This is a genomic window from Burkholderia sp. BCC1977 (genome assembly GCF_905339595.1).
Classification (GTDB): domain Bacteria; phylum Pseudomonadota; class Gammaproteobacteria; order Burkholderiales; family Burkholderiaceae; genus Burkholderia.
In genome coordinates this window covers 1-56,947 of record NZ_CAJPGQ010000026.1, presented here as the reverse complement: position 1 = coordinate 56,947, position 56,947 = coordinate 1, and the positions used below count along the sequence as shown (strand labels likewise).

At 66.7% G+C, this 56,947-nt stretch carries 53 protein-coding genes and 1 pseudogene (1 of these 54 cut by a window edge); 30 read left to right on the top strand and 24 right to left on the bottom strand.

Annotated elements, in window-relative coordinates; all coding sequences use genetic code 11:
* The 6 genes from U5771_RS21525 to U5771_RS21500 form a co-directional block, all read right to left on the bottom strand.
* Positions 1-609 carry the beginning of a bifunctional YncE family protein/alkaline phosphatase family protein gene (locus U5771_RS21525; protein ID WP_322025846.1) on the bottom strand. 2,277 nt of this gene lie to the left of the window's left edge, so the window shows 609 of its 2,886 coding nt (coding positions 1-609); its start codon is at positions 607-609; the stop codon falls past the left edge of the window.
* 268 nt (positions 610-877) lie between these two features.
* Positions 878-2,812 (bottom strand): SMP-30/gluconolactonase/LRE family protein, encoded by a 1,935-nt coding sequence (locus U5771_RS21520; protein WP_322025845.1) that lies wholly within the window; start codon positions 2,810-2,812, stop codon positions 878-880.
* A gap of 448 nt (positions 2,813-3,260) precedes the next feature.
* Entirely contained in the window at positions 3,261-4,568 is a 1,308-nt protein-coding gene (locus U5771_RS21515) for a dicarboxylate/amino acid:cation symporter (RefSeq protein WP_322025844.1), read from the bottom strand.
* A 255-nt stretch (positions 4,569-4,823) separates the two neighbouring features.
* Positions 4,824-6,029 (bottom strand): MFS transporter, encoded by a 1,206-nt coding sequence (locus U5771_RS21510; RefSeq protein ID WP_322025843.1) that lies wholly within the window; start codon positions 6,027-6,029, stop codon positions 4,824-4,826.
* Between the two features lie 159 nt (positions 6,030-6,188).
* Positions 6,189-6,860 carry an NrsF family protein gene (locus U5771_RS21505; RefSeq protein ID WP_322025842.1) on the bottom strand — a complete coding sequence of 224 codons (672 nt, stop codon included), beginning with the start codon at positions 6,858-6,860 and terminating at the stop codon, positions 6,189-6,191.
* Entirely contained in the window at positions 6,857-7,507 is a 651-nt protein-coding gene (locus tag U5771_RS21500; RefSeq protein ID WP_322025841.1) for a sigma-70 family RNA polymerase sigma factor, read from the bottom strand. The genes U5771_RS21505 and U5771_RS21500 overlap by 4 nt, the downstream gene beginning before the upstream one ends.
* Before the next feature lie 129 nt (positions 7,508-7,636).
* Between U5771_RS21500 and U5771_RS21495 the strand changes: the two genes are divergently transcribed.
* The 4 genes from U5771_RS21495 to U5771_RS21480 are packed head-to-tail and all read left to right on the top strand — an operon-like array spanning position 7,637 to position 10,107.
* The gene (locus U5771_RS21495; RefSeq protein WP_322025840.1) at positions 7,637-7,957 is read left to right on the top strand and encodes a DUF2282 domain-containing protein; all 321 of its coding nucleotides are present in this window, start codon (positions 7,637-7,639) and stop codon (positions 7,955-7,957) included.
* Positions 7,958-7,977: 20 nt separating this feature from the next.
* Positions 7,978-8,862, top strand: a complete 885-nt coding sequence (locus U5771_RS21490; protein ID WP_415859424.1) for a DUF692 domain-containing protein — start codon at positions 7,978-7,980, stop codon at positions 8,860-8,862.
* Entirely contained in the window at positions 8,834-9,652 is an 819-nt protein-coding gene (locus U5771_RS21485; RefSeq protein ID WP_322025838.1) for a DNA-binding domain-containing protein, read from the top strand. The genes U5771_RS21490 and U5771_RS21485 overlap by 29 nt, the downstream gene beginning before the upstream one ends.
* Complete coding sequence (locus U5771_RS21480) at positions 9,640-10,107, top strand: DoxX family protein (protein WP_322025837.1); 468 nt, start codon at positions 9,640-9,642, stop codon at positions 10,105-10,107. Before U5771_RS21485 ends, U5771_RS21480 begins: the two co-directional genes overlap by 13 nt.
* A gap of 69 nt (positions 10,108-10,176) precedes the next feature.
* Here the strand turns inward: U5771_RS21480 and U5771_RS21475 are convergent, their stop codons facing one another.
* Genes U5771_RS21475 through U5771_RS21465 form a run of 3 tightly spaced genes read right to left on the bottom strand, consistent with a single transcriptional unit; the run spans position 10,177 to position 11,980 of the window.
* The gene (locus U5771_RS21475; RefSeq protein ID WP_322025836.1) at positions 10,177-10,362 is read right to left on the bottom strand and encodes a DUF1289 domain-containing protein; all 186 of its coding nucleotides are present in this window, start codon (positions 10,360-10,362) and stop codon (positions 10,177-10,179) included.
* Between the two features lie 2 nt (positions 10,363-10,364).
* On the bottom strand, positions 10,365-11,696 hold the full coding sequence (gene dmeF, locus U5771_RS21470; protein ID WP_322025835.1) for a CDF family Co(II)/Ni(II) efflux transporter DmeF: 1,332 nt from the start codon (positions 11,694-11,696) through the stop codon (positions 10,365-10,367).
* An 11-nt stretch (positions 11,697-11,707) separates the two neighbouring features.
* Positions 11,708-11,980 (bottom strand): metal/formaldehyde-sensitive transcriptional repressor, encoded by a 273-nt coding sequence (locus U5771_RS21465; RefSeq protein ID WP_124612821.1) that lies wholly within the window; start codon positions 11,978-11,980, stop codon positions 11,708-11,710.
* Between the two features lie 186 nt (positions 11,981-12,166).
* Between U5771_RS21465 and U5771_RS21460 the strand changes: the two genes are divergently transcribed.
* The 5 genes from U5771_RS21460 to U5771_RS21440 all read left to right on the top strand — a co-directional run bounded on the left by U5771_RS21460 (position 12,167) and on the right by U5771_RS21440 (position 17,027).
* Positions 12,167-13,144 carry a chromate resistance protein ChrB domain-containing protein gene (locus U5771_RS21460; protein WP_322025834.1) on the top strand — a complete coding sequence of 326 codons (978 nt, stop codon included), beginning with the start codon at positions 12,167-12,169 and terminating at the stop codon, positions 13,142-13,144.
* Positions 13,141-14,319, top strand: coding sequence for a chromate transporter (locus tag U5771_RS21455; protein WP_322025833.1), 1,179 nt, complete (start codon positions 13,141-13,143; stop codon positions 14,317-14,319). The genes U5771_RS21460 and U5771_RS21455 overlap by 4 nt, the downstream gene beginning before the upstream one ends.
* Positions 14,320-14,385: 66 nt before the next feature.
* Entirely contained in the window at positions 14,386-14,601 is a 216-nt protein-coding gene (locus U5771_RS21450) for a hypothetical protein (RefSeq protein ID WP_322025832.1), read from the top strand.
* Complete coding sequence (locus U5771_RS21445; protein ID WP_322025880.1) at positions 14,588-15,844, top strand: MFS transporter; 1,257 nt, start codon at positions 14,588-14,590, stop codon at positions 15,842-15,844. Before U5771_RS21450 ends, U5771_RS21445 begins: the two co-directional genes overlap by 14 nt.
* Before the next feature lie 97 nt (positions 15,845-15,941).
* Positions 15,942-17,027, top strand: a complete 1,086-nt coding sequence (locus tag U5771_RS21440) for a YncE family protein (protein ID WP_322025831.1) — start codon at positions 15,942-15,944, stop codon at positions 17,025-17,027.
* Positions 17,028-17,510: 483 nt separating this feature from the next.
* Here the strand turns inward: U5771_RS21440 and U5771_RS21435 are convergent, their stop codons facing one another.
* Positions 17,511-19,592, bottom strand: coding sequence for a hypothetical protein (locus U5771_RS21435; RefSeq protein WP_322025830.1), 2,082 nt, complete (start codon positions 19,590-19,592; stop codon positions 17,511-17,513).
* Between the two features lie 239 nt (positions 19,593-19,831).
* Between U5771_RS21435 and U5771_RS21430 the strand changes: the two genes are divergently transcribed.
* The 3 genes from U5771_RS21430 (at position 19,832) to U5771_RS21420 (ending at position 22,169) form a co-directional block, all read left to right on the top strand.
* On the top strand, positions 19,832-20,950 hold the full coding sequence (locus U5771_RS21430) for a helix-turn-helix transcriptional regulator (protein WP_322025829.1): 1,119 nt from the start codon (positions 19,832-19,834) through the stop codon (positions 20,948-20,950).
* A gap of 244 nt (positions 20,951-21,194) precedes the next feature.
* Positions 21,195-21,812: a LysE family translocator gene (locus U5771_RS21425; RefSeq protein WP_322025828.1), complete on the top strand. Its 618-nt coding sequence runs from the start codon at positions 21,195-21,197 to the stop codon at positions 21,810-21,812.
* A gap of 108 nt (positions 21,813-21,920) precedes the next feature.
* Positions 21,921-22,169 (top strand): hypothetical protein, encoded by a 249-nt coding sequence (locus U5771_RS21420; protein ID WP_322025827.1) that lies wholly within the window; start codon positions 21,921-21,923, stop codon positions 22,167-22,169.
* A gap of 123 nt (positions 22,170-22,292) precedes the next feature.
* On the opposite strand, the gene U5771_RS21415 is transcribed toward U5771_RS21420, so the two are convergent.
* The 7 genes from U5771_RS21415 to pobA form a co-directional block, all read right to left on the bottom strand.
* Entirely contained in the window at positions 22,293-23,651 is a 1,359-nt protein-coding gene (locus U5771_RS21415) for an MFS transporter (RefSeq protein WP_322025826.1), read from the bottom strand.
* A 149-nt stretch (positions 23,652-23,800) separates the two neighbouring features.
* Positions 23,801-24,187: a 4-carboxymuconolactone decarboxylase gene (gene pcaC, locus U5771_RS21410; protein ID WP_322025825.1), complete on the bottom strand. Its 387-nt coding sequence runs from the start codon at positions 24,185-24,187 to the stop codon at positions 23,801-23,803.
* A 10-nt stretch (positions 24,188-24,197) separates the two neighbouring features.
* Positions 24,198-24,983, bottom strand: coding sequence for a 3-oxoadipate enol-lactonase (gene pcaD / locus U5771_RS21405; protein ID WP_322025824.1), 786 nt, complete (start codon positions 24,981-24,983; stop codon positions 24,198-24,200).
* Entirely contained in the window at positions 24,983-26,356 is a 1,374-nt protein-coding gene (locus tag U5771_RS21400; protein WP_322025823.1) for a 3-carboxy-cis,cis-muconate cycloisomerase, read from the bottom strand. Before U5771_RS21400 ends, pcaD begins: the two co-directional genes overlap by 1 nt.
* A gap of 88 nt (positions 26,357-26,444) precedes the next feature.
* A complete protein-coding gene (locus tag U5771_RS21395; RefSeq protein WP_322025822.1) occupies positions 26,445-27,101 on the bottom strand; it encodes a CoA transferase subunit B in 657 nt (218 codons plus the stop codon).
* 67 nt (positions 27,102-27,168) lie between these two features.
* Positions 27,169-27,882: a 3-oxoacid CoA-transferase subunit A gene (locus U5771_RS21390; protein ID WP_014900666.1), complete on the bottom strand. Its 714-nt coding sequence runs from the start codon at positions 27,880-27,882 to the stop codon at positions 27,169-27,171.
* Positions 27,883-28,027: 145 nt separating this feature from the next.
* Complete coding sequence (gene pobA / locus U5771_RS21385; RefSeq protein ID WP_322025821.1) at positions 28,028-29,260, bottom strand: 4-hydroxybenzoate 3-monooxygenase; 1,233 nt, start codon at positions 29,258-29,260, stop codon at positions 28,028-28,030.
* A gap of 116 nt (positions 29,261-29,376) precedes the next feature.
* On the opposite strand from pobA, the gene U5771_RS21380 reads away from it, so the two are divergent.
* From U5771_RS21380 to U5771_RS21370, 3 genes are all read left to right on the top strand, one after another.
* Positions 29,377-30,303: a LysR family transcriptional regulator gene (locus tag U5771_RS21380; RefSeq protein WP_322025820.1), complete on the top strand. Its 927-nt coding sequence runs from the start codon at positions 29,377-29,379 to the stop codon at positions 30,301-30,303.
* Positions 30,304-30,436: 133 nt separating this feature from the next.
* Positions 30,437-31,072 (top strand): GTP cyclohydrolase I FolE, encoded by a 636-nt coding sequence (folE, locus tag U5771_RS21375; protein ID WP_322025819.1) that lies wholly within the window; start codon positions 30,437-30,439, stop codon positions 31,070-31,072.
* Complete coding sequence (locus U5771_RS21370; RefSeq protein ID WP_322025818.1) at positions 31,072-31,875, top strand: SDR family oxidoreductase; 804 nt, start codon at positions 31,072-31,074, stop codon at positions 31,873-31,875. Before folE ends, U5771_RS21370 begins: the two co-directional genes overlap by 1 nt.
* A 32-nt stretch (positions 31,876-31,907) precedes the next feature.
* On the opposite strand, the gene epsC is transcribed toward U5771_RS21370, so the two are convergent.
* Together epsC and U5771_RS21360 are read right to left on the bottom strand one after the other, a co-directional pair.
* Positions 31,908-32,828 carry a serine O-acetyltransferase EpsC gene (gene epsC / locus U5771_RS21365; RefSeq protein WP_322025817.1) on the bottom strand — a complete coding sequence of 307 codons (921 nt, stop codon included), beginning with the start codon at positions 32,826-32,828 and terminating at the stop codon, positions 31,908-31,910.
* A 137-nt stretch (positions 32,829-32,965) separates the two neighbouring features.
* On the bottom strand, positions 32,966-33,199 hold the full coding sequence (locus U5771_RS21360; RefSeq protein ID WP_011659947.1) for a hypothetical protein: 234 nt from the start codon (positions 33,197-33,199) through the stop codon (positions 32,966-32,968).
* A 279-nt stretch (positions 33,200-33,478) separates the two neighbouring features.
* Between U5771_RS21360 and U5771_RS21355 the strand changes: the two genes are divergently transcribed.
* The 3 genes from U5771_RS21355 to fnr all read left to right on the top strand — a co-directional run bounded on the left by U5771_RS21355 (position 33,479) and on the right by fnr (position 35,986).
* The gene (locus U5771_RS21355) at positions 33,479-33,889 is read left to right on the top strand and encodes a DUF3005 domain-containing protein (protein ID WP_322025816.1); all 411 of its coding nucleotides are present in this window, start codon (positions 33,479-33,481) and stop codon (positions 33,887-33,889) included.
* Between the two features lie 718 nt (positions 33,890-34,607).
* Positions 34,608-35,075: a universal stress protein gene (locus U5771_RS21350; protein WP_322025815.1), complete on the top strand. Its 468-nt coding sequence runs from the start codon at positions 34,608-34,610 to the stop codon at positions 35,073-35,075.
* 164 nt (positions 35,076-35,239) lie between these two features.
* Positions 35,240-35,986 (top strand): fumarate/nitrate reduction transcriptional regulator Fnr, encoded by a 747-nt coding sequence (fnr, locus tag U5771_RS21345; RefSeq protein ID WP_124663576.1) that lies wholly within the window; start codon positions 35,240-35,242, stop codon positions 35,984-35,986.
* Positions 35,987-36,053: 67 nt separating this feature from the next.
* On the opposite strand, the gene U5771_RS21340 is transcribed toward fnr, so the two are convergent.
* Positions 36,054-36,947 (bottom strand): LysR family transcriptional regulator ArgP, encoded by an 894-nt coding sequence (locus tag U5771_RS21340; protein ID WP_322025814.1) that lies wholly within the window; start codon positions 36,945-36,947, stop codon positions 36,054-36,056.
* 106 nt (positions 36,948-37,053) lie between these two features.
* Between U5771_RS21340 and U5771_RS21335 the strand changes: the two genes are divergently transcribed.
* The 4 genes from U5771_RS21335 to U5771_RS21320 all read left to right on the top strand — a co-directional run bounded on the left by U5771_RS21335 (position 37,054) and on the right by U5771_RS21320 (position 42,104).
* Positions 37,054-37,674: a LysE/ArgO family amino acid transporter gene (locus U5771_RS21335; RefSeq protein ID WP_322025813.1), complete on the top strand. Its 621-nt coding sequence runs from the start codon at positions 37,054-37,056 to the stop codon at positions 37,672-37,674.
* Positions 37,675-38,040: 366 nt separating this feature from the next.
* Positions 38,041-38,988, top strand: coding sequence for an aldo/keto reductase (locus tag U5771_RS21330; RefSeq protein ID WP_322025812.1), 948 nt, complete (start codon positions 38,041-38,043; stop codon positions 38,986-38,988).
* A gap of 419 nt (positions 38,989-39,407) precedes the next feature.
* Positions 39,408-40,376 (top strand): helix-turn-helix domain-containing protein, encoded by a 969-nt coding sequence (locus U5771_RS21325; protein ID WP_322025811.1) that lies wholly within the window; start codon positions 39,408-39,410, stop codon positions 40,374-40,376.
* Between the two features lie 162 nt (positions 40,377-40,538).
* Positions 40,539-42,104, top strand: coding sequence for a GMC family oxidoreductase (locus U5771_RS21320; RefSeq protein ID WP_322025810.1), 1,566 nt, complete (start codon positions 40,539-40,541; stop codon positions 42,102-42,104).
* 92 nt (positions 42,105-42,196) lie between these two features.
* Here U5771_RS21320 and U5771_RS21315 read toward each other — a convergent pair whose 3' ends face one another.
* The gene (locus U5771_RS21315) at positions 42,197-43,159 is read right to left on the bottom strand and encodes a helix-turn-helix domain-containing protein (RefSeq protein ID WP_322025809.1); all 963 of its coding nucleotides are present in this window, start codon (positions 43,157-43,159) and stop codon (positions 42,197-42,199) included.
* 219 nt (positions 43,160-43,378) lie between these two features.
* Between U5771_RS21315 and U5771_RS21310 the strand changes: the two genes are divergently transcribed.
* From U5771_RS21310 to U5771_RS21290, 5 genes are all read left to right on the top strand, one after another.
* Positions 43,379-43,912 (top strand): 2,4'-dihydroxyacetophenone dioxygenase family protein, encoded by a 534-nt coding sequence (locus U5771_RS21310; protein ID WP_322025808.1) that lies wholly within the window; start codon positions 43,379-43,381, stop codon positions 43,910-43,912.
* A gap of 18 nt (positions 43,913-43,930) precedes the next feature.
* Complete coding sequence (locus U5771_RS21305) at positions 43,931-45,241, top strand: MFS transporter (protein ID WP_322025807.1); 1,311 nt, start codon at positions 43,931-43,933, stop codon at positions 45,239-45,241.
* A gap of 1 nt (position 45,242) precedes the next feature.
* A complete protein-coding gene (locus U5771_RS21300) occupies positions 45,243-46,364 on the top strand; it encodes a 2,3-butanediol dehydrogenase (protein ID WP_322025806.1) in 1,122 nt (373 codons plus the stop codon).
* Complete coding sequence (locus U5771_RS21295) at positions 46,342-47,064, top strand: SDR family NAD(P)-dependent oxidoreductase (RefSeq protein ID WP_322025805.1); 723 nt, start codon at positions 46,342-46,344, stop codon at positions 47,062-47,064. The genes U5771_RS21300 and U5771_RS21295 overlap by 23 nt, the downstream gene beginning before the upstream one ends.
* A gap of 178 nt (positions 47,065-47,242) precedes the next feature.
* Positions 47,243-48,334 carry a porin gene (locus tag U5771_RS21290; protein ID WP_322025804.1) on the top strand — a complete coding sequence of 364 codons (1,092 nt, stop codon included), beginning with the start codon at positions 47,243-47,245 and terminating at the stop codon, positions 48,332-48,334.
* A gap of 69 nt (positions 48,335-48,403) precedes the next feature.
* Here U5771_RS21290 and U5771_RS21285 read toward each other — a convergent pair whose 3' ends face one another.
* Positions 48,404-49,891, bottom strand: a complete 1,488-nt coding sequence (locus tag U5771_RS21285; RefSeq protein WP_322025803.1) for an NAD-dependent phenylacetaldehyde dehydrogenase — start codon at positions 49,889-49,891, stop codon at positions 48,404-48,406.
* Positions 49,892-49,932: 41 nt separating this feature from the next.
* A complete protein-coding gene (locus U5771_RS21280) occupies positions 49,933-51,531 on the bottom strand; it encodes a GMC family oxidoreductase (RefSeq protein ID WP_322025802.1) in 1,599 nt (532 codons plus the stop codon).
* A 423-nt stretch (positions 51,532-51,954) separates the two neighbouring features.
* Between U5771_RS21280 and U5771_RS21275 the strand changes: the two genes are divergently transcribed.
* Positions 51,955-52,905, top strand: coding sequence for a helix-turn-helix domain-containing protein (locus U5771_RS21275; protein WP_322025801.1), 951 nt, complete (start codon positions 51,955-51,957; stop codon positions 52,903-52,905).
* 467 nt (positions 52,906-53,372) lie between these two features.
* Positions 53,373-55,457 (top strand): lipoxygenase family protein, encoded by a 2,085-nt coding sequence (locus tag U5771_RS21270; protein ID WP_322025800.1) that lies wholly within the window; start codon positions 53,373-53,375, stop codon positions 55,455-55,457.
* Between the two features lie 96 nt (positions 55,458-55,553).
* Here the strand turns inward: U5771_RS21270 and U5771_RS21265 are convergent.
* Positions 55,554-56,038: pseudogene (locus tag U5771_RS21265) on the bottom strand (L-asparagine permease); the annotation flags it as partial.
* A 295-nt stretch (positions 56,039-56,333) separates the two neighbouring features.
* Between U5771_RS21265 and U5771_RS21260 the strand changes: the two are divergent.
* Positions 56,334-56,783, top strand: coding sequence for an ester cyclase (locus tag U5771_RS21260; protein WP_322025799.1), 450 nt, complete (start codon positions 56,334-56,336; stop codon positions 56,781-56,783).
* The last annotated feature ends 164 nt before the right edge of the window (positions 56,784-56,947 follow it).

Below are 56,947 nucleotides of genomic sequence, written 5' to 3'. Positions count from 1 at the left end.
GACGAGCGTCTTGCCGTCGGCCGACAGCGCGAGCCCGGCCGCGTTCGGCTGCACGCGGATGCCGACGCCCTTGCCGGCGTGACCGAGCGCGATCGTGTTCGACAGCGCCCACGCGCCGCCCTGCTGCGCATAGACGTACACCGCATCGTCGCTGCCGCCCGTCGCATAGAGCTTGCCGCCGTCATGCGAGAACGCCAGACCGACGAACGCATTGGTCTGCTGGAGCACCTGCTTGAGCACCGGGCGGGTCTTGTTCGCGCCCGCGACGTCGTACAGGAAGATGAACTGCGTCGAGGCCGCGGTGTCGACCGAACCGTCCGGCTTGTACAGCGAGTTCTGGCCGGCGGTGATGATCGCCAGCGTCTTGCCGTCCGGGCTCAACTGCGAGCGCACGGCTTCTCCCGCGACGAAATGCGGATAGGCCGGCAGCCCGGGATTCAGGAACTGCTGGACTGCGCCGCGCACGGCGAGCGGCGTGACGAACTGGCCGCTCGGCACGCGGGCCGCGTCGGCGGTGTTGAAACCGTCCGCGTGCGCGTGCGACGCAAGCAGCACGGCCGACATGATGGCGCCGAGTCGGAGCGCGCGCTTGACCTGATCATTTTTCATAGGAATCCTCTGTACTGATGGGGCGATGACCGTGTGACGTGTCCGGCATGATCCTGGCCTTGTCTGCCCGTGTCGCGCCGCGGCGAGGGCCTGAGCCAATCGATCGAAGGGGTCGCGCCGGCTATCGCCGACGTGCCCGCATTACATCCCCGCCCAATGTCAAGCGGATGACCGGCGCCGTTGCGGGCCGGCCTCTTACACATCGTTACAGCAAAGGCATTTCGATGACAGCCATCGCGGTGTCATCGCCGCCGTCGAGGCGTCGCCCTCAGGGCGTCCACCGGTAAACGGTGATGCTGTTCCCCTTCACGTTGTTCTTCGTCACCACGTACTCGCCGTTCGAGCGGCGATACGCGCGCACGCTGTACATCGCATCGATCGCGCTGCTGGTGTCCACGGTCGCGGGGCTCGCGTTGACGAGCGTCGTGTCGAGATTGCCGGTGTCGAGGTTGAATGCGTCGATGTTCGGCCACAGCGGCCCGCTGCTGCTGAACCAGTAGCCGACGAACAGGTGGTTGCCGGCCGCGTCGATCGACTTCGCGCCGCTGTGCGGCAGCGTGATCACCGGGTTCGGCTGCGTCGTGTTGCCCGCGCGCCAGCCGTGATACACCTCGATGCGCGTGCCGATCGACGTCCAGTCGGTACTGCCGACCACACCCTGCGCGAGCACCATCGTGTCGCTGTCGGCGAGATAGACGATACGCGTCAGCGGCAGGATGCTCGCCGGCACCGGCGTCGGCACGCCCGGCCCCCACGACGGCTTGCCGCTCGCATCGAAGCCGGTCAGCGGATAGTGATAAATGGCGCCGGTCTTGTCGAGGCCGGCCCATACGCCGCCCTTGCTGTCGAGGCTGAAGCCGGCCGACACGCGCCGGGTGGTGTTGAATGCGGGCCCGGGGATCGATCCGTCCGGAATCGCGACATAACCGTTGGCCGCGTTGAAGTGGAAGAAATAGTAGACCGGCGGATTCTGCCCTGCCGCAACGAGGATCCGGTTCGCGCCGACCGACGTCAGCAGCCCGAAGTGCTCGTCGCGCTGGGTGTCGCTCATGTCGATGCGCGGGTCCGACGGATACGTGAACGGGTCGACGGTGTTCGCGACGAAGGTGCCGCCGGCGGTGCCGCCGTACACGTGCGTGCCGCTGTAGAACAGCGCGCCGTCGGTGACCGGATCCGGCGCGGCGATGCCTTCGAAGTTGAGCGACTGCAGCGTCCACCGCAGGCTGCCGGCGCTGCTGTACGCGTGAATGTCGGTCGCGCCGTTGCGGCCGAGATCCCAGCTGCCGCCCCACGGGTTGTTGAGCACGTACAGGTTGCCGGCCGTGTCCTTGCCGAGGCCGGCGATGCGGGTGAAGCGCTTCGCGCCGACCTGCCCCTTGATGCCCGTCGTCGTGTCGAGATAGCCGCCGCGCACGCCGAACGTGCCGGCCAGCGCGGGCCGGCCTGAAACCGTATAGCGCTTGATGTTCAGGTCGGGGCCTTCGTCGCCGACCAGCAGCTGCCCCGCCGCCGCATCGAAATAGAGCGCCGACGGCTGCGACCCGGCGGCCAGCCGGACCGTGTTCAGTAGCGCACCGGCCGGGCTGAATTCGACGACCGAGCCCGTGCTCTTCTGCGCGACCCAGACGTTGCCCGCCCCGTCGACCGCGAGCGCGCCGGGCGCTGACACGCCGATGTCACGCTGCCACACGCCGTCGGTCGTGAACACCCGCACGCGATTGCCGTAGAAATCGCTCGCATAGAGCAGCGAGCCGGCCGTGGCGAGCCCGGTGACGACGTCGATGCGCGGCTGGTTGGTCGCCGCGGTGATCTGAATGAGCTTGTCGCGGAACCGCGTGGTGCGGTTGTAGCGCCCGACCGCGCCGCTGCCGTATCCGTTGCCGGGCTGCAGCGCGACGAACAGCGACGTCGCGTTGCCCGCGATCGCGCTGCCCTGGAATTCGGAATGCGTGCCGATCGAGCCGGTGCTCTTGCCGTTCTGGTAGATCGCGACGCCGCCCTCGTCCTCGTCCCACATCGACGCCGTGTAGATCACGCCTTCGGGTGCGACCCACATCGAACGCGCGACATTGCCGACGTGCGCGGCGAGCGTGCCGTAGGTATTCGCGATCCAGTCGGTGGTATTACGCGCGTATCCGGCCGGCGCAATTGCGGCGATCGCGGCAGCGAGCAGCACGGCCTGAATCGGTTTTCTGGCGACCATGGCTGATGCTCTCCTGAATCTGAATGGTGGAATCATTCACATGACGGGCAGCCGGATGGTTTGAAATCGGCGACGCGTAAATACTTCCGCTAAATCATCCGGTGCAGTCGGTATTACATCGGGTGTGCATTCGATAATCGGCACCGCCGAGAATAGCGTTATATAAATCGAAAAAAATTGCGGAACGCTCGTGCAGACGGCGCGTGCGAATGCGCAAGAGTGAATGATCACTTACGCGTGTACCTTGATATCGGGGAAGTCCGGCTTTCGCCGACGGGAATATCACCGCGGGTTCGAATGCGGCGTATCGAGCATGGCGGAGGGTTTTTCGGCGAATCGGGAAAATCGCCGGCTGCGGCTAAAGGAATGACCGCTGGCGGGTATCGCGCCGGCCTGAATCCAGGTCGAATCCAGGCCGGCGCACATCATTGCATTTACAACCGGGAAATCACGCGGACGTCGCCGTCTCCCGTACTTCCACCTGCCTGGTCTCGCTGCCGCCGTCCGAATCCGCGTCGTCGCGCGGATCGCCGAGCTGGCCTTCCCACTTCGCGACCACCGCGGCCGCGATCGAGTTGCCGACGGCGTTGGTGGCCGAGCGTCCCATGTCGAGGAACATGTCGACGCCCATGATCAGCAGCAGCCCGGCTTCCGGCAGATGGAACTGGTTGAGCGTCGCCGCGATCACGACCAGCGACGCGCGCGGCACGCCCGCCATCCCCTTCGACGTCACCATCAGCATCAGCAGCATCGTGATCTGCGTGCCGAGCGGCAGGTCGATCCCGTACACCTGCGAGATGAACAGCACCGCGAACGTGCAGTACATCATCGAGCCGTCGAGGTTGAACGAATAGCCGATCGGCAGCACGAAGCTCGAGATCTTGCGATTCACGCCGAACCGGTCGAGCGCGTCGAGCAGCTTCGGATACGCGGCTTCGGAGCTCGCCGTCGCGAACGACAGCAGGAACGGCTCGCGAATCAGGCGGATCAGCGTGAACGCGCGCTTGCCGAGGAATGCGACGCCGGCGAGCGTCAGCACGCCCCACAGCAGCGCCAGCGCCAGATAGAAGCTCGCCATGAACTTCGCGAACGTGAGCAGGATGCCGAGCCCTTCGGTTGTGATCGTCGACGCCAGCGCGGCAAACACGGCGACCGGCGCGAACCACATCACCGCGCCCGTCACCTTCAGCATGACCTGCGCGAGATCGTCGATCACCCCGGTCAGGCGCTTGCCGGCGTCGCCGAGCGCGGACAGCGCGGTACCGAAGAAGATCGAGAACACGACGATCTGCAGGATCTCGTTGTTCGCCATCGCCTCGGCGATCGATTTCGGGACCAGGTGGACGACGAAATCCTTCAGCGTGAAGGCGCCCGTCTTCAGGTTCAGCGCCGCATCGGCGGCCGGCAGCGGCAGGCTCAGGTGGCTGCCCGGCTTCAGGAGCGTCGCGGTGATCAGGCCCAGCATCAGCGACGTGAACGACGCGATGAAGAACCAGCCGAACGCCTTCACGCCCACGCGGCCGACCGACCCGCTGTCGCCCATCTGCGCGATGCCGACCGTCAGCGTCGCGAACACCAGCGGCGCGATGATCATCTTGATCAGGCGCAGGAACACGTCGGACAGCAGCGACACGTAGCCGGCGACTTCCTTGGCCATTTTCGGGTCGGGAAACGCGCTATGACAGGCGTAGCCCACGGCAATGCCAAGCACCATCGCGATGACGATGTACTTGGTGATGTTGTGCTTCTTCTTCATTAGCAATCCAAATTACAGAACAGGTGTTTCCAACGGCAGGTCGATCGCCGGCATTGAAATGAAATGGCGACGGAATTCCGCGAGCGCGGCGCGCCGTTTCGGGTGCCGGAGCCCGTCCGTGGGCAGGGCCACGGCGGACAGGGGGGGCATTCTATCGCAAACGCCGGACAATCCTTCCAATCCGAAAGCGGCAGGCGGTGCGTCGCGCGGGGAGCGAGGCGGGGCGGGGCTTCGGCGAACCCGGCAGGCGACGCATCACGCCCGCGACGTACCGGGTCGCGGCATGAACCGGCACAGGCACAGCGGCACCACGACCAGCGACGCGCCGGCGAGAAACGTGGCCGGCGCGCCGAAACGCGTCCACAGCGCGCCGGCGATGCTGCTCGCGAGCAGCATGCAGATGCCGCTCACCAGGTTGAATACGCCGAACGCGGTCCCGCGCAGCGTGGCCGGCGAGGTTTCCGACACCATCGCGGCGAGGATGCCCTGCGTGAAGCCCATGTGCAGCCCCCACACGGCCACGCCGGCGAACATCGAGATCGTCGACGTGCCGATGCCGAGCAGCAGGTCGGCCGCGATCAGCAGCACCATGCCGGCCGCGAGCAGCACGCGGCGATCGAGCCGGTCCGACAGGATGCCGACCGGCCAGGCGGACAGCGAATAGGCGACGCTCATCGCGACCATCACGGCCGGGATCCACGCCGCGTCGAGCCCCGTCTGCTGGGCACGCAGCACCAGGAACGCCTCGCTGAAGCGCGCGAGCGCAAATGTCGCGCCGGCCGCGACCACGAACCAGTAGCTGCGGGGAAACTCGCGCAGGGCATTCCAGCGCAGCGGCGAGCGAAAGTGCCGGTCCGGTTTCGACTGCTCGGGCTCCCGTACGCCGAAAACGATCAATGCGATCGCGACGAAGGCCGGCACCACGGCAAACCACAGCACGGTCCGGATGCGGTCCTCGAACCAGAGCATCAGCACGATCGCGAGCATCGGCCCGAGAAACGCGCCCACGGTATCCATCGACTGACGCAGGCCGAAGCAGGCGCCGCGGATTTCGGGCGGTGCGACGTCGGCCACCAGCGCGTCGCGCGGCGCGCCGCGTATCCCCTTGCCGACGCGGTCGAGCAGACGGGCCGTCACGACCACGGCCGGCGTGGACGCCAGCGGAAACAACGGCTTGGTCAACGCCGCGAGCCCGTAGCCGACCAGCAGCAGCCCCTTGCGGCGGCCAAGCCAGTCGCTGATCGCGCCGGAGAACACCTTGACGATCATCGCCGTCGCCTCGGCCGCGCCCTCGAGGACGCCGAGCGCGACGACGCTCATGCCCATCGTCGACACCAGATAGATCGGCAACAGCGCGTGGATCAGCTCGGACGACAGGTCCATGAAGAGGCTCACGAGGCCCAGGGCCCACACGGTCCGCGGAATCGCAGGCTTGCCGGCAATCGGAGTTGGAGCGCTCATGATCGATCCACATCGAGGTTGCGGGCGATACGACGTGCCCCGGGGTTCGCAAGCAGGAACGATTCTGCCACGCGATCCTGCTACCGTATCCAATCAGGCCATGGCAGGTCGCCCCCGGGCGCGACGCAGCACCGGCCGGCGACCGGGACGACGACGGGTTCAGCCACGCGTGCGCATGTCCGGTCCGACCCAGCGGAACAACCGCGGCCCGAACGACACGGTCGCGATCAGCAGGATGACCGTCAGCCCGACATTCCACACGAGGATCATCACGGTCGCATCGAGCGGATGAAAGAGCGACAGCGCGACACCCGTGATCGCCGAGACGGCGAGGCTTCCCGTCATCGCCACCGGCATCGGCGCCAGATGCGCGACGTGGCGCAGCATGATCAGCAGCATCAGCGTCAGCGGCACGCCGACGAGGACCAGCGTTCCGAAGCACCGCGCCGTTTCGCCGGGCGACATGCCGTTCGGGCCGAGTTCGACCCAGTTCGTGAGACAACCGTATCCGACCGTCGACATCCACACGGCCAGCGCCGGTAGCGGCAACAACGCCCAGCGCAACGACCGCCCCGGCACGCTCGCGATGAACGCCCCCACCGCGGCGAGGATGCCGGTCAGCGCGGCGGCCGACACGCTCGTCACGAACACGCGCTCCTGAAGCCTGAACGGCAGGTCCGCCCGCGTGCCATGGACAAACGCTACCGACAGCAGCAGCAGCGCGGCAAGCATCAGCCATCCGACCGCGCGCCAGACCGGCTGGCGCAGCGGCCGAACCGGCGCGCCGCCGGCGACCAGCGATTCGATCAGTTCCGGTGTCGACTGCTTCATTGACGTTTCTCCCGACGATCGAGCAGCTTGCGCAGCGCTTTCAGCCCGCGATGCACGGCTACCTTCAAGGCCGCCACCGTCATGCCGGTGGCCACGGCTGCTTCCTTCAACGATTTTTCCTCCAGCTTGAGCATCCGGATCGCCTCGCGCTGCCCCTGCGGCAACCGGGCCAGCGCTTCATGCAGGATCCGGGCGTCGGCCGCCGCCTCCATAAGATTCGCTCCATCGCCCGGTATGGTTTCGTGGTCGAGGTCCAGCGGCAGCTCGCGCGACGCATGGCGTCCCTGGCGGCGCAATGCGTCGACCACGCGGCGACTCGCGATCGACACCAGCCACGGGCCGAATGGCCGCTCGGGTGCGTACGTGTGACGCACCTGGTGAACGGTCATGAGAATCTCCTGGACGACGTCCTCGACGGCGTCGGGATGGACGCCGTGGCGCGCGACGAATCGCCGGAGATACGGCGTGACGCTCTCGAGCAACCGGCGATAGGCGCCGCGGTCGCCGATCTGCGCGCACGCCATCAGCACCGACCAGTCCGGCGACCCGTCCTCCCGAATCGGCGGCGGCTTGCCGTCGGCGGCTTGCTCGGCAGCCGGGCGAACCAGGCGGATGCGCGCGTCATGAGGGTGTTGCTCGTCTGTCATGGTCCAGGTGTCCAGCGACAAAGTCCGGCGCAGAAAATTTTCCGGCACGCTGCGTAACCTTTGGTCGTGGCAGAGCGAATTTTCTGACAAGGTCGCGCATCGGCGACCCCCACGTCAGGAGAACACACCATGATCAAATCCGCTTCCGCCCTCTCGTCCCTGTCCGCCGCCATCGGACTCGCGCTCGCCGTGCAGGCGGCGCCGAGCCAGGCACAAGGCATGAAAGATATGAGCAATATGCCGCAGGTCGTCAAGGACAACATGACCCGGATGACGCAAAACCACCTCGAGAAATGTTACGGCATCAACGCGGTCGCGAAAAACGACTGTGCCGAGGGTGCGCATTCGTGCGCCGGTCAGTCGACGCAGGCCCGGGATCCGAAGTCCTTCGTACTGCTGCCGGCCGGCGACTGCGGCAAGATCGCGGGCGGAAAACTCAAGGCCAGCTGAAGGTTCAGCGCGCCATGAACATGCCCGCGCAATGTCGCGGCGCCGCGCATCGCCCGATACCGGCCCGGGCGGGCGTCGGGCTGCGCTTTCGCCACCATCAGGCGGTGCTGGACGAGCAGCCTGCCATTCCGTGGTTCGAGGTGCACACCGAGAATTACATGGGAGGCGGCGCGGCGGCCGCGTATCTGGACGCCATTCGTCAGGACTATCCGCTGTCGCTCCATGGCGTCGGCCTGTCGCTCGGCAGCGCGGACGGACTGGACGGCGCGCATCTGGCGCGCGTGCGCGAAGCGGTCCGGCGTTTCGAGCCTGCTCTGGTTTCCGAGCACGTGTCGTGGAGCACGGCCGGCGGCACCTATCTGGCCGACCTGTTGCCGTTGCCGATGACGGAAGAAGCGCTCGACGTCGTGTGCCGGCATGTCGATCAGGTTCAGGCGACGCTCGGACGGGCAATTCTGGTGGAGAACCCGTCCACCTGCCTGCGCTTCGTTCACTCGACCATTCCGGAATGGACGTTCCTGTCCGAGATCGTGCGACGGACCGGATGCGGCCTGCTGTGCGACGTCAACAACCTCTACGTCAGCGCATGCAATCACGGCTGGAACCCGCACGCCTATCTTGCCGCGCTGCCGCGTGCCGCGATCGGGGAGATTCATCTGGCCGGCCACAGTGTCAGGGACCTCGAAGGCGGCCGGACCCTGCGGATCGACGATCACGGATCGCGCGTCGCCCCGGAGGTATGGGCGCTGTACCGCGAAGCGCTGCACCGCTTCGGCGCCGTGCCGACCTTGATCGAATGGGACACCGGCGTCCCGCCGCTCGGCACGTTGATGGAGGAAGCGGCGATTGCCGAATCGGCACTGGAGGCGACACGCCATGAACACGCATGTGCCCACGCTCGCTGATTTGCAGCAAGCGATCCGCGCCCGTCTGCACGGCACGGCGAACGACGCCCCGACCTGGATCGTGTCCGACGGCTTCCTGCCCGACGCACGTCTTGCCATTTACCGTCACACGATGACTGCCGTACTCGTGAACGCGCTTCGCCTGGCGTTTCCGGCCGTGCAGTCCCTGCTCGGCGCGGAATGCTTCGAGGGTGCGGCCCGTCGCTTCATCGACGTCGCACCGCCGGACAGCGCCTGGCTGGACGAATACGGCGCCGCGCTGCCAGCCTTTCTCGCGGCGCTGCCCGAGACCCGGTCGATCCCGTATCTTGCCGACGTCGCGCAGCTCGAATGGCACGTCAACAGCGTGCTGCATGCACCGGATGCCCCGACACTGAATCTCGCGCGCGTGGCGACGCTGGACGAGGCCGCGCTTGGCAGGCTGCGCCTGCGCGCTCACCCGGCGGTACGCATCGCAAGCCTCGCGTTTCCGGCCGATGCGATCTGGCGTGCGGTCCTCGATCGGGACGACGCGGCAATGGATGCGATCCGGCTCGACGATGGCCCGGTGCACCTGCTCGTGCGGCGCACCGCCGAAGGCATCGAAACGGTCCGCCTGGACGACGGCGAATACCGCATCACGGCGGCGCTGTTCGCCGGCGCGACGGTTCACGATGCGTTGTCGGTCGCACCGGACACGGATGCGTTGACCCACTTCGCCACGCTGCTCGCGCGCGCGACCTTTTCCGACACGCTGCCCGCATCGGATGCCGCGGCAGGTTCCGAAGGATCACCACCATGCCGAACGTGACTCGAACGCCTTCCCCTGCTTCATCTGTCGCTGCGCGGCTGGCAGGCATCGTGCAGCGGCTCGAACGCGTGCCGTACTGGCTGCTCGCGATCCCGCTGCGTCTCGCGGTGGCGACGATCTTCTGGAATTCGGCGATGACCAAGCTTGCAAACTGGGACGTCGCGCTCGACCTGTTTCGCGACGAATACAGGTTGCCGCTGCTGCCGCCGGACGTGGCCGCCTACATGGCCGTGTCGATCGAACTGAGCATGCCGGTCCTGCTCGTGCTCGGCCTCGCGACCCGGCCCGCGGCGCTCGTGCTGCTCGGCATGACGACGGTGATCGAGATCTTCGTCTATCCGCTCGCGTGGCCGACCCACATACAGTGGGCGGCCATGCTGCTCGTGCTGCTTTGCCGAGGCGCCGGATGGCTGTCGCTCGACACCGTGATCGGACGGCGCTGGGTGCGGCCCTGACCTGACCGCGCATCGACTGTCGATCGCCGATCCTGCCGCACCGGTGCGGTCTCCGTCCGCTACGGACGGTCAGTCCGGCGTTTCCCGCGTCAGCTTCGCATGCCGCCGCGCGCGGTCGTTCACGATCTGGTGACGGCGGTGATCCGTCATCTTCTTCCAGCCGCGCGCTTCGTCGCGCGTTCGCAGGCACGCCACGCAGTAGCCGGTGCGGCCGTCGAACGAACACACGTCGACGCAAGGGGACTTGACCGCCATGCTTATTGTCCTCGCATCGCGGGCACGACTTCGACGGTCACGTGCGACAGGTTCCTGAACCGCCGCAGCACGCCGTGATAGAAGCGCGCATCCCGCTTCGGGTCGTCCGTCACCACCGACACGACCGCGCTCATGTGCCCCGGCCCGAGCCGCCACACATGCAGGTCGCCGACCCGGTCGCCGGTGCCTTCGATCGCACCGCGCACGTTGTCCGTGAGGCGACGATCCGAATTCATGTCGAGCAAGATCCCGCCGGTATCGCGCATCAGGCCGTACGACCAGTTCGCGATCACCAGCGCGCCGATGATGCCGGCCAGCGGATCCATCCAGACCCAGCCGAACGCACGCGCGAGCAGCAGCCCGACGATCGTCAGCATGGAAACCGCGGCATCGGCGATCACGTGGATGTACGCGGAGCGGATGTTGTGATCGCGCGCCGCCGCCGCGGACGCGCCATGGTCGTGCTCCGCGAACGCCAGTGCGTGCTCGCGGCCGTTCAGCCGGACGATCGCCTTGAACTCATGCGGTTCGGGAATGGCGTCGGTCGACTCCAGGTAGCCGCCGCGATCGTGCATCGCGAACGCCTGGCGCGAGCCGTCCGGACGGATCGTCGTCACCGACACGGCGCCGGCATCGACGAGCTTCGTCTCGTGCGTCGCAGGCGCGACGCGGAACACCGGCGGGACGCCATCCTCGAACACCGACACGACGAATGCACCCTGCCGATCGAAGATCCGGTGCGCTGCCGCTTCGTGGTCGTGGTCGTGCTCGTGGTCGTGGTCGTGGTCGTGGTCGTGGTCGTGGTCGTCGTGATCGTCATGGGCATGCCCGTGACGATGGCCGTGGCCATGACCGTGACCATGGCCATGATGATCGCCGCTCAGCAGCCAGACGCTCGCGATGTTGACGAGCAAGCCCGCAACCGCGATCGGGATCGCCTCGCCGAAATGGATCGGGACCGGGGCGAGCAGGCGTGCGACCGCCTCGTACCCGATCAGCAGCGCAATCATCGCGAGCACGATCGCGCTCGTGAAACCCGCCAGATCGCCGAGCTTGCCCGTGCCGAACACGAAGCGCGGGTCGCTCGCATGCTTGCGCGCATAGGTATAGGCGAGCGCCGCGATCAACATCGCGCCCGCGTGCGTCGACATGTGCAGGCCGTCCGCGATCAGTGCCAGCGAGCCGAAAAGCGACCCGCCGACGATCTCCGCCACCATCATCGCCGCGCACAGCGCGATGACCATCCAGGTCCGGCGTTCGTTCTGCTCGTGCGCGGCACCGAGAAAGATGTGGTCGTGCCCTGCGCCAAAGGCGTCGTTGCTGAAGCTGTTCATTCCGCCCCCGATTACTTGAAGTAGCTGTGAACGACTTCGATCAACTGTTCGGTCGCGCTGCCTTCGTCGTCGTGCCCCTCGGCGTCGACCAGATGGCTGCGGATGTGATCCTCGAGCACGACCGCGAGCAGGCCGTTCATTGCCCCGCGGCCGCTCGTGATGAGGCGCAGGATTTCGTTGCAACCGCGCTCGTCCTCCAGCGCGCGTTCGATCGCTTCGACCTGTCCCTTGATCCGACGGACACGGTTCAGCAGCTTCTGTTTTTCCTTGATGGTGTGGCTCATGGTGGTCCCTTCATATACCGGGGGGGACTATATATCAAATCGCGTTTCCATATAGGGGGGAGGGGTATATCCGCGAACAATCAGACGAATGGAAATCGCCTCGCTGAATCGCCCGGCCGCCACCCCATTGCAACCGCCGTCAAAGTTGACTTGTAGCACTCGTAACGCTTGAGTAGCATTGACTACATGAATTCACTCACGACATGGTCGCTCCTCGTCCTGACGCTTCCGACGCAGAATGCGACGGCTCGCATGCGGTTCTGGCGTGCGCTCAAGGCCAAGGGCTGCGCGGTGCTGCGCGACGGCGTCTACCTGCTGCCCCATTCGGAAGCGCATGAAGGGATGCTGCGCGCGCTCGCGGACGCGATTGCCGACAGCGGCGGCAGCGCGCATCTGTTGCGCGCGCCGAGTCTCGACGCGTCTCAGGAACGGGATTTCCGCGCGCGCTTCGATCGCGGGGAGGATGACGCCGCCTTTATCCAGGCCCTTGCGGACACCCGCAAGACCCTCGCCGGACAGTCGGCCACGGAACTGACACGCTTGCTGCGCCGCATGCGCAAGGATTTCGACGCCATCCGCGCGATCGACCATTTCCCGGGTGACTCGGCCACCCGCGCCGAAGTCGCGCTGCAGGATTTCGTCGCCCTGGTCGAGACCGTGCTGTCGCCGGGTGAGCCGCACGCCGCGGACCGCGCGATCCGTCCGCTCGCGATCGACGCGTATCAGGGCCGCACCTGGGCGACGCGGCAGCGGATGTGGGTCGATCGCGTCTCCAGTGCATGGCTGATCCGCCGCTTCGTCGACGCGCGCGCCCGCTTCATCTGGCTCGCCTCGCCGGCGGATTGTCCCGCCGACGCGCTGGGCTTCGATTTCGACGGCGCGGCGTTTACGCATGTCGGCGAGCGCGTGACGTTCGAGGTGCTGCTGGCGAGTTTCGGGCTCGACAACGACCCGGCGCTCATGCGGCTCGGCGAGATCGTGCACGCGCTCGACGTGGGCGGCCCCGCGGCGCCCGAAGCGATCGGCTTCGAGGCCGTGATGGCCGGCACGCGCCAGCGCACCGAGAACGACGACCAGTTGCTCGAGCAGATGGGCGCCGTGCTCGACGCCCTCTACGCGCATTTCTCGTCGACCGCAAGGAACGAGACCGGAGCCAGGTCATGACCACGTCCATCGCCGCGACCGAACCGACCTACTCGCTCGGCGAGCTGGTTGCCTACATGCTGCGCCTCGGCACATTCGGTTTCGGCGGGCCCGTCGCGCTCGCCGGCTACATGCGGCGCGACCTGGTCGAACGTCGCGGCTGGATCACGGAAGCCGACTACAAGGAAGGACTCACGCTCGCCCAGCTCGCACCGGGGCCGATGGCCGCCCAGCTCGCGATCTATCTCGGCTTCGTGCACTACCGCATTCTCGGTGCGACGCTCGTCGGCGTCGCATTCGTGCTGCCGTCGTTCCTGATGGTGCTCGCGCTCGGGTTCGCCTACGCGCATTTTGGCGGGCTGTCCTGGATGCAGGCCGTCTTCTACGGCGTCGGCGCCGCGGTGGTCGGCATCATCGCGATGAGCGCCTACAAGCTCACGACCAAGACCGTCGGCCACGACAGGCTGCTCTGGGCAATCTTCCTGACGCTTGCCGCCGTGACCTTCATCACGGAATCGGAAATCGCGTGGCTGTTCGTGGTCGCGGGCCTGGTCGGCTGGCTGTGGCGTGCCCCACCCAAGTGGCTGCACCGGGGCGGGCTGAATGCGGTTGCCGCCGCCAACCTGCCGGCAGCCAGCGGAATATTGAGCGGCATCGATCTGCCGCAACTCGTTCAGATCGGCGCGTTCTTCATGAAGGCCGGTGCGTTCGTGTTCGGCTCCGGGCTGGCGATCGTCCCGTTCCTCTACGGCGGCGTCGTCACCGAACATCACTGGCTGAACGACAAGCAGTTCGTGGATGCCGTGGCGGTCGCGATGATCACGCCCGGCCCCGTCGTGATCACCGTCGGCTTCATCGGGTATCTCGTGGCCGGCTTTCCCGGCGCGTGCGTCGCCGCGCTCGGCACGTTCCTGCCTTGCTATCTGTTCACCGTCATTCCCGCGCCGTACGTGAAGAAGTACGGGCACCGTCCGGGCGTCAAGGCGTTCGTGGACGGCATCACCGCCGCCGCCGTCGGTGCGATCACCGGCTCCGTCCTCGTCATCGCGAAACGCTCGATCGTCGATCTGCCGACCGCCCTGCTCGCCGTCGCGACCGTGCTGCTGCTGTGGCGTTTCAAGAAGTTGCAGGAACCGGTGATCGTCATGGCTGCCGCGCTCGTCGGGCTGCTGGCCTACCCGCTGCTCCATCATTGAGCCGCATTGCGGGGAGACGGCCGTGACGCATCGGACGACATTCGTCCGCCATACAGGAGGCGTGCCGTGAAATGGATGACGCGCGGACGGCCGAAGGTCGACCGCATCGCATGCCCGAGGGAGATTGCAGGGTTCATCGACGATGCGCCGGAATCGGCCGCGCTGTACGCGATGCCGATCGGCCTTTCCGCAAACTTCGCCGACGATCACGCGCCACTGCGGCACGGCATGGTGAAGTACGACGCGCTTGACGCGGGGTGCCGGCGTGATGCGCCCATCTAGCAGCCGGTGCGCGTCGGCGCTCGCCAGCCGGATGCTGCCGGCGGGCGCAGACAAGGCCGCATGGCTCATCCTCGCCAGCCGCGGCATGCGCGGTTTCTGCGATGGATTCATTGCCGTGCTGCTGCCCGCGTATCTGCTGTCGCTCGGGCTGTCGCAACTGGATGTCGGTCTGATCGGCACCACGACGTTGACGGGTTCCGCCATCGCGACGATCGCGGTCGGCATGCTCGCGAGCCGCTTCACGCAGCGCCGCATGCTGACGCTCGCGGCGGCACTGATGGCCGCGACGGGAATCGGCTTCGCGAGCGTCTCCACGTGGTGGCCGCTGTTCGTCATCGCCTTCGCCGGCACGCTCAATCCGAGTTCCGGCGATGTCAGCCTGTTTCTGCCGCTCGAACAGTCGCGTCTGGCGCAAGCCGCCGACGGCGACGCGCGCACGGCGCTGTTTGCCCGATACAGCCTCGTCGGGGCCGTATCGGCGGCGGTCGGATCCCTCGCGGCAGGCCTGCCGATCGCGGTTGCGTCACATACCGGCATCTCGACGCTGGGCGCGATGCGCGGCATGTTTCTCGTCTATGCGGCGACGGGTGTCGTCGTCTGCCTGCTGTATCGGCGACTGCCGCGCCAGGCTGCCCGCGCGGCGCAGGCCGCGCCCCCGCTCGGCCCGTCACGCCCGATCGTCGTGCGGCTTGCGATGCTGTTCAGCGTCGACGCGTTCGCGGGCGGTCTCGTCGTCAACTCGCTGCTGTCGCTGTGGTTGATGCAGCGCTTCGGACTCTCGATCGCTGCCGCCGGCCAGTTCTTCTTCTGGGCGGGCCTGCTCTCGGCCGGCTCGCAGCTCGCGGCCGCGCCGCTGTCGCGCAGGATCGGCCTGCTGAACACGATGGTGTTCACGCATATTCCGTCGAGCATCTGCCTGATCGGCGCCGCGCTCGCGCCGTCGTTGCCGTTGACGTTGACGCTGCTGTTGATGCGAAGCGCGCTGTCGCAAATGGATGTCCCGACACGCACCGCCTACGTGATGGCGGTCGTCACGCCGGCGGAGCGACCGGCAGCGGCCAGCTTTACATCCGTCCCGCGTAGCCTCGCGGCCGCTGTCGCGCCGACCTTGGCCGGCGGCCTGTTCGGTCTCGGCTGGCTCGGTGCGCCGCTGGTCGCATGCGGTGCGCTGAAGATCGCGTATGACCTTGCGCTGCTGGCCGCTTTTCGCCACGTCGAACCGGACGACGGCCGGCCACGGTAATCGCGGCCGCGGTCGAACGGCAAACGAGCGGGGAACCCTGCAAAGCGATGCCGTCGCCGCCTCGGCACTGCGGCGGCGGCCGTCGCGGGAGGTAATCATGAAGGATTTCGGACGCTGGCACTACGGCCTGCCCCTGCTCGTCGCGCTGTGCGGCGGGCTCGGCACGTCGGACCTGTCGATTCACCGGATTTTCGCCGCGGGGGAAGACATCTCGACCGGCACCCTGCCCCTCAAGCATGTCGCGGACATCGCGTTGCCGGGCCGCCCGACACGACTCGACTACGCAAGCCTGGACCCGGGCCGCAACCTGCTCTTCATCGCTCACCTCGGCGACGGGGAAGTGATCGCTTTCGATACGCATGCATCGCGCGTGACCGCCCGGATCGCGGACGTATCGTCGGTACATGGCGTGCTTGCCGTGCCGGCGCTGTCGCGCATCTACGCCTCCGCAACCGGGTCCGACGAGATCGTCGCGATCGACGCCGCGACGCTGAAAATCGTCGCGCGCATGCCGGGCGGGCATTATCCCGACGGCATGGCCTATGCGGCCGACGTGCACAAGCTGTACGTATCCGACGAATACGGGAAAACGGAGACGGTCATCGAGGTCAGGAGCAACCGGCGCGTCGCGACGATTCCGCTCGATGGCGAGGCCGGCAACACGCAGTACGATCCGGTTTCCCGCCACATCTTCGTGAACGTTCAGACGCGTCGCCAGCTCGTCGAAATCGATCCGGCGACGGACCGTGTCGTCGACCGTTTCGACTTGCCGGGTGCGAAAGGCAATCACGGATTGCTGATCGAGCCGCGCGCCGGCCTCGCCTTCATCGCGTGCGAGGACAACGATACGCTGCTCGTCTTCGACATGCGGGCACGGCACGTCGTTCGGGCGTTCGATATCGGCGGCGGTCCGGATGTGCTGGCGTTCGATTCGGCGTCGGACGTGCTCTATGTTGCCGGTGAAGCCGGCATCGTTTCGATGTTCAGCATCCGAGGCCGGAATGTCGCCAAGATCGGCGAAGGCCGGCTCGGGCCGAATGCGCACGTCGTCGCTGTCGATCCGGGCACGCATCGCTCGTATTTTCCGCTGAAGGATGTCGGCGGCCGGCCGGTGCTGCGCGTGATGGAAGCCGGGAGCGTGGCCAACCCGGCCAGCACGGTGCCGCCAGGTACCGGAACATGACACGCGCGCACGATCGGCGGCATCCTTTGTCGCGCAATATCTCGTCCCGATCGATTTGAAACGATCGGCGGCCTGTCGGTTGTCGGTGCTGCCGCCGCGCGTCGAGCCGAACCGATTCTCGTCAGCACGCCGCCCACGGTCATTTGCTTGCGGAATGGCATCCCGGCAAGTCAGGCAGGCGGCAGATCGAACCAGCCGTTTGCGGTTCCTCGGTTGGGGCGAGCCGAGGTTCTCGAAACGTCGCAACCGTGAGGATCCCTGTCGACGCTCGCGCGCCAGCCGTCACACCGGTGTCTGACGCCTGGCAGGCGAATAGTCGGTTGGGAAAGCATCCCGTTTCGACTGGCCTGTGATCGGCGGCGCAGCCAATTCGAGCGCTTGCGACCTGCATTGTCTCGTCGCATCGTCATGCGAACGAGCCGACGGGATGGAGAATCGTCCCGCCGGCCATGCGCTCGCCGGACGCATCCGTCCGGCTGCCCGTTACCGGTCGTACTCGAAGGACTCGGTGAAGAACGTGTCGACCGGGTCGGACCAGCTCAGGCTCACGAACGAGAAGTCCGTGCTGCCCGTCCAGCCGGCCACCGACGGGAACGCGACGCCCTGATCGCCCCGCACGTCGAGCGTCACCGCGGCGCCCGGCTGGACCGGCGATGCCGACGCCGAACCGTTGACGAACGTCGCCGCTGACTGCCCGGACCCGGTTGCGCGAATCTGCACGTTGGTGCGCTTGACGAACGGCAGCCCCGTTTTCGACGTCCAGCCCAGCGGGAAGGTCGCGCCGCCCGCGAACGTGCCGGCGGATCCCGGCGTCAGCTTGTCGCGCGTGGACTGCGCCAGATCGTGCCACGCGTACTGGCGCAGTGCATCGGGCGACGGTGACGGCGTACGCAGCCGGACCGTGTAGTGCCTGGCCGGCGTCGACGTGTTGCCGTTCTGGTAGACGTCGATCGTATAGGCACTGAACGGCTTGATGTCGGCCAGCTCGGCGGTGCTCAGTTGCGGCTTCGCCCACGCGGTATTGTTGCGCGGCGCGTCGCCGGGCCACGTGAACAGGCCCTGGTTGGCCGGGTCCTGCGCGACGCCGGCGAGGCGGAAATTGTTGCGGCACTGCGCACTCTTCCCCAGTGCGGCGAGCTGCGCCGGCGTCTGCCCGCTCGCAATCTGCGCGCGGATGTTCAGCGTGTCGCAGGTCCCGCTCGACGGCTGGAGGAACACGCCGTTGCGCAAGCCGGGGCCGTTGACGATCGCGAAGTCCACCGCGGTGCCGGCCGCGTCGACCGCACCCACCTGCAGGTTGAGCGAATCGACGAACGCGTTGGTCCCCGTCGACGGAATGGCCGGATTCAGCCAGTCCCACTTCTGCGCGTTCGCATTGACCTTGCTCAGTACCGCGCGCTGATTGCCGACCACGCGCCAGCCGGTATCGCCATTTGCGAGACTGCCCGCCTGCACCGCAAGCTGGACATGTTGCTGCATGCCGTCGCGAATGCCGTCGCTGCGCGTCCACGCGAGCTTGACCCACATCGCGTCGCTGGCGACGACACGGATCACTTCCGGCAAGCTGAAGCTGGCATTGTTCATCGCGTCGTCGGCCACGATGCCCGGCGTGCCGCCGGCCGACGCCCCGAACTCCTGGCCGACCGACATCCCGTTGTTGAGGTACGCGGCGGGCACGCCTGCATTCAGCGCGCCAGACGCGACGTCGTCGACGAAGATCCGGCCGCACGACGCTACGCTGCCGCCCGTGCGCGCGGCGCCGGTCGACCCGGCGAAGCACTGGTTGAGCGCACTCTGCAATGCCGCCAGATCGCTGGCGCTCGGCAGGTTCGCCACCACCGTGCCGTTGATGGTCGCGGCGGCCGGCAGGCTGGCCTTGTCGCTCGCCTGCGGCGCGACGCCGGGCGCGAGCTGAAGCTGCACCGGCGTATCGCTGGACGCGCCCGCCACCGAGCTGATCTGCACGCCGCCGTCCGGCAGGACGCTAATCTTGACCTGGTCGAGCAACCGGTCGAGACCCGGCGCGCCCGCGGTCAACGGGCCGGAAATCAGGTCGACGCCCGTATTGCCGGTGGCCGCCAGCAGGTCGGCCAGCACCGACGAATAGGCCTGCACCGTACTGGTGACGGTCTGGGCCGTGACCTTGCTTCGCAGCAAACCGGTGTCGGCCAGCAGCTTGGTCGGGTCGTCGCCGATGATCGTGGCGGCGATCGCGTTCGAGATCGGCGTGATGTTGATCGTCTGCGTGCCGGCCGTCGCGCTGAGCGCGATCAGCGTGGCCTGCGAATCGGCGACGTTGCCGTATGCGGACAACGCGAAAGGCGCGGCCAGGCCGGTCACCGTGCAATGAAACGCGCCGGTTGACGCATCGGCCGGGCAGTCGACCGCGGTGCCGGTCGCATCGACCAGTTTCACGGTGGCGGTCTGCATCGCAGCGCCGGCGGCCGCGACCCCGCTGACCGTCTGCGCGGCAGGTGCCGCGGGCGGCGAGGAGGAACTGTCGCCACCACCGCAAGCCGACAGGAAGAGCACTGCAATACCGGATACGACAGGTGTGAGTTTCATTGCGTTTCCCCCGAGCCCCTTCTGGTTGATGCGTGTCATATGCACCGCTCATGCACGCTGAATGGCGAGGATTCTCGCAAAGCCGATTTTCGCGATCATCATTCAGGTGGATGAAAATCGCGAAATAACACGGCACGAAACGCAAATAAGCTGTGTTAGTCTGAAAAAAATTCGGTATTCGAAGCAATATCGTCAGACAAAATCAAAATACGAAGATCGCGAAGCGACGGGGTGAGCACATGCAACGAGACCAACTCATCGGGGACCTCTATGAGGCCGCGCTGCATCCGGACGGTTTTCTCGAAGTCTTTCATCGCGTATCCGAATCGCTCGGTGCGAACGTGTTTCACATGTTCAGCTGGGACGCCGCGCGCAATGCCCCGAAATTCTCGATCTATTCGCCACGTGCGGAATTCGACGAGATCATCGCGCTCTACGACCAGTATTACGGCGCGCTCGATCCGCGCCGCGGCTTCGTCGAGAACGCACCGCTCGGCGAATTCGTTTGTTGTCAGGATCACCTGACCGAGCGCGACGTCGAACGCAGCGAGTTCTTCCAGGACTATCAGATTCCGTCGGGATTTCGCTACCTGATGGGGATTCGCTTCGCGCGCCCCGGCAGCGACAACATTCTGCTCGGGCTGCTGCGAGCGCACGGCCGAACACCCTATTCTGCAGAAGAACGCGCGGCCCTGACCGGTATGGCCGGGCATCTGCAGCGCTCGATCAACCTGTGGCAAGACGCGAGAGTGCTGCATCGCGACGCCACGCTCGGCACCGAACTGATGGAGGAGCTGGGCCTGTCCGTCTTTGCACTGGACAGGCACGCGCGCGTCGTGTTCGTCAACCGGGCGGCCGAGTCGATGCTGCGCGCCACCACCTGCCTCAAGCTCGAGAACGGGTATCTGAGCGCGACGAGCGCGCCGCAAAACGATGCGCTCAAGGCGGCGTTGACGCGCGTCGCGAAGACCCGAAAGAGCGAGAGCCTTGCCCTTTCCGGCACGTTGGTCGCGGCGCACGAGATTTTTCTCGGCATCGCGGTATTGTCCGGACCAGCGCTCCATGCGGCTTTCGGCGATGCGACGATGCTGATCACGGTCAGGCGACGCAGCGCCGCCCCGCTCGTCGTCGCACAACAGTTGCGGCAATCGTTCGGCTTGTCGAGCGCCGAAGCCGCGGTCGCGGAAGCGTTGATCAGCGGCAAGACGCCGGACGAATGTGCTGCCATCGCGGGCGTGTCGCTTGCGACGGTTCGCACCCAGTTGCGGGCGATCTATGAAAAGACCCACTCCCGGAATCAGGCTGAAGCGGTCGGTCGGATGCTGTGGGTACTTCCGCAACACCAGCGCGAAGATTGATGCGTCGAAGCTGAGGGGGAGTCTGCGGTCAACACGTACTGGTGTGCGGCACCGGGTTCGGTGTGCCGGTGGAGCGATGGCTTCGCTGCGGGGTCATGTGGACGTGTGTTGGGTGAAAGACAACAGCTCCGCCCCCACCCCCACCCCGTACCGGCAACCGTCAAACAAACTGTACCGGTACCGTACAGAAAACCGTCGCTACACTGACTCCATCCCAGTCTCGAACACGAATGGAGAATCCGCGATGGACTTCCTCACCCTCAGCGCATTGCCCGCCGGCATGCTGTTCGCGCTCGTCACGTCGATCACGCCCGGCCCGAACAACACGATGCTGCTCGCGTCCGGCGTCAATTTCGGTTTCCGCCGCACGATGCCGCACCTGTTCGGCATCAGCATCGGCGTCGCGATCCTGATGCTGTGCGTCGGCTTCGGTCTCGGCGAAGCGTTCCGCCGCGTGCCGGTCCTGTACACGATCCTCGAAGTCGCGAGCGTCGCGTACCTGCTGTACCTCGCATGGCGGATCGGCACGTCCGGCGAGGTGAAGGCGCAAGGCGCCAACGCGCGGCCGATGACGTTCCTCGAAGCCGCCGCGTTCCAGTGGGTCAATCCGAAGGCGTGGATGATGGTGCTGACCGCCGCGACGACGATCCGCCTGTCCGCCGACTACGGGATGAACGCCGCATGGATGGCCGTCGTGTTCATCCTGATCGGCTTTCCGTGCATCAGCCTGTGGGCCGCGTTCGGCCAGGGCCTGCGCCGCTTCCTGTCGAACCGCCGCGCACTGCGCATCTTCAACGTGACGATGGCCGTGCTGCTGATCCTGTCGCTGTATCCGCTCGTCGCGCATCTGCTGCCGCAGTAAGTACTCACAAGCGCACCCGTTGAGCTTCACGCCGTGCAGGCGTACCCTTTTGGTACGGGCGCGCGCCACCGCTTCGGCGGTTGCGCCGCAGCTGCATGGAGGTTGCCGATGAAGCCAATGCTGAAGACCGGCGAGCACATCGAGGGCATGCACTGGATCGCCGAGTACCACCCGCTCACGCATGAGATCCGCGTGCTGCGCGAAAACATCGAAGTGGGTACGTACTGCGCGCCGCCCACGCTGTTCGGCGACGAGGAAGAGCTGGGCGCCGCGAACCTTGCCGACCATCGCAGCCAGGAGGCCGCGCTGCGCGCGTATCTGCGCAACTTCGTGAAGCAACACGACGCGGAGGAGTAGCGGCGCGACGGCCGGAATGGCGACGGGCCGCCGAAGCGGCCCGGCCTGTCGTTGTGTGTCAGCCGTCTTGCGACCCACCGCAACACACGCAGGGCCGGCGCATCGCTCCGGCCCCGATCCCGCTCAATGCCCGAGCGACTCGATCTTGCCGCCCGGCTGCGTGACGCCGTGCGGTCGCGCCGCCTGCTTGATCAGCAGCGCAACGCATGCGAGCAAGCCCGCGACCGCGATCGTTGCGAACACGCCCGCGAACGAGAAGTGCCGGCGCGTCAGTTCGGCGACGAGAAACGACCCGGCGATCCCGCCGAAGCGGCCGACACCCAGCATCCACGCCACGCCCGTGCCGCGCCCTTCGGTCGGATAGAACGCGGCGGCAAGCGCCGGCATCGACGATTGCGCGGTGTTCATCAGCACGCCGGCGATGAACACGACCAGCACGAGCAGCCCCACGTTCCCCGCCGCCTGCCCGATCGCATACACGCTGATCGCGGTCAGCGCGTAGCACACGGCAATCACGCGGTTCGCGTTGAAACGGTCCATCAGCACGCCGCACAGCACCGCGCCGACGCCACCGAGCGGGAACAGCGCGGAGATCAGCGTCGCGCTCTTCGGCGTCAGACCGGCATCCTTCAGCAGGATCGGCATCCAGTTGATCGATGCGTAGAAGATCACGAGGCCCATGAAGTACGCGACCCACAGCATCACCGAGCCGACGATGTACGAGCGTGACACCACGACGCCGATCCCCTTGCCGCCCGTCTGCGGCGCGGCTTCGGTCATCGCGAACGAGCCGGCGTTCAGCGCATCGCGCGAGATCCGTGCGAGCGTCGCGCGGATCCGGTCGACGCCCTGACCTTGCGCGACCATGAAGCGCACGGATTCCGGCATCTTCAGCAGCAACAGCACGCCGAGCAGCAGCGGCGTCACGCCGCCGAGCATCAGCACGCTGCGCCAGCCGAAATGCGGAATCATCCACGCGGCGAGAAAGCCGCCGAACGCTGCGCCGAGCGGAAAGCCGCAGAACATCAGGTTGATCACGGTCGCGCGGCGCTTGTCCGGGCAGAACTCGCCCATCATCGTGACCGCGTTCGGCATCGCGGCGCCCAACCCGACGCCGGTGATGAAACGCAGGATCGTCAGGTGTCCGATGGTGTTCGAGAACGCGGACACGAAACACGCGACGCCGAACAGGAACACCGAGCCGAGCAGCAGCGAACGGCGCCCAAGGCGGTCGGACAACGGGCCCGACACGAGCGCGCCGCATGCAAGGCCGAACAGCGCGGCGCTCAGCACGGGGGCGAGATCGGGTTTGGTGAGGTTCCATTCGCCGAGCAGCGACGGCGCGATAAAGCCGATCGCGGCCGTATCGAAGCCGTCGAGCAGCACGATCACAAAACACATCAGGAACACGAGCCACTGGAAGCCGCCGAACGGCTGCTCGTTGATGAAGGTCTGGACATCGACCACGGGTGCGCGATTCATCGCGAGTCTCCTATGTAAACAACGCGGCCTGATGGCCGCGCCTTTCCTTGTTCGCACGCCGATTCGCCGCCGGCGCGTCATGCATCGTCGACACCTGCCGGCATCGGCAGGCGTCGCGATCGGGTCACGTCCGGCGCGAGCCGGCCGTGTTATTCAGCCCCATCCTGTTCCTTGAAGATCTTGTCGGCGAGATGGAACGCGGAGTTCGCGGCCGGCACGCCGCAGTAGATCGCGGTCTGCAGCAGCACTTCCTTGATCTCGTCGCGCGTCACGCCGTTGTTGCGCGCGGCGCGCAGGTGCAGCGCGAGCTCCTCGCCGCGGTTCAGCGCGACCATCATCGCGATGGTCAGCAAGCTGCGCGTATGGCGCGGCAGGCCGTCGCGCGTCCAGATCTCGCCCCACGCATAGCGCGTGATCAGGTTCTGGAATTCGTCGGTCACCTCGGTGCGGTTCTCGATCGAACGGTCGACGTGCGCGTCGCCGAGCACCGCGCGACGCACCTTCATCCCTGCTTCATAACGTTGCTGGTCGTCCATCGTCGGTGCCTCACGCGGTCAGGAAGTCGAGCAGCGCGCGGTTGAAGCCGTCGGTGCACTCGATGTTCGAAATGTGCGCGGCGTCGAATTCGACGTGACGCGCGCCGGGAATCGCGGCGGCCAGCGCACGGCCCTGGTCGGGCGGCGTCGACATGTCCTTCGCACCGGTCACGACGAGCACCGGCAGCGCGATGCCCTTCACTTCCTCACGCAGGTCGGCCGCGTTCAGCGCATCGCAGTTCGCCGCGTAACCGTCCTTGTCGGTATGCACGAAGGTGTCGCGGATCGCGTCGAACAGGCGCGGCTCGCGTTCGACGAAGGTGTCGGTGAACCAGCGCGGCAACACGGCGTCGGCCAGCGCGGCCATCCCTTCGGCACGCGCCTTCTGCGCACGCGGCGCCCACACTTCCGGCGAGCCGATCTTCGCGGCGGTGTTCGACAGCACGGCGCGCACGATGCGCGACGGGAAGCGCGCGGCAAGCGCGGCGCCGGTCAGGCCGCCCATCGAGATTCCGCAGAAGTGCGCGCGATCGATGCCGACGTGGTCGAGCAGGCCGATCACGTCGCCCGCGAGCTGGTCGATCGTGTACGAGCCGGCCGGCGCCTCGGAATGGCCGTGGCCGCGCGTGTCGTAGCGCAGGATGTTGAAGTGCTGCGTGAGCGGACGAATCTGCGGCGCCCACATCTGCAGGTCGGCGCCGAGCGAGTTCGAGAAGACGAGCCACGGCGCGTCGTCGCGCACGGCACGGTCGATCCGGTAATGCAGTTTCACGCCGTTGACAGTGGCGAAAGGCATCAGTGTTCTCCTGGTTGTGTCGTGCCCGCGTGCAGCGCGAGCACGGCGTCGACGTAGGCCAGCGCCTCGCCGACGTAATGTGCGGGATCGAGCAGCCGCGCGAGCGCATCGCGCGACAGGTGGGCGGATACGGTCGGATCGGCGGCGAGCACGTCGAACAACGTCGCGCCGGTGCGCACGGCTTCCTTCGATGCATGCTCGACGACATGATGCGCATCGAGCCGGCCGATCCGGTCGCCGAGCGCGAGCATCACGGCTTCGCCGAGGATCAGCCCGTGCGTCAGGTCGAGGTTCGCGGCGAGGCGCTCGGTGTTCACGTCGAGGCCCGCGACGATCTGCGCGATCTGCGCAAGCGCGCCGCCGGTCAGGCGCGCGAGGTCGGGCAGCGCGTCCCATTCGGCCTGCCAGCCGCCGAGCGCGCGCTCGTGCTCCTGGACCATCCCGGCAAACACGGTCGCGACGAGATTCGGCGCGCGCACCGCGGCGGTCAGCACCGCGGCGCAGCCGACCGGGTTGCGCTTGTGCGGCATTGTCGACGAGCCGCCCTTGCCGGCGGCGGCCGGTTCGCCGAGCTCGCCGACTTCGGTCTGCATCTGCAGCGACACGTCGCGCGCGATCTTGCCGAGCGTGCCGGTCAGCATCCCGAAGCACGACGCGGCTTCCGCGATGCGGTCGCGCTGCGTATGCCACGGCACGGCCGGCACCGCGAGCTGCAGGTCGGCCGCGAGCGCGGCGCTCACGCCGGCCGCGTGCTCGCGCAGGCTCGCCAGCGTGCCGGCGGCGCCGCCGAACTGCAGCACCAGTGCGCGCGCGCGCAATTCTGCGAAGCGCGCGCGATGGCGCAGCAGCGCGTCGAGCCATTGCGCGAATTTGAGGCCGAGCGTGATCGGCAGCGCCTGCTGCAACCACGTGCGGCCGATCATCGGCGTCGCGCGATGCGTGCGCGCGAGCGTCGCGAGCGACGCGCACGCTTCGTCGAGCAGCGGCTCGAGCACGTCGAGCGTGTCGCGCAGCTGCAGCACGGTCGCGGTATCGATGATGTCCTGGCTCGTCGCACCCCAATGCACGAACTTCGCGGCCTCGGGGTCGTCGGCCTTCACTTGCGCGGTGAGCTGCTTGACGAGCGGAATCGCGAGATTGCCGCCGAGCGCCGCGCCGTGCGCGAGCGCGTCGGCGTCGAGCCGGGCGGCGTCGCACGCGCGTTCGATCGGCGCGACCGCGGCGGCGGGAATCACCTGCTGCGCGGCGAGCGCGCGCGCGAGCGCGGCTTCGACGTCGAGCATCCGCTGGATCGTCGCGCGGGGCGACCAGATCCGGTTGAGCGGCTCGGTGCCGCAGATGAGGGAGGTCAGGCGGGCGCTGTCTTCGAGCATGGCATCAGATTGGGGAAACGGCGTGCGCCTATTGTCTACCCAAGCGTGCCGGCGTGCGCTCGATCGCGCGTGCCGGCACGCTTGCCGTTCAGGCCGCGGCCTGGCGCGTCGCGTCGATCAGCGGCACGCCGGTCAGCTTCTGCAGTTCGTCGAACGACAGGTCGGTGAAGATCTCACTCACCGCGAGGCCGTCGGACGTCACGTCGAGCACGGCGAGATCGGTGTAGATGCGGCTCACGCATTGCACGCCGGTCACCGGATACGAGCACGCCGCGACGATCTTGCTCTCGCCCTGTTTCGTCAGGTGTTCCATCATCACGAACACCTGCTTCGCGCCGATCGCGAGGTCCATCGCGCCGCCGACGGCCGGAATCGCATCGGGCGCGCCCGTGTGCCAGTTCGCGAGGTCGCCGTTCGCCGACACCTGGAACGCGCCGAGCACGCAGTAGTCGAGGTGGCCGCCGCGCATCATCGCGAACGAATCCGAGTGGTGGAAATACGCGCCGCCGGTGAGCAGCGTCACGTGCTGCTTGCCGGCGTTGATCAGCTCGTCGTCTTCCTCGCCGGGCGCGGGTGCCGGGCCCATGCCGAGCAGGCCGTTCTCGCTGTGCAGGAAGATTTCCTTGGCTCGGTCGAGGTGGTTCGCCACCAGCGTCGGCACGCCGATGCCGAGGTTCACGTACGCGCCTTCGGGAATATCCTGGGCGACGCGCTGGGCCATTTCATCGCGGGTCAGTCGTTTCATGTCGGTCTCCTGTCGACCGGAGTTGGCGCTTCAGCGCTTACTCCGGTCCCATACAAAGTTCGGGCGGTCAGGCGGCTTGCGATGCACGCTCGGCGGCCAGCTCGGCCGCATGCGCGGCCTGCGGCACTTCGACGACGCGCTGCACGAAAATGCCCGGCGTCACGATGTGTTCCGGGTTCAGCCCGCCGAGCGGCACGACTTCCGACACCTGCACGATCGCAACCTTCGCGGCGCTGGCCATGATCGGCCCGAAGTTGCGCGCGGTCTTGCGATACACGAGGTTGCCCCAGCGGTCGCCCTTGTACGCCTTCACCAGCGCGAAATCGGCATGGATCGGCGTCTCGAACACGTACGACTTGCCGTCGATCACGCGCGTTTCCTTGCCTTCCGCGAGCTTCGTGCCGAAGCCCGTCGGCGTGAAGAAGCCGCCGATGCCGGCGCCCGCCGCGCGGATCCGCTCCGCGAGGTTGCCCTGCGGCACGAGTTCCAGCTCGATCTCGCCCGCGCGGTACAGCGCGTCGAACACTTGTGAATCGCTCTGGCGCGGGAACGAGCAGATGATCTTGCGCACCCGCTTCGCCTTGAGCAGCGCCGCGAGACCCGTCTCGCCGTTGCCCGCGTTGTTGTTGACGATCGTCAGGCCGCGCGCGCCCTGCTCGATCAGCGCGTCGATCAGCTCGGACGGCATGCCTGCCGTGCCGAAGCCGCCGATCATGATGGTCGCGCCGTCGTGGACGTCCGCGACCGCCGACTGCAGCGATTCGAAAATCTTGTTGACCATGTCTCTTCCTGATACGAACCCGCGGCACGATGCGCGGCCTGTCGAGGGGACACGCGCGTGTCGCGTGCCGCGCCGGAGGCCGTCGTCGACCTTCGGTATTTGTTCGCTATTCGAACCTAGATTCGATTAGCGAACGATGGGCCGATCATAGAGTCGCGCACAGCGCGTTGTCAAGGCGGGATCCCTCGGGGGTCGTCTGGTCATCGAACGGCAGGCCGACGTAGTTTTCGGCCAGCGACTGCGCGGCAGCCCGTGAGCGCGTCACGTACTTCAGCTCGGCAAACTTCAGGCGATTGACGAACGGCGAGTCCTCCGGCGACGCATGCAGCATGTTCGTCATGAAGTACGAGAAATGCTCGGCGCGCCACACGCGTTCGAGACAGGTCGCCGAATAGCGCTCGAGCGGCGTCGCGTCGCCGTTGCGGTAGCGCGCGCCGAGCGCACGGGACAGCGCGCGGACGTCGGCCACCGCGAGGTTCATCCCCTTCGCGCCGGTCGGCGGCACGATGTGCGCGGCGTCGCCGGCAAGGAACAGGCGGCCGTGCTGCATCGTCTCCGACACGAAGCTGCGCATCGGCGTCACGCTCTTCTGCGTGATCCGGCCCTCGGTCGGCGTCCAGCCGGTGTCGTTCGAGAAGCGCGTGTGCAGTTCGTCCCAGATCCGCGCGTCGGACCATTCGGCGAGGTTTTCGTCGGGCTTGCACTGCAGGTACAGGCGCGTGACCGTCGGCGAGCGCATCGAGAACAGCGCGAAGCCGTTGTCGTGATGGGCATAAACGAGTTCATCCAGCGACGGCGCCGCGTCGGCGAGGATGCCGAGCCACGCGAACGGGTAGACGCGCTCGAACGTGTTCAGCCGCTCGGCCGGAATCGTCTGCCGCGCGATGCCGTGGAAGCCGTCGCAACCGGCGATGTAGTCGCAGTCGATGCGGTCTTCGCGGCCGTCGGCGTGCTTGAACGTGACGAACGGGTGCTCGCTTTCGACATCGTGCAGCGCGACGTCGCTGACTTCGAAATGCATCTGATGGCCATGCGAGTCGCCGGCCGCGATCAGGTCGCGCACGACTTCATGCTGGCTGTAGACGGTGATCGCCCGCCCGCCGGTGAGCGCGCTCAGGTCGATGCGGTGGCGCTGGCCGGAGAACAGCAGCTCGATGCCGTGATGTTCGAGCCCTTCGCGGCGCATCCGCTCGCCGAGGCCGGCTTCGTTCAGCGTGTCGACGGTGCCCTGCTCCAGCACGCCGGCGCGGATGCGGTTCTCGCAGTATTCGCGCGAACGCGCTTCGACGAGGATGGCATCGACGCCTTGCAGGCGCAGCAGATGGGAAAGCAAAAGGCCGGACGGACCGGCGCCGATGATGGCGACCTGGGTGCGCATTGTTCGTCTCCTGAACATTGGTTCGAGTAATGGAACCCATTTGAGCGCTTTCCCGACTATGCGGCAACGCGATTTTGGAGATAAGTTGTATACGTTTCCCGGATACTGGCCTGGCGATGGACACGCTCGATCTGAACCTGATTCCCTACCTCGTCGCGCTCGACGACACGCGCAACGTCAGCCGCGCCGGCGACCTGCTCGGCGTGAGCCAGCCGCGCGTGAGCACCGCGCTCGGCCGCCTGCGCGACTATTTCGGCGATCCGCTGTTCGTGCGCACGTCGCGCGGGATGGAACCGACGCCGCGCGCGCTCGCGCTGCTGCCGGCCGCGCGCGACGCGCTCGCGCAGATCGAGCGCGGCCTCGTCGCGCCGCACGACTTCGATCCGGCGGCGAGCACGCATACGTTCTCGATCGCGCTGTCGGACGTCGGCGAGATCGTGTTCCTGCCGAAGCTGCTGCAGGCGTTCGCGACGCGCGCGCCGCACGCGAACCTGCGCTCGGTCTCGCTCGCGCACGACGAAGTCGGCCGCGGCCTCGAAGCCGGCTCGATCGATCTCGCGGTCGGCTACTTCCCCGATCTCGACGGCAACAACTTCTTCCAGCAGCGTCTGTTCACGCACCGGTTCGTCTGCCTGATGCGGCGCGGCCATCCGCTCGAACAGTCGCGCCCGTTCACCGCCGAGCAGTTCCTGTCATGCGGACACGCCGTGGTGCGCGCCGAGGGCCGCAGCCAGGAGGTGCTCGAGAAATACCTCGCGAAGCAGCGCATGCAGCGCCGCGCGGTGCTCGAGACACCGCACTTCATGAGCCTGCCGTTCATCCTCAGCCGCACCGATTTGATCGCAACGGTGCCGCATGCGATCGGCTATGCGTATGCGGCGGAGCATGCGTTCATCGTGCCGGTCGAGCCGCCGTTGCCGCTGCCGCGCTTCGACCTGAAGCAGCACTGGCATCGCAAGTTCCACAACGATCCGCGCACCGCGTGGCTGCGCGGCGTCGTCGCGTCGCTGTTCAACGACGAGCAGGACGAATGGCCGAAGTGAAGCTGGATGAACGGCGGGTGAGCTGCGGGTAGCGGCAGGTGAGCGGCGGGCCGCACGCACGACCCGCGAAAGCATGAAACAATGCCCGGATATCCGCGCCGCCGCTGGCGGCCGCATTCGATGGAGCGACTAGATGGGTAAGGGTAAGAAAACCGCGCGGCCCGAGCCGGCCGCATCCCGGCCGAGCCGGGACGAAGCCGAGGATGCCGTTCGCGTGCTGCTGCGCTGGGCCGGCGACGATCCCGCCCGCGAAGGCCTGCTCGACACGCCCGCACGCGTCGTGCGCGCGTACGAGGAGTTCTTCGCCGGCTATGCGCTGGAGCCGCGCGACATCCTCGCGCGCACGTTCAGCGAAGTCGACGGCTACGATGAAATGATCGTGCTGAAGGACATCCGCTTCGAGAGCTACTGCGAGCACCACATGGTGCCGATCATCGGCCGCGCGCACGTCGCGTATCTGCCGAACCATCGCGTCGTCGGCATCTCGAAGCTCGCGCGTCTCGTCGACGCGTTCGCGAAGCGCCTGCAGATCCAGGAAAAGATGACCGTGCAGATCGCCGACACGCTGTTCGACGTGCTGCAGCCGAAGGGCGTCGGCGTGATCCTCGAAGCCGCGCACCAGTGCATCTCGACGCGCGGCATCCACAAGCCGGGCGTCGAGATGGTCACGTCGCGCATGCTCGGCACGTTCCGCACCGATCCGTCGACGCGGCGCGAATTCCTGTCGATCGTCGCGAATCCTTCTTCAGTCAACCTGACGAATACGTAATGCAGTCCACGAAGCAAGCGGCAAACGCGCCGGTCGTGCTCGTGACCGGCGCCGCGCGTCGGGCCGGGCGCGCGTTCGCCGAGTATTTCGCCGCACACGGCTATCGCACCGCGGTCCACTACGACCGCTCCGCCGATGCCGCGCAGGCGGCGGCCCGCGCGATCACCGAACGCGGGCACGATTCGGTCGCGCTGCAGGCCGACCTGTCGGATGCCGCGCAGATCACCGCGCTGATCGACCAGGTGTATGCGCGCTTCGGCCGCCTCGACGTGCTGGTCAACAACGCGTCGGTGTTCTGGCAGGACCACTTCCCGAGCTTCGACCTCGCGGCATTCGACCAGGCGTGGGCCGTCAACTGCCGCGCGCCGATCCTGCTCACGCGCGCGTTCTACGAACGGGCCCGCGCGGCCGGCACGCAGGGCGTCGTCGTCAACGTGGTCGACCAGAAGATCAAGGAAAACTTCCACCGCGACCATTTCAGCTACACGGTCGCGAAGGCCGCGCTCGGCAATCTCACGCAGATGCTCGCGCTGTCGTCGTCGCCGGTGCTGCGCGTGAATGCGGTGTTCCCCGGGCTGATGCTGCCGAGCGACGACCAGACGCAGGCCGACTTCGAACACGCGAGCCGCGCATCGACGCCGCTCGCGCGCATCGCCGGCCCCGCCGACGTCGCGAGCGCCATCCTGCTGCTGACGGGCAGCGCGTACAACGGCGTGGATTTCGTCGTCGATGCGGGGCAGAACCTGATCCGCGTCGACCAGGACGTGCTCTACAAGCATCGCTCGCCGGCCGGCAAGCACTGACCTCGGACGAGCGGCGCCGTTCGCGCGCCGCGTTACGGCTTCTCGACGCTACCGCCCTCGCGGACCTTGCCCTGCGCGACGCTCGTGCCGGGCGGCACGCTGTGCGTGAGCCACACGTTGCCGCCGATCACCGAGCCGCGCCCGATCGTCACGCGGCCGAGAATCGTCGCGCCCGCGTAGATCACCACGTCGTCCTCGACGATCGGATGCCGCGCATTACCCTTCACCAGCGCGCCTTCGCCGTCGGCCGGGAAGCTCTTCGCGCCCAGCGTGACGGCCTGGTAGACGCGCACGCGCTCGCCGATGATCGCGGTTTCGCCGATCACGACACCGGTGCCGTGGTCGATGAAGAAGCTCGGGCCGATCTGCGCGCCCGGGTGGATGTCGATGCCGGTGGCCGAGTGCGCGATTTCATTGATGAAACGCGCGAGCAGCGGCACACCGAGTTGGTGCAAAGCATGCGCGAGCCGATGGTGCATCATCGCGAGCACGCCGGGATAGCACAGCAGGATCTCGGTGATGTGCTGCGCGGCCGGATCACCCGCGTAGGCAGCCTGGATGTCGCTGACCAGCAGCGCGCGAATCGACGGCAACTGCCGGCCGAACTCGCGCGCGATCTCGAACGCGCGTTCGTCGAGTTCGGCGAACGGCGTGTCCGCATGCTCGGGCAGGAACGGCAGCGCGCGGCGGATCTGTTCGGACAGGATTCGCAGCGTGCTTTCGAGCGTATGGCCGACGTAGTAGTCGACGCTTTCGTCGGTCAAATCCGGCGCGCCGTAGTGCGTCGGAAACAGGGAGGCGCGCAGGCCGGTGACGATCTTGCAGATCGCGTCGCGCGACGGCAGTTCGCGGATGCCGCGCGGATGACGCGTGCGATGGAGTTCCTCGCGCGATTCGCGCAAGCCGGCAACGATTTCTTCGAGGCCCCACTGACGGGCGGGTGATGTCGACATATGCCAATGCAGGCAGCCGCGCGCGATCGCACGGCCGCTAATAAAGTGACGGGTTCCACAAGATTACCGCGTTTTCGTCCGGCAGCGGCGTGCCGGGGGATCGGCCGGACGGCCAACGCTGCCGGCGCGCGACGGCGTCAGATCGTGATGCTGCTCGCGTCGATCCAGCGCACGGCCCAGTCGCGCGCGTGGGCGATCGCGTCGCCTTCGTCGTTGAACTGGAGCTCGGTCGGAAAAAAACGGTTCGCGACGAGTTCCCCGTCGCTCGATCGGGAGATCACGACATAGGGTTTGAACGACCCGTCACTGGCGCGCGCGGGCGCGCAATTCAACAGATAACCGCGGTGCGTGAAAGCAGTAGTCGCTTGCATGAATCCGCCACCTCTAGTCCCTTGCTTTGTTGTTCACTACCCGTCTCTAAGGGTGCTGCGGCGCCCTGGTGCGGGCAGAGTCGGCGAGACCGCATCCCCTGTCGCCGCTTCGCAGGAAAAGAATCATACTCTGTAGAAAACGGGTGTTCTAGCTGAAATAAATCATGACAAATCAGTGCGCGTCACGTGACCGCGGCGATCGCCCGCGCGCCGTTTTCCCGTCTTGCCCGGAACGGGATTTGCTTCGATCCGGAGCGCTTCGCCGCCAGGAGAGCCGTGATGGAAACGTCAGCTCAAGCGCACGCCGCGCATCCGCGCAGCATCGAACTCGACAACGACGACACACACGACAGCACCGTCGACACCGACGGCAAGAATCGCGAGGCCGCGCGTCTCGCGAGCGGCGGCGCCTTCTCGCCCGACCAGGTCACGTGCAGCAACGCGTCGCTCGTCAACGCGATGCCCGAGGCCGGCGACGGCTTCGCCGGCTTCGACAGCCGGCCGGGCGGCAATCATCCGGCGTTCGCGCTGCGTGACGGCTACATGGTGATCGAGAAGGGGTTCGACATGCCGTCGCACGCGGGCGACGCGCCGTACGGCCCGGTTCACCGGATGTACGGCAGCGCGTACTGGCCCGGCCACGGACGCCGGCCCGAACGGGTGATCGAAATCACCGCGGTGCCGCAGTAACGCGCGGTGTTTGAATCGAGCGTTCGTTTGGGCGTTGAAGCGGGGCCGACGGCCGATGGCGGTGGATCGGCGTGCGCGCGTGCGTGCCGGCCGGGCGTTCGGTGCGCAGACACCGCGACGAGATTCCGAATCGGCGCTGGAATCGATATCAGCGCCGGGTTCGGGTTCGGCGCTCGGCGTTTCGCGACGTCGATGCATCGACGTTGATCGAAGTCATGCCGTCGCGATACGGATGCGATTCAATGGATGGCGAAGTGCGCGGTCATCGCCCGGCGTCGACGACGCCGGGTCGTGAGTCGGGCGCGCTCGCATGCCGTGGCGTCGCTCGATGTCCGTGCAACCGTTACCGGTGACGATCCGGTATCCGCACCGCGTTCGCGCGCCGTCATTGCAGAACAAGCATCGCGATCCGTCGTTCGGGCGGCGAATGCGGTCATCACGCGTTTCGCTAATCGTCGCAATGCGTCGCGACTCGCCCCGATTCTTCGCGCACGTCGCACCCGCCACGTGCGTCGCGTCACGCAGCATGCGGTGCATGCCTGGCTCGCGATCGCCGCGTGCCGCCGCGACGGCGAAAGCGCCGCGATCGCACGACGCGCTCGCGACGACCGGCACGTCGCTGCAAAGTCCCTGCCGTTGGTTTACTGTGCCTTGCAGCGATGCAAGGCCCGCTCGGCCGTTCGGCCAACTTCCGTTCAACCCGCCACTCGGAGACACTATGTACAAGCGCATTCTCGTTGCCATCGACGGCAGCGACACGTCCCGCCACGCGTTCGATGCCGCCCTCGCGCTCGCGAAGGAGCACGGCGCCGAACTGCGGCCGTTCTACGTCGTCGAAAACGCCGCGATCTATTACAACGTGCCGGGCTACGACCCGTCCGTGCTGCGCGACCAGCTCGTCGCGCAGGGCAATGCACTCGCGGCGGATTTCACGAAGCTGATGCAGGCGGCCGGCGTGAAGGGCGAGACGCTGATGAGCGAGGCGTCGTCGCTCAACGACGTGTCGACGCTGATCCTCGACGGCGCGAAAGCGTTCGGCGCCGACCTCCTCGTGCTCGGCACGCACGGCCGCCGCGGGTTCCGTCGCCTCGTGCTCGGCAGCATCGCCGAACAGTGCGTGCGGCATGCGACGCTGCCCGTGCTGCTGATCCCGGCCGCCGCGCATACGGACGATCAGGAAGGCTGAGCGGCATCGGCGTGCGCGTCGCGGCGCGCACGCGCAGCGGCGCCTGCACGCATGCCGCTGCGATGCCCGCGGCATGTGCGCGCGGTCGCGACGTTTTGTCACCCGACAGCGGCAAGTTGCGGTGGGACAATGATTCCGTCGATTCAATGCCGGAGTAAACGATCATGTTGACGCCCGTCGCCACACGCCCCGCCGCCCCGTCCCATGCAGGCAACTGGGCTCCCCGCCAGGCCCCGCACTGCTCGTCGTGCGCAATGCGGCACCTGTGCATGCCGCAAGGCCTCGCACCCGAAGCGCTCAGCCGCCTCGAATCGGTCATCTGCGCGGCGCGCCCGGTCAAGCGCGGCGAAGCGCTGTTCCGCGAAGGCGACACCTTCGACAACCTGTACGCCGTGCGCTCGGGTTCGCTGAAAACCGTCGCCACGCGCCACGACGGCCGCGAGCAGGTCACCGGCCTGCACCTCGCGGGCGAAGCGCTCGGCCTCGACGGCATTTGCGACGACACGCACCCGCGCACCGCGGTCGCGCTGGAAGACAGCTCGGTCTGCGTGATTCCGTACAGCGCGCTGAAGTCGCTGTGCTCGGAAGCCGGCACGATGCAGTTGCGCATGCACAAGCTGATGAGCGAGCAGATCGTGCGCGAGACGTCGCAAACCATGCTGCTCGGTTCACTGAATGCCGAAGAGCGCGTCGCCGCGTTCCTGCTCGACGTGTCGTCCCGCTACCTGAAGCGCGGCTACTCGCCGTCGGAATTCAACCTGCGGATGACGCGTGAAGACATCGGCAGCTACCTCGGCATGACGCTCGAAACGGTCAGCCGCACGCTGTCGAAGTTCCAGAAGCGCGGCCTGATCGAAATGCACGGCCGCCTCGTGCAGATCGTCGATTTCGACGGCCTGCACCACGTCTGACCCCGCGCGGCGCGCGACCTGCGCGCCGCCACCGGCCGCCGGCCACAATCCGCCGTTCGCGCTTCGATCAATCGAGAAACAGCGCGGCGCGCGCCTTCAGCGCCGCGCTGAAGTCGTCGAGCCAGCCGATCGACAGGCGCCAGCTCTGCCAGTACAGGTCGATATCGACGGTCCGCCCGCGCGACATGTCGACCAGTTCGCCCGCCGCCAACTGGCGATCGACCATCCGGTCCGGGCACATTCCCCATCCCAGCCCCGTTTCGCAAGCGCGCAGGTAGCCCGCGACATGCGGGATCCAGTGTTGCGGCGGATCGAGATCCGCGCGCGTCACGCGCCGGATGAAGCGCGCCTGCAAGCCGTCCTTCGAATTGAACATCACGCACGGCGCGCGGCGCAGCGCATCGCGCGTGATGCCCGCGCCGAAATAGCGGTCGTAAAACGCCGGCGAACACACCGCGCGATAGCGGATACGCCCGAGCCGCGTCGACCGGCATCCCTGGATCGGCTCGGCCTGCGCGGTCACCGCGCCCTGCACGCTGCCGTCGCGAATGCGCGCGGCCGTATGGTCCTGATCGTCGATCACGAGGTCAAGCAAGGTCTCGCGCTCGGTGCAGAACGGCCCGACTGCATCGATGAACCAGGTCGCGACGCTGTCGTCGTTGACGGCCACGCGCAAGGTCGGCCATGCGCTCGCGATCTGGCCCGGCAATGCAGGCATCCGGCCGCCGAGTTCGGCCTCGAGCAACTGCACGCGCTCCGTATGCCGGCACAGCAGCGCACCCGACGTCGTCGCGACGCACGGCTGCCCGCGCTTGACGAGCACGCTGCCGACGCGCTCCTCCAGCAGTTTCACGCGCTGCGATACCGCCGAAGGCGTGACGTTCAGCTCCTTGGCCGCCCGCTCGAACGAACCGTGCCGGATCACCGCCGCGAGGGCATCGAGCAATGCGTAGTCGAGCATTAGATTTCCTTAATCTGCATTAGGTGAATTAGCTTCTCTTATGTTCCGGCTGACCGCAGACTAGCGCCAACCGAATCACCCGTCTACTGCTTCACCGCTCCCCATCATGAACTGGATCGCTTTTTCCCACGGCGCCGCCCTGTGCGGGTCGCTCATCGTCACCATCGGCGCGCAGAACGCATTCGTGCTCCGGCAAGGCATCATGCGCTCGCACGTCGGCAAGATCGTGCTGCTGTGCGCACTGTCCGACATGATCCTGATCGGCGCCGGCGTCGGCGGCGCGTCGGTCCTCGTCGAACGCTATCCGACCTTCGTCCACGTGGTGCTGTACGTCGGCCTCGCGTATCTCGCGTGGTTCGGCTTCAACGCGCTGCGCCGCGCGTTCAAGCCGGGACACGACACGCTCGACGTGCGCGGCGATGCCGTCGCGCCGCCGCCGCAGAGCGCGGTCGCGATCGTGCTGATGACGCTCGCGTTCACCTGGCTGAACCCGCACGTGTATCTCGACACGTTCCTGCTGATCGGCACGGCCGGTGCACGCGAGCCGGAAGGCACGCGGCTCGCGTTCGCGATCGGCGCGATGGCGGTCAGCGTCGTGTGGTTCCTCGGGCTCGGATACGGTGCGCGACTGCTCGCGCCGTGGTTCCGCAAGGCGGTGGCGTGGCGCGTGCTGGATGGCGCGATCGGCAGCATGGTGCTGTTCCTGGCGGCCGTGCAGTTGCGGTAACGGGTCGGAGCGCCGATCGATCGCGGGCGGCAACTTGCCGCCCGTTTTTCGTTCCGTTCCGGCTTCGTGCCGCGAAACGTCCGGTTTCCGCCCGTCTCTCCCCCGGCCGCCGCGCGCACAAAATTCAGTTCCCGATCGAACCCAGCCGCACGATTCACCCACATAGCGGACGATACATCCACCGTCCGCCGCAATTCCTCCGCCTTCACGGCCGCGCGCCGGCTGCACGAATCCGGTCGATCGGCGAGAATGTTCCGGCGTCCCGCGACAACGGCGAAAGCGCGTCACCCAACCGCCGTCCCGTCGCATTCATCCCGGCCAATCCTGTCGTTCCATCCTGTCACCCTTCAGAATCCGGAGAGCAACATGGCACTACGCACCCTCGGCACGTCGGACCTCCAGGTCTCCCCGCTCGCGTTCGGCGGCAACGTCTTCGGCTGGACCGTCGACGAGAACGCATCGTTTGCACTGCTCGACGCACTCGCCGACACCGGCATCAACTTCATCGACACGGCCGACGTCTATTCGGCCTGGGCGCCCGGCAACCGCGGCGGCGAATCGGAAACGATCATCGGCAAGTGGCTCAAGCGTTCCGGCAAGCGCGACCAGGTCGTGATCGCGACCAAGGTCGGCCTGCTCGAGGCGCGCGCCGGCCTGACGAAGGACAACATCCTGAAGGCCGCCGACGATTCGCTGCGCCGCCTGCAGACCGACTACATCGACCTGTATTTCTCGCACCGCGACCTCGCCGCCACGGCCCCGCTCGAAGAAACGCTCGCAGCCTACCAGACGCTGATCGACGCGGGCAAGGTGCGCATCATCGGCGCATCGAACTACAGCGGTGCACGCCTGCGCGAAGCGGCCGACATCAGCCAGCGCGACGGCCTGCCCGCGTACCAGGTGATCCAGCCCGAATACAACCTGATCGACCGCGCCGAATACGAGCGCGATCTCGAGCCGGTCGTGCGCGACCTGAAGCTCGGCGTCGTCAACTACTACGCGCTCGCGAGCGGCTTCCTGTCGGGCAAGTACCGCAGCGAGGCCGACCTGAAGAAGAGCGTGCGCGGCGATCGCGTCGCCGGCTATCTCGATGCGCGCGGCCTGCGCATTCTCGCGGCGCTCGACGACGTGTCGGCGAAGCACGGCACGCAACCGGCCGCGATCGCGCTCGCATGGCAGATCGCGCGGCCGACGATCACCGCGCCGATCGCGAGCGCGACGTCGCTCGCGCAGCTCGCGCTGCTCGGCGAAGCGATCCGCGTGCGGCTCGACGATGAAGATATCCGCAAGATCGACGCGGCCAGCGCGGTCTGATTGCGTCTCCGGCGGGCCGGCGGCATGAATCGCGGCGCCTCGCGGTTCCGGCCGCCGGCCCGTGTCACGTTCGGCATGCATGCACGCATGCCGCCGCCGCGCCGGCAACGCGGAATCCGAACGCCGCGAACAGATCGACGATCGCTCGACATCAACGAGACGAGCCGTCGACGTCCGGATCTACATCAGTAGAACGAATCAGATCGGGAGACACGAGGTTCACGCCGAACCGAAAAACATAGCCCGGATCCGCACCCACGTTTTGCCTGCCACGGCCATATTCGTTGACTCACACGGACATCCCGCCGCAACCCGCCGCTGCCAGCGCGTCCCGGGCCCGCCCCGGGTCTTTCACCAATTGACCGCACCCGCCGACGTGCCCGAGACTGCGCCGCTCGGGCGGTCATTGGGAGAACGTCATGCCGGACATCAGCACGGGAATCGTGTCGATCTCGACGCGCGCCGTACGCGGCGACGAACGCGTCGACTTCTGGGTCGACCATGTCGCCCGCTCGCTCGTGCGCATCGAATGCAGCGGCAAATCGTCCGAAGGCATCGACGCGTCGCTGCGCAAGCGCGACCTCGGGCTGCTCGGCGTGTGCGACATCGTCGCGAACCGGCACGCGGTCGTCCGCACGCCGCACAACATCCACGCGGATCACCGCGACGCCGTGTTCGTCTGCCTGATGCACGAAGGGCAGGGCTATACGTTCCAGGACGTCGAATGCATCCAGCATGCGCCCGGCGACATCGTGCTGTACGACACGTCGATGCCGTACGGCCACGGCTTTCCCGCGAACATGGCGATGACCGTGCTCGACGTGCCGCGCGACGTCTTCGCGGCGCGCGTCGGGCCGTGGCGCTATCGCAGCGTCGTCAAGATCGACCGCGGCGACGGCGTCACGTCGTGGGCCGTGCGGCAGCTCTACGCGCTGCTCGCCGAACCGCATGAATCGACCCCCGACGCGCGCGAGCGGCGCGCCGCCGCGATGCTCGACCTGATGCAGTCGATGCTGCGGCTGCGCGACGGCGATGCATCGCCGACCAAGTCGACCGTCCACACGCTGTCGCGCGCGAAGGCGTTCATCGACACCCATCTCGCCGACGACGATCTCGACACCCGGTCGGTCAGCCGCGCGATCAACCTGTCGCCGCGCCAGCTCGCACGCATATTCGAAATCGAAGGGATGCCGCTCACGCGCTACATCCTCGCGCGGCGCCTCGAACGCTGCCGCGCCGACCTGCGCGACCGGTCGCTGAAGCACCTGACGGTCAGCGAAATCGCGTTCCGCTGGGGCTTCAACAACAGCGCACACTTCAGCCGCAGCTATCGCGCACGCTTCGGCGAGACGCCGAGCGACACACGCGTGCCGGCCGACGTGCGCTAGCTGCACCGCGCGTCGCCCCCCCCGCTCGCCCCTCGCCGCCGTGTCCATGCGAGGCAAGCACGGCGTCCGTCCGGGGCAAATGGGGCCGCATACCCGTCGCTAAGCTGGCTTCTTGCGCGGCGGTGCTCGTTCCGCCGCCCGACAGCAAGGAGACAAAGCGGGATGGAGACGTACGACCATATCGTCGTCGGCGGCGGTTCGGCCGGCTGCACGCTGGCCCATCGACTGGTGAAGGCCGGCAGGCGCGTGCTGCTGCTCGAGGACGGCCCGAAGGACGACAGCCTGTTCATCCGGATTCCGGCGACGTTCATCCGCGTGCTCGGCACGCAGCGCACGGTCACGTTCGAAAGCGAGCCGCAAGCCGGCGCGGCGGGACGCAAGACCTACGTGCCGCAGGGCCGCACGCTCGGCGGCGGCAGTTCGGTCAACGCGATGCTGTACGTGCGCGGCACGCGCGCCGACTACGACGAATGGGCCGCGCTCGGCTGCCCGGGCTGGCGCTGGGACGACGTGCTGCCGGCGTTCAAGCGCGCCGAGTCGCACCTGCGGCTGTCCGAGCCGTTCCACGGCACCGACGGGCCATTGAAGGTCGGCGACACGCGCTTCCGGCATCCGCTGAGCCTCGCGTTCGTGAAGGCCGCGCAGGAAACCGGTATCGCGTACAACGACGATTTCAACGGCGCCGCGCAGCACGGTGTCGGCTTCTATCACACGACGATTTTCGACGGGCAGCGCGGCAGCACCGCCGCGACCTATCTCGCCGACGCGCTCGGCCACCCGAACCTGCGCGTGCTGACCGGCAGCCGCGTGACGCGCGTGCGTTTCGACGGCCGGCGCGCGACCGGCGTCGAATGGCGGATGGAAAACGGTGCGACCGGCTCGGCGGCCGCGCGCGCCGGCGTCGTGCTGGCGGCCGGCGCGCTCAGTACGCCGAAACTGCTGATGCTGTCGGGCATCGGGCCGGGCGCGCATCTGCGCGCGCACGGCATCGACGTGCTGCACGACAGCCCGGAAGTCGGCGCGAATTACCAGGACCATCTCGAAGTCTCGATCTACGGCTACAGCCATGCGCCAATCAGCCTGTTCGGCGAGGATCGCGGGATGAAGGCGTTGCGGCACGGACTGCAATGGATGCTGACCCGCACGGGCCTGCTGACGTCGAACGTCGTCGAATCCGGCGCATTCGTCGATACGACGGGCAGCGGCCGCCCCGACATCCAGTTCCACGTGCTGCCGACGCTCGTCGGCGACGTCGATCGCGAACCGCTGCCGGGCCACGGCCTGTCGATCAATCCGTGCCTGCTGCGGCCGCGTTCGCGCGGCTCCGTGCAGCTGCGCGGCAACGATCCTGCCGTGCCGATCCGGTTCGACAGCGGCGCGCTGTCGGATCCGGCGGACGTCGACGGCCTCGTGCGCGGCGTCGCGCTCGCCCGGAAGATCCTCCGCGCGCCGTCGCTCGCCCGCATCGTCCGCGAAGCCGAGACGCTGACCGACGACGCACTGGCCGACTACGTGCGGCGCCGCGCGAAAACCGTCTATCACCCGGCCGGCACCTGCCGGATGGGCAACGACGCGAGCGCGGTCGTGACGCCGTGTCTCGCGGTGCAGGGCATCGACGGATTGCGGATCTGCGACGCGTCGGTGATGCCGCGCATCGTGTCGGGCAACACCAACGCGCCGACGATCATGATCGCGGAGCGCTGCGCGGAATTCATGCTCACGGCATGACGCGGCGCTTCGCGAAGCGATGAAAGCGCAATGAAAACGAAAGCGGCGCGTGAATCACGCGCCGCCATGACATCAATTTCGCCGCTTCAGCATCACGCGCTGCGCAGCGCCATCGGCGACGCGCCGTAGCGCTCGCGAATCGCCCGGCTGAAGTGCGCCTGGCTCGAGAACCCCCAGCGAAACGCGATCTCGCCGATGCTCGTCTTGCGCAGCCGCGCATCCGTCAGCTCGCGATGCGCGTGCGACAGCCGCTCGGACCAGATGTGCTGCGTGATCGACTCGCCTTCGGCCGCGAAGAGCCGGCCCAGGTGCCGCAACGACAGCCCGACCGCATCGGCGACCGCCTGCGGCACGAGTTCCGGATCGCCGAGATGGGTCGCGATGTATTGCTTCGCGGTCAGCAGGTACGACAGCGATGCGCGCGATGCGCCCACGCCGTTCACTTCCGCGTCGATGAGCTCCGCGACCAGCGTGCGCGTGTGTTCGACGAAGCGCGCGGCGTCGTCTTCGACCGGATCCTTCATGAACCGCGCGACGCTCGCGCGCAGTGTCGCGCCAAGCATCGCGCCCGCGCCCGGTTTCGGTGCGATCCGCAGCGGCAGCGCCGCCAGCGCTGCGTCAAAGCGGTCGTCGAAGGTCGTAACCGGAATGTCGATCAGCAGTTGCCGCATCGGCGTCAGGAATCCGAACAGGTAGGGCACGCGCGTGTCGTACACGACGACGTCGCCGGCCTCCGCGAGCAGGCAGCGGTCGCGCTGGATGAAATACGCGCGACCGCTCAGGATCTGGCACGCAAACAGCGACTCCTTCGGCATCTGACGCACCAGCGCGGGGCTGCGCTCGATCACGTGATCGCGGCCGCTGATGTCCGCGACACCGAGCCCGGGCAGCGCGAGATCGGTCTTCTCGACCTCGAGCCCCGCCGGCGACAGCGACGAGCAGCGCAGGCCGACCAGCGTCGCGGCGTTGAACGCATCCCAGTACGCCATCCGGTCGCGCGCCGGCACGTCGGCCGTCGAGCCGCGCGTGCATGAAAGAACGGTCGAATTCGTCACGTCGCCTCCTGGGGGCGCCTGTCGTGCGGAGCGGCACGGATTGGGGGATGGTGCGTCTGGTTGTTGTTGCGGCGCGATGGCCGGCCCGCGATGTCCGGCCCGCGATGTCCGGCCCGCGATGTCCGGCCCGATCAAGCATTTCGTCCAGCCCAGTCAAGAGCGCCGCGCACCGGCTGGCTAAAGTCGACCCCACGACACCCACCAACAAGGAGACAGACCGTGGTCGACCAAGCCGTATCCGAATTCTGGCAAAACATCGCACCGATTGCCAATCCGTTCAAGCCCGATGCGCTGCCGGAAGCCTATATCCCGAACGCGGCCACCGAGGACGAGCGCTATTACGTTCCGTTCACCGAAACGGTTTCGTCGCGGCCGCTGTGGATCTCGCCGTCGCAGAACAAATGGTGCGACATCCTGACGGCGAAGGAAGCGGGGCTCGTGAACCGGCACTACCACCCGCACGAAGTCTTCGCTTACACGCTGTCGGGCAAGTGGGGATACCTGGAGCACGAATGGACCGCGACGCGCGGCGATTTCGTGTATGAAACGCCCGGCGAAGGCCACACGCTCGTCGCGTTCGATCACCCGGAACCGATGCGCGCGTTCTTCATCGTCAAGGGCCCGCTGATCTGGCTCGACGACGAAGGCAACCCCGACGGCTACTTCGACGTGCATTCTTACATTGCGATGTGCAAGGCGCATTACGAGAAGGTCGGCCTCGGCGCACAAGCGATCGAGAAGCTGTTCCGCTGACGCGCGACGAGGCCGCCCATGACATCCCACTCCTCCCCCAAACCGGCATGGACGTATGAGAACAGGCTGCTGCTGATCCTGTTCATGACGTTCGGCTTCGTGTTCTTCGACCGCCTCGCGCTGTCGTTCCTGTTCCCGTTCATGTCGGCCGAACTGCACCTGTCGAATACGCAGCTCGGCATGGTGTCGTCCGCGCTCGCGCTCACGTGGGCGCTGTCGGGCGCCGCGACCGGCGCGTGGTCCGATGCGCGCGGCACGCGCAAGCCGCTGTTGATCGCGGCCGTGCTCGGCTTTTCCGTGTGCTCGGCGCTGTCGGGGCTCGTCGGCGGCTTCGCGAGCCTGATCGCGTTCCGCGCGCTGATGGGCATCGCCGAAGGGCCCGTGCTGCCGCTGTCGCAATCGCTGATGGTCGAGAGTTCGACGCCGAGCCGCCGCGGTCTGAACATGGGCCTGCTGCAGGGCTCGGCCGCCGGCCTGCTGGGCGCGATGATCGGCCCGCCGGTCGTGATCGGCATCGCGACCGCCTACGGCTGGCGCGAGGCGTTCTACGTGTCGTGCATTCCGGGCTTCCTGATCGCGTTCTGCATCTGGCGCTGGGTGCGCGAGGTGCCGCCCGGCGGTGCACGGCACGCACAGGCCGAAGGCGCGGCCACGCACGGTACGCAGACGGCTGGCGGCACCGCAATCAACCGCTGGGCGCTGCTGAAGGAGCGCAACATCCTGCTCTGCGTGCTGATCAGCTGCTTCTTCCTCACGTGGTTCATCGTGATCATCTCGTTCGCGCCGGTCTTCCTCGTCGAGAGCCGCCATCTGTCCCCGGCCGACATGGGCGTCGTGATGACCTGCCTCGGCGCCGCGTGGGTGTTCTGGGGCTTCGCGGTGCCGGCGATCTCCGACCGGATCGGCCGCAAGCCGACCATGATCGTGTTCGCGCTGATCGCCGCCGTCTGCCCGATCGTGATGATCCACGTCAACACGCTCTGGGCGCTCGGCGCGCTCGTATTCGTCACGTATACCGGCCTCGGCTGTTTCACCCTGTTCATGGCGACCATCCCGGCCGAAACGGTGCCGCCCCGCGCGATTGCCAGCGCGCTCGGCCTGATCATGGGCGCGGGCGAGCTGATCGGCGGCTTCGTCGCGCCGACCGTCGCCGGTTTCGCCGCCGACAAGTACGGCCTGCAGTTCGCGATGTGGACGTCGGCCGCCGGCGCGATCCTCGCGTGCGTGCTGTCGTTCGGTCTCGTCGAAACCGCGCCCGCCGTGCTGCGCAAGCGCGCGCTCGCCGATGCCGCCCCCCGTCTCGATACGCAAAACTTCGGAGGACGCTGACATGCGTGCACTTCAATGGCACGGCCCGCGCGACATCCGCCTGGTCGATCTCGACACGCCGCGCGCCGGGCCCGGCGAGGTTCGCATCGCGGTCGCGTATTGCGGCATCTGCGGCAGCGACCTGCACGAATACGCGGACGGCCCGCACGCGATTCCCGTCGACACGCCGCATCCGCTGTCCGGCCGCACCGCACCGCTCACACTCGGTCATGAGTTCTGCGGCACCGTCGTCGAAGTTGGCGCGGGCGTCACGACGCTGATGCCGGGCGACCGTGTCGCGGTCGAGCCCGAGTATCACTGCCACCAGTGCGCATACTGCCGCGCGGGGTCGTACAACCTGTGCGTGTCGATGGGTTTCGCCGGCCTGATGGGCGACGGCGGGATGGCCGACTTCGCGGTCGTGCCGGCCTACATGCTGCACCGGCTGCCCGACGACGTCAGTCTCGAACAGGCCGCGGTGATGGAGCCGGCCGCGGTCGCGCTGCACGCGCTGCGGCGCGGCGAGCTGCGGCTCGGCGACACCTGCGCAGTGTTCGGGCTCGGGCCGATCGGCCTGCTGCTGATCCTGCTCGCGAAGCTGCAGGGTGCGACGACCATCGTCGCGGTCGACGTGTCGCCCGAGCGGCTCGCCGCGGCCGCGCGCTTCGGCGCGACGCACGCGTTCGATGCACGCTCGCTCGACGCGCCGGTGCTGCGCGATGCGATCCGCGAAGCGGCGGGCGGGCTCGGCGTCGACGTGAGCTTCGAGGCGGCCGGCCTGCCGGCCACGTTCGAGACCGCGATGCAGGGGCTGCGCAAGGGCGGCCGCCTCGTGATGGTCGGCCTGATGCCGCATGCGGGTTTCGATGCGTTCCGCGCGGTCAACGACGAGCTGACCTTCACGGCGAGCGTCGGCTACCGGCACGTGTACGAAGACCTGCTGCGGCTGATCGGGTCGGGCGCGCTCGATCTCACGTCGATCGTCACGCGCACCGTCTCGCTCGAGGACGCCGTCGCCGACGGCTTCGATGCGCTGCTCGCCGATCGCGCGCAGATCAAGATCCTGGTTGCGCCATCGCGCCGGCATGCGCGCCCTCTTCACACCGTCGGGAGTATCGAACATGAACCGCCCCTGGTCGTTTGACGGCAAGACCGTCGTCGTGACGGGCGGCACGTCGGGCATCGGCGCGCGCACCGCATGGCGTTTCGCGGAAGCGGGCGCGTCGGTCGTCGCGCTCGGGCTCGATGCCGCCGGTCCGCATGCGCCGGCACACCCCGGCATCCGCTGCGTGGAGCTCGACGTGACCGATGGCGAAGCACTGACGCGCCGGATCCGCGCGCTGCCGCGCGTCGACGTGCTCGTCAACGGCGTCGGCATCAGCCGGCACGCGGACGAATACCGGATCGATCAGTTCGAACGCGTGCTGAACGTGAACCTGACGTCGGTGATGCGGGCGTCCGACGCCGCGCTGCCGGCGTTGTCGGCGAACGGCGGCAGCATCGTCAACGTCGCGTCGATGTACACGTACTTCGGCAGCAAGGACCGCCCCGCGTACAGCGCAAGCAAGGGCGGCATCGCGCAGCTGACGCGCTCGCTCGCGCAGGCGTGGGCCGAGCGCGGCATCCGCGTGAACGCGGTGGCGCCCGGCTGGATCGACACGCCGCTCAGCAGCGGGTTGATGGCCGACACGCAGGCGTCGCGGCGGATTCTCGACCGCACGCCGCTCGCGCGCTGGGGCACGGCCGACGAGGTCGCGGAAGTGATCCTGTTCCTGTGCTCGCCCGCCGCATCGTTCGTCACCGGCGCGATCGTGCCGGTGGACGGCGGGTATTCGACGGTCTAGCGCCCGGCGCACGCGGGCATCGGCGCATGCGTCGCGCGCCGGTGCCCGCGTTCCCGCCGCGATTTCGTTCCGGGCACGACCGAATCGGCAGTTTCACGATTCATTACCTTCATATCAATCAGTAGTCCAATCAAAAATATTCCGGCATGACCGGAAGCATGTGAGGAGCACATTGGAGATGACGAAAAAGACCCTGCTGGCCCTCGCGGCCTGCACGATTCCGGCCGTGTCGTTCGCGCAAAGCAGCGTGACGATGTTCGGGCTGCTGGATGCCGGCCTCAGCTATGTCAGCAACGAAGGCGGCCACGGCAATGCGAAATTCGACGACAACATATTCTTCCCGAACCTGCTCGGCTTCGAGGGCAAGGAGGATCTCGGCGCCGGCACGCGCGCGATCTTCCGGCTCGTCAATCAGTTCTCGCTCGCGAACGGCTCGATGATCGGCGGCGGGCTGTTCGCGCGCACGGCCTATGTGGGGCTGCAGAACGACCGCTACGGCACGCTGACGCTCGGCAACCAGTACGAGTTCATGGTCGACGCGCTGGCCGCGAGCGGCAACGAGATCGCGCAGGATCTCGTCGGGCTGTACGGCTTTCGCAACGGGCCGTTCGACAAGCTCGCGCTGCCGAACAACCCGACCGGCGCGTTCGACTGGGATCGCGTCGCGGGCAGCAACCGCGTCGCGAATTCCGTGAAGTACACGAGCGCGTCGTACTCGGGCCTGACGTTCGGCGCGCTGTACGGCTTCGGCAATGTCGCCGGGTCGGTCGGCGCGAACAACACCGTCAGCGTCGGCGCGAGCTACGACAACGGCCCGTTCGGCGCGGGCGCCGCCTACACGAACCAGAAGTACGGCGCGGCGGGCGGGCTGCCGGCCACCACCGTGCGCAACTGGGGCGCCGGCGCGCACTACACGCTCGGCACGGTCACGGCGAAGGCGCTCTTCACGACCGTGCACAACGCGTGGAACGGCGCGGGCGCGTGGTCGGCGGAAGCCGGCGCCGCGTGGCATCCGTCGCCGGTCTGGGTGATCGGGGCGAGCTACACGTACATGAAGGGCAACGACACGCTCGACAACGCGCATGCGCACCAGTTCCTGGCCGCCGTCCAGTACTGGCTGTCGAAACGCACGATGGTGTACGTCGCGGGTGTGCATCAGCGCGCGAGCCACGGCAGCAACGCGCAGATCAACGGCGTGATGGACGCCAACGGCGCGTCGAGCGGCGCGCTGCAGTCGGTCGCGCGGATCGGGTTCAGCACGCGGTTCTGAAACGCCGGAGCCCTGGACCGCAACACCCGCCCGGTTCATGCCGGGCGGGTTTGACGTGGCGCTGTTCCGTCAGAAGCGAATGGTCACCGATTTCGGCTCGGTATAGGCGTCGATGAACGACGAGCCGTACTCGCGGCCGATACCGGAGCCCTTCGCGCCGCCGAACGGAACGGCCGGGTCGACCAGCGTGTGCATGTTCACCCACACGGTGCCGGCTTCGATCCGCGGCACGTAGCGCAGCGCTTTCGAGAGATCGTTCGTCCACAGGCTCGCGGTCAGCCCGAACGGCGTGTCGTTCATCATCGCGAGCAACTCTTCTTCGTCGTCGAACGGCACGAACGCGCCAACCGGCCCGAAGACCTCCTTGCGGTACGAAGCCGATTCCAGCGACCGCGGCAGCACGATCGTCGGCTTCACGTAGAAGCCGTCGCGCGCATACGCGCCGCCGCCGGTGACGATCGTGTCGCCCTCCGTGCGCGCCAGCTCGAATGTGTCGAGGCACTTGCGGAACTGCGGCTCGTTGCAGACGGGGCCGATCATCCCCGCGTCGTCCATCGGGTCGGCCGGCTGGAAGCTGTCCAGGCGCGCCTTCATCTTTTCGACCACCTCGTCGAACGTCGAACGATGCACGAAGAAGCGTTCCGCCGACGCGCACACCTGCCCGCTATGCAGGAATCCGGCTTCGACGATGCCGTCGAGGATCTTGTCGACCGGCGTATCCGGCAGGAACGCCGCCGCATTCTTGCCGCCCAGCTCGAGCGTGAAGCGCGTGAAGTTCGCATTGACGGCTTCCTCGCCGATGATGCGGCCGGTCGGCACCGAACCCGTGAACGACACCTTCGCCACGCGCGGATCTTGGATCACCTTCGCGCCGACCTGACCGGTGCCGTTGATCACGTTGAGCGTGCCGGGCGGCAAGCCGGCTTCCGTCGCCAGTTCGGCGATCCGCAGCATCGTGAGCGGCGTGAACTCCGACGACTTGATGAGCACCGTGTTGCCGGTCGCGAGCGCCGCGCCGAATTTCCACACCGGGATCATCACCGGGAAATTCCACGGAATGATCCCGAACACGACGCCCAGCGGCTCGCGCAGCGTGAACGACGTGTAGCGCTCGCCGTTCATGCTCGGAAACGACGGGGCGAGCGTTTCGCCCGCGATCTTCGTGGCCCAGCCCGCGTAATAGCGCAGCCAACGGGCCGACCAGCCGACCTCGATCACGCGCGACAGCCCGATCAGCTTGCCCGACTGCGCGGTTTCGATCTGCGCGATCTCTTCGCCGTGTGCGTCGATCAGGTCGGCGAAGCGCAGCAGGATGCGCTCGCGATCGGCCGGTGTCAGGTTGGCCCACTCGCCGCGGAACGCGCGATGCGACGACGCGATCGCGGCTTCGACATCGTCGTCGGTCGCTTGCGCGACGGAGCCGATCACCGCGCGCGTCGACGGATCGCGCACGTCGATCCGTTCGCCGCGGCCGGCCACCGCGCGGCCGTCGATGTAATGACCGTGCTCGCGCGCGAGAAACGCCTTCACTTCGTCCAGCATTCGAACCAGTGCCATCTGTATTCCTCCGGAAATCCAATTGAATGTGAAAGACCCGATCAGCCCGCATCGGCGATCAGGTCGGCCGCCTTTTCGGCGAGCGCGATGGTCGGCGCATTCGTGTTGCCGCTCGGGATGCTCGGCATCGCCGAGCTGTCGGCCACGCGCAGCCCCGCGATGCCGTGCACGCGCAGTTGCGGATCGACGACGGACGATGCCGCATCCGTGCCCATGCGGCACGTGCCGACCGGGTGATAGACCGTCTTCGCCGCGCCGCGCACCCAGTCCTCGATCCCCGCGTCGTCGTCGGGCGGGCAATCCGGCGAGAAGATCTCGTCGACGTGGTCCGCGAGCGCCGGCTGGCGCAGGATCTTCAGCGCGAGCTTCGCGGCCCGGATCTGACCGTCGACGTCGCGGCGATCGGCCAGATAACGGCCGTCGATGCGCGGCAGCTCGTTCGGATTCGACGAGCGGATCGCCACGCGGCCGCGCGAATGCGGTTGCAGGTGGCCGGTCTTGATCGTGATGCCGTGCGTGCGCCCCGCCGTCACGCCGATCGGATCGTCGAACGAATCGATCGTCGGCAGGAAGTGGAACTGGACGTCCGGCTGCCCCTGCCGGCAGGTATCGACGAATGCGAACCCTTCGAGCACCGGCGAAGTCAGGATGCCCGAGCGGAACCACGTCCACTGGATGCCGTGCTTCAGCGCGCGCCATCCCTTGTCCTGGCCGTAGAGCGACACCGGCGTCCGGATCGTCGCATTGACCGACATGTGCAGGTGGTCGTGGAAGTTCTCGCCCACCGGCAGCACGTGCCTGACCTGCACGCCGGCGTCCTCGAGCACCTTGTGCGGCCCGATGCCGGACAGCTGCAGGATCTTCGGCGAGCCGATCGCACCGGCCGACACGATGATTTCCGCACGGGCGCGCGCGGTCACGCGACGATTGCCCTGCCGATACGTGACGCCGGTCGCGCGGCCGCCCTCGATTTCCACGCGCTCGACCAGCGCATCGACTTCGAGGCTGAATTCCGGACGGTTCCGGATCGACTTCAGGTAGGTCGCCGCCGTGGAGCCACGCTCGCCGTTGAAGATCGTCGCCTGATAGAACCCGACGCCTTCCTGCCGCTCGCCGTTGTAGTCGACCAGGTAGTCGAGCCCCATCTGCTGGCCCGCCCGCACGAACGCCTGCGACAGCGGATGGCGGTAGCGGATCTCGGTGACCTGCAGATGCCCGCCGTTGCCGTGATAGGGCGTCGTCAGCGATTCGTTGTTCTCCGCCTTCGCGAAGTAGCGCAGCATCTCGTCCGCGCCCCAGCCCTTGCAGCCGAACTCGTTCGCCCAGCGGTCGTAGTCGTTGCGGTGCCCGCGCACGTACAGCATCCCGTTGACGGAGCTGGAGCCGCCCAGCACGCGCCCCTGCGGCACCGCGATCGAGCGGCCCTTCACGTCGTCCGACGGCTCGGCAGCATACGGCCACGTGTAGCGCGGAATGGCCTTCGCCAGCCCGCCCGGCATGTGGATGAACAGATCCTTGTCGTGGCCGCCCGCCTCCAGCAGCAGCACGGTGCCCTTGCGGCGCTCGACGAGACGGGTCGCGATCGTGCAGCCCGCCGAGCCGGCGCCAATGACGATGTAGTCGAAAGTTCTATCGGACATCCTGGTATGCGCCCGCTGTCGTCCGCGCCACGTTCGCCGGCGCGCGCTGCCGCCGCATGCGTCCGTCGCCCGGCCTTCGGCAGGTCTCCTTGAAAATCGGTGGTGGTTTTTCATGGCGCGAGCCAGCCCGCGCGGTTCGACGCGCCGACGGGCAGCGTGTGAGCGCATGCCCGATTCGACAGGACAGCTTGCCGACCGCTTTTCGATTCTAGGGACGCGCCGCCTGCGCCAATCGGCGTTGCGTGCACACTTTTGGCTTCAGCGTGCAGATCGATGCGGCGCGGCGGCAACCCGGGAGAACATGGAAAAACCACGATTGACGCCGCGGGGCCGTCCTCCCGACAATGGCGGCGAGTCTGAACGCGCGTCGCGGCCGTTTGCATTAACCTTGACGCGTTCCCCGGCCCTCTCCCTCTTCCGGCAATGGCACACGAACTCGTCGTCGACGCCAGCAACAGCAGCGCGAATCTGCGCGAGCTGATCGCGGACAGCTTCCTGCCGCTGGTCTTTCACGACACCGGCCCGCAGTTCCGGATGTCCGTGCGGGTTGCCACGGTCGGCGGCCTGCGGATGGCGGACGTCGACACCACCGCGATCCGCGTCGATCGCGACCGCTCGCTCGCGTCGCGCGCCGACAGCGACTGCTACAAGATCCTGTTCCAGATCGCCGGACAAAGCCGCGTCACGCAGCGCAACGCGACGTCGACCGTCCATCCCGGCGAATGGGTGATCTACGATGCGACGCAGCCGTACATGATCGAATCGGCGAACGCGTCGCGCTTCGTCGCCGCGCTGACGCCGCCGAGAAGCGGCACGATGTGGCGCTGGTTCGTGGAGCGCGCGGGCGTGCAGGTGCGTCGAACCGTCGGCAATGCGCAACTGGCCCTTCAATCGATCCATTACCTGATGGACGGGCAGGTGCCGAACGATCCGGAAAGCCTGTTCGGCTTCGAGCAGTCGACGCTGATGCTGCTCGATTCGGTGATCCGCCGCGAGGCGAGCGATTCGCTGACCGGCGCCGATGCGCGCAGCGCGACGCTCAGGATGAATGCGGAAATCTATCTGTCGCATCACTACAGCGATCCCGACCTGTCGCCGGACAAGCTGGCGAGCGCGCTGAACGTGTCGCGGCGCACGCTGTACAGCGCGCTGGCCGCAACCGAGCGGACACCGCAGAGCCTGATCCAGGAATACCGGCTGCAGGCGAGCCGGCGCGCGCTGGAAGATCCGGCGGATACCAATCGCACGCTGCTGGAACTCGCGATCGCTTGCGGGTTTTCCGACGTCACGCATTTCGGGCGTGCGTTCAAGGCGCGGTTCGGGTGTAGTCCGGGGGTGTATCGCGTCATGCAGCGAAACATGCCGTCCGCGTAAAAGCATGGAGACGTGTTCCAGCAGCGGATTATCTTCCTCATCTCATAATTATTCCGTCACCATCCGATATCGTCGTTAATGACGCATAGTCCGCGAGTTCCCCAACCAGCGCGCAGCAATCGCCAATACGGCGCCATCGCCACCATTCGTTTGCAATCACCGCTGAATACAGCGCGATTAATCGATATTGATTTATAAATCTTTCTTTACAGAAAGAAAGAAAAATCTTGTTGTCGCGCCGAAAAACTTATGACAACAATATTCCGGCGAATCAAGAAAAATTGACAACTGCCACCACTTAATAAGTTCAATTATAAATCTCCACATCGTAATTCACATTTCATATTCTTCATATAAAGCAAGGCCGGGGCGAAATTGTCATTTTAAATTAACAATTATGGAGTCCGTACTATCCGTCAGATTGATCGAATCCCGGATAGCTCGTCCTATATCAAGGAATCAAAAGAATGAAACGCAGGGATATGCTCAAGACGTCGGCGATCGTGACCGGCGTCGCCGCCGTTCCGTTGGCCGCCAAGGCGGGGCTTCTGACCGGCCTTAGCGGCTGGCTGGAGTCGGTCATCAACGGCGTGGCCACCACGCCGAGCGAAGCGGCCAGTCAGACAGGCATCGTCGCGGCGGCTGGCGCGCCGGTACCGTTGCTGCCGCAAAAGGACACGCTGGCGGGACAACTCGCCCGGGCTGCGTACACCCAGGCGCAAAAGCTGAACTACGTGTGGACGGAAAGCTTTCTGAATTCCGCGAACATCCCGATGGCGGCCACCGTCACGGCTGCGGATTTGCCGACGGTGGAGTGGCTTCTGCTGACGGCCGGCGTGCTGGTCAAGATCCTGGCGAACTTCCTGGCCGCCGCACCGGGAACAGCCGCGGCGCTCTGGCAAAGTCAGCTGAATTCGATCGGTGCGACCGTCGCGTCGTCGCAATCGTCCTATAACGCGCTGGTCGCCAATCCGGGTAGTCCGACGGCGCCAGCCCAAATCCTGACGCTCCAGACCACCCTGCTCGGCGTCCTGAAGACGATCAACAGCCTGATCCAGACGATCATTCCGCAACTCGATTCGATCTTCGCGGGGCAGGACAGCAATCGCACGGAAGCGAACTACCAGGCGTTGTTCGCAACGATTCCGTTGCCGCCGATCGCGAGCACGTTTCACCAGGACAGCATGTTCGCCTACCTGCGCGTCGGCGGTCAGAACCCCGTGCTGATCCAGGGCATCTCGAGCCTGCCGGCCAAGTTCCCGTTGACGAACGCGCAATACCAGCAGGTGATGGGCGCCACCGACGACCTTGCCACCGCGGCGCTCGAAAACCGCCTGTACCTGCTCGATTACGCGGCGCTCGGGCAGATCGCCACGTCCGGCCCGGTGTCGAAGCTGCTGACCGGAACCGGCTACTCGTATGCGCCGATCGCGCTGTTCGCGATTCCGAAGGGCGGCACCGACCTGACGCCTGTTGCGATCCAGTGCGGTCAGGATCCGTCCGCCTATCCGATCTTCCTGCCCTCGCCCCCGAGCAGTGCATCGGCGTACTGGGCCTGGCAAGAGGCCAAGACGGTGGTCCAGGGCGCGGAGGAGAACTATCACGAGATGTTCGTCCACCTGTCGCGCACGCACTATGTGAGCGAGGTCTTCGCGATGGCGACCAACCGCAATCTGGCGAAGACCCATCCGCTCTACGTGTTGCTTGCGCCGCATTTCGAGGGGACGCTCTTCATCAACGAAGGTGCGTCGCTCATCCTGATGCCGCCCGTTCCCCTCGGTTTCATCAATACGCTGTTCGCGGCGCCGATGCCCACTATCGAGCAGGGTGTGGCGAACGACCGCCTGGCGTTCGACTTCTATCAGCACATGTTGCCGACTGACCTGGCGAATCGCAAGGTCGACAATCCTACCCACCTGCCCAACTATCCGTATCGCGACGACGGCCTGCTGATCTGGAATGCGATCGCCGCATGGACCGCCAGCTACGTGAACGTGTACTACTCGTCGGATAGCGACGTGACCAACGACTACGAATTGGCCGCGTGGGTCAGCGACGTCGCGAACAACGGGCACGTGAAGGGATTCGTTCCGATCACGTCGAAATCACAACTGGCGGACGTGCTGACGCTCGTGATCTTCAATGCAAGCGCGCAGCATGCCGCGGTCAATTTCTCACAACCCGACCTGTGCACATATGCGCCGGCGTTGTCGGCGATGCTGTCCGCACCGGCACCGGCGAGCGTTAACGGACAGAGCCAGAACAACTGGAACCAGATGTTGCCGCCGATGCTTGCGGCAGTCGAGCGACTGGCCATTTACGAGTTGCTTGGCGGCGTCTATTACCGGAGCCTCGGCCAGTATCTCAGCAACACGTTCCCGTATCAGCCGCTGATCACCGACCCCCGGATCACACGGAGCGGCGGCCCGCTGCAGCAATTCCAGCAGGCGCTTCAGCAGGCGGAGACGACGATCGCCAATCGCAACCTCACTCGGACGACGCCGTATCCGTACCTGCTGCCCAGCCGGATTCCGCCCAGCACGAACATCTGATCGGCACCGTCGCGTGGCCGGATCGCATGCTCGTCCGGTCACGCGAACCGTTTCCCGGCCGTTGGCGGCGGCGGGCGTGGCGCACATCGCGTTGCGTCAGTCGTCGCCCTTCTCGAACACGTTCTGCGTAAGCGTGACCGGCGGAATCGCCGGCTTGAGCGACGTGCGGTGCGCGTGGCCGCTCAGCCACTTCGAGCCGATCGCGAGCGGCAGCGCGACCAGCGGGATCGACGCGATCGTCCACGTGCCGTTCCGATAGTCGAACGCCATCAGGACCAGCACGCCGCGCAGGGACAGCAGCATCAGCCATGACGTCACGGGGGGCGCCCAGCATCCTGAACCCGCCTCGCCTCGCCTCGCCGCGCCGGACCGCGGCGCGGAACTTCATCCGGCACACGACGATGAAGCCCCACGTGCCGACGATGCCGAGCGACGCGATGTTCAGCACGGATCTCGAGCACACTCGACGGCTCGAGATAATTGAGCAGCACGCCAACCACGTAGATCGCAACCGTCACGAGAATGCCCGCGTACGGCACGGATTGCGCGCTCATTCGCGCGAGGAACGCGGGGGCCGAGCAACATCGTGTCCGGCCGGGCTCGATCGACAGCGACAGCGTGTCGACAATCCGGCGCGGGCCATATCCACCACGTGCGCGAGGCGTCGTCTCGCAAAGAATGATAGCCATCGTGGAGATGTCATTCGATCCGTTTCTTGCCGTCAAATCCCGAGACATTGCGCGCCGAAAGTTCGATGCGAATTCTTTGAATCGCATCGCAAGAAACGAGTAGAAGTGCCCACCATCGACCGCTATTGTTCGTTCCGAGCGGAGCAACTCCGTCTCTCCATCAACTGCAATCAATAAGGAGTCGGAAATGTCCAAGGAAGACGATAACAAGGCAGTCGTCGGGCGCTGGTTCACGAGTTTCTGGGGCCAGAAGTGCGACCTCGGCATCGTCGACGAGATTGCGGCTCCGGACATGCTGCTGAAGTACTCGCTGCATGAACCGCGCCGCGGTCGCGAAGACATCAAGGCATTCATGACCGACTTCCGTGCCGCCTTCCCGGATCTCAATTTCAGGGGTGTCACGGACTTGATCGCCGAAGGCGACTACGTGGTCGGTCAGTGGGAAGGTGGCGGCACGCACACCGGCGAGGCTTTCAGCGACTTCCTGATCGGTTCGCTACCTGCAGCCACCGGCCGCCGCATGCACTTCACCGGGACCACGGTTCTTCGCCTGAAGGACGGTCTGATCGTCGAGGAACTCGGTCTCGACGACGGTGTGACGGCGCTCACGCAACTCGAGTTGATCAAGAAGGCATGAGCGCGTGTACGGTCCGTTCAACGACAGACCACTCGTCGTAGCGGAGACATGAGCACGGATCTGCTTTGGCCGATCCGTGCCTTTTAACACAAGGCGCCAATTCAGCGGCTTTCCTCCGCGTTCAACAACAAGAATCAGAGTGCGTTTTTCGGTGTAGGTTCGCA

Coding starts and splice junctions, on each gene's coding strand:
- U5771_RS21520 (WP_322025845.1), bottom strand. CDS start 2,812: ATGGTCGCCAGAAAACCGATTCAGGCCGTGCTGCTCGCTGCCGCGATC.
- U5771_RS21515 (WP_322025844.1), bottom strand. CDS start 4,568: ATGAAGAAGAAGCACAACATCACCAAGTACATCGTCATCGCGATGGTG.
- U5771_RS21510 (WP_322025843.1), bottom strand. CDS start 6,029: ATGAGCGCTCCAACTCCGATTGCCGGCAAGCCTGCGATTCCGCGGACC.
- U5771_RS21505 (WP_322025842.1), bottom strand. CDS start 6,860: ATGAAGCAGTCGACACCGGAACTGATCGAATCGCTGGTCGCCGGCGGC.
- U5771_RS21500 (WP_322025841.1), bottom strand. CDS start 7,507: ATGACAGACGAGCAACACCCTCATGACGCGCGCATCCGCCTGGTTCGC.
- U5771_RS21495 (WP_322025840.1), top strand. CDS start 7,637: ATGATCAAATCCGCTTCCGCCCTCTCGTCCCTGTCCGCCGCCATCGGA.
- U5771_RS21490 (WP_415859424.1), top strand. CDS start 7,978: ATGCCCGCGCAATGTCGCGGCGCCGCGCATCGCCCGATACCGGCCCGG.
- U5771_RS21485 (WP_322025838.1), top strand. CDS start 8,834: ATGAACACGCATGTGCCCACGCTCGCTGATTTGCAGCAAGCGATCCGC.
- U5771_RS21480 (WP_322025837.1), top strand. CDS start 9,640: ATGCCGAACGTGACTCGAACGCCTTCCCCTGCTTCATCTGTCGCTGCG.
- U5771_RS21475 (WP_322025836.1), bottom strand. CDS start 10,362: ATGGCGGTCAAGTCCCCTTGCGTCGACGTGTGTTCGTTCGACGGCCGC.
- dmeF (WP_322025835.1), bottom strand. CDS start 11,696: ATGAACAGCTTCAGCAACGACGCCTTTGGCGCAGGGCACGACCACATC.
- U5771_RS21465 (WP_124612821.1), bottom strand. CDS start 11,980: ATGAGCCACACCATCAAGGAAAAACAGAAGCTGCTGAACCGTGTCCGT.
- U5771_RS21460 (WP_322025834.1), top strand. CDS start 12,167: ATGAATTCACTCACGACATGGTCGCTCCTCGTCCTGACGCTTCCGACG.
- U5771_RS21455 (WP_322025833.1), top strand. CDS start 13,141: ATGACCACGTCCATCGCCGCGACCGAACCGACCTACTCGCTCGGCGAG.
- U5771_RS21445 (WP_322025880.1), top strand. CDS start 14,588: ATGCGCCCATCTAGCAGCCGGTGCGCGTCGGCGCTCGCCAGCCGGATG.
- U5771_RS21440 (WP_322025831.1), top strand. CDS start 15,942: ATGAAGGATTTCGGACGCTGGCACTACGGCCTGCCCCTGCTCGTCGCG.
- U5771_RS21435 (WP_322025830.1), bottom strand. CDS start 19,592: ATGAAACTCACACCTGTCGTATCCGGTATTGCAGTGCTCTTCCTGTCG.
- U5771_RS21430 (WP_322025829.1), top strand. CDS start 19,832: ATGCAACGAGACCAACTCATCGGGGACCTCTATGAGGCCGCGCTGCAT.
- U5771_RS21425 (WP_322025828.1), top strand. CDS start 21,195: ATGGACTTCCTCACCCTCAGCGCATTGCCCGCCGGCATGCTGTTCGCG.
- U5771_RS21420 (WP_322025827.1), top strand. CDS start 21,921: ATGAAGCCAATGCTGAAGACCGGCGAGCACATCGAGGGCATGCACTGG.
- U5771_RS21415 (WP_322025826.1), bottom strand. CDS start 23,651: ATGAATCGCGCACCCGTGGTCGATGTCCAGACCTTCATCAACGAGCAG.
- pcaC (WP_322025825.1), bottom strand. CDS start 24,187: ATGGACGACCAGCAACGTTATGAAGCAGGGATGAAGGTGCGTCGCGCG.
- pcaD (WP_322025824.1), bottom strand. CDS start 24,983: ATGCCTTTCGCCACTGTCAACGGCGTGAAACTGCATTACCGGATCGAC.
- U5771_RS21400 (WP_322025823.1), bottom strand. CDS start 26,356: ATGCTCGAAGACAGCGCCCGCCTGACCTCCCTCATCTGCGGCACCGAG.
- U5771_RS21395 (WP_322025822.1), bottom strand. CDS start 27,101: ATGAAACGACTGACCCGCGATGAAATGGCCCAGCGCGTCGCCCAGGAT.
- U5771_RS21390 (WP_014900666.1), bottom strand. CDS start 27,882: ATGGTCAACAAGATTTTCGAATCGCTGCAGTCGGCGGTCGCGGACGTC.
- pobA (WP_322025821.1), bottom strand. CDS start 29,260: ATGCGCACCCAGGTCGCCATCATCGGCGCCGGTCCGTCCGGCCTTTTG.
- U5771_RS21380 (WP_322025820.1), top strand. CDS start 29,377: ATGGACACGCTCGATCTGAACCTGATTCCCTACCTCGTCGCGCTCGAC.
- folE (WP_322025819.1), top strand. CDS start 30,437: ATGGGTAAGGGTAAGAAAACCGCGCGGCCCGAGCCGGCCGCATCCCGG.
- U5771_RS21370 (WP_322025818.1), top strand. CDS start 31,072: ATGCAGTCCACGAAGCAAGCGGCAAACGCGCCGGTCGTGCTCGTGACC.
- epsC (WP_322025817.1), bottom strand. CDS start 32,828: ATGTCGACATCACCCGCCCGTCAGTGGGGCCTCGAAGAAATCGTTGCC.
- U5771_RS21360 (WP_011659947.1), bottom strand. CDS start 33,199: ATGCAAGCGACTACTGCTTTCACGCACCGCGGTTATCTGTTGAATTGC.
- U5771_RS21355 (WP_322025816.1), top strand. CDS start 33,479: ATGGAAACGTCAGCTCAAGCGCACGCCGCGCATCCGCGCAGCATCGAA.
- U5771_RS21350 (WP_322025815.1), top strand. CDS start 34,608: ATGTACAAGCGCATTCTCGTTGCCATCGACGGCAGCGACACGTCCCGC.
- fnr (WP_124663576.1), top strand. CDS start 35,240: ATGTTGACGCCCGTCGCCACACGCCCCGCCGCCCCGTCCCATGCAGGC.
- U5771_RS21340 (WP_322025814.1), bottom strand. CDS start 36,947: ATGCTCGACTACGCATTGCTCGATGCCCTCGCGGCGGTGATCCGGCAC.
- U5771_RS21335 (WP_322025813.1), top strand. CDS start 37,054: ATGAACTGGATCGCTTTTTCCCACGGCGCCGCCCTGTGCGGGTCGCTC.
- U5771_RS21330 (WP_322025812.1), top strand. CDS start 38,041: ATGGCACTACGCACCCTCGGCACGTCGGACCTCCAGGTCTCCCCGCTC.
- U5771_RS21325 (WP_322025811.1), top strand. CDS start 39,408: ATGCCGGACATCAGCACGGGAATCGTGTCGATCTCGACGCGCGCCGTA.
- U5771_RS21320 (WP_322025810.1), top strand. CDS start 40,539: ATGGAGACGTACGACCATATCGTCGTCGGCGGCGGTTCGGCCGGCTGC.
- U5771_RS21305 (WP_322025807.1), top strand. CDS start 43,931: ATGACATCCCACTCCTCCCCCAAACCGGCATGGACGTATGAGAACAGG.
- U5771_RS21300 (WP_322025806.1), top strand. CDS start 45,243: ATGCGTGCACTTCAATGGCACGGCCCGCGCGACATCCGCCTGGTCGAT.
- U5771_RS21295 (WP_322025805.1), top strand. CDS start 46,342: ATGAACCGCCCCTGGTCGTTTGACGGCAAGACCGTCGTCGTGACGGGC.
- U5771_RS21290 (WP_322025804.1), top strand. CDS start 47,243: ATGACGAAAAAGACCCTGCTGGCCCTCGCGGCCTGCACGATTCCGGCC.
- U5771_RS21285 (WP_322025803.1), bottom strand. CDS start 49,891: ATGGCACTGGTTCGAATGCTGGACGAAGTGAAGGCGTTTCTCGCGCGC.
- U5771_RS21280 (WP_322025802.1), bottom strand. CDS start 51,531: ATGTCCGATAGAACTTTCGACTACATCGTCATTGGCGCCGGCTCGGCG.
- U5771_RS21275 (WP_322025801.1), top strand. CDS start 51,955: ATGGCACACGAACTCGTCGTCGACGCCAGCAACAGCAGCGCGAATCTG.
- U5771_RS21270 (WP_322025800.1), top strand. CDS start 53,373: ATGAAACGCAGGGATATGCTCAAGACGTCGGCGATCGTGACCGGCGTC.
- U5771_RS21260 (WP_322025799.1), top strand. CDS start 56,334: ATGTCCAAGGAAGACGATAACAAGGCAGTCGTCGGGCGCTGGTTCACG.